This window comes from Helcococcus sueciensis DSM 17243 (assembly GCF_000423145.1).
Lineage (GTDB): Bacteria > Bacillota > Clostridia > Tissierellales > Peptoniphilaceae > Helcococcus > Helcococcus sueciensis.
In genome coordinates this window covers 8,013-52,383 of sequence record NZ_KE383981.1, presented here as the reverse complement: position 1 = coordinate 52,383, position 44,371 = coordinate 8,013, and the positions used below count along the sequence as shown (strand labels likewise).

General features: G+C 28.2%; 37 protein-coding genes and 1 other RNA gene. 3 read left to right on the top strand and 35 right to left on the bottom strand.

Annotation, left to right across the window (positions count from 1 at the left end; all coding sequences use genetic code 11):
* Positions 1 to 4,527 (bottom strand): endo-beta-N-acetylglucosaminidase (locus tag G534_RS08470; RefSeq protein ID WP_084510130.1); only part of this gene is annotated, 4,527 nt, incomplete at its 3' end.
* Between the two features lie 352 nt (positions 4,528 to 4,879).
* A complete protein-coding gene (locus G534_RS0107260; RefSeq protein WP_027348509.1) occupies positions 4,880 to 6,577 on the bottom strand; it encodes a M3 family oligoendopeptidase in 1,698 nt (565 codons plus the stop codon).
* 217 nt (positions 6,578 to 6,794) lie between these two features.
* Here G534_RS0107260 and G534_RS08235 point away from each other — a divergent pair, with 217 nt between their 5' ends.
* Entirely contained in the window at positions 6,795 to 7,475 is a 681-nt protein-coding gene (locus G534_RS08235) for a ZIP family metal transporter (protein ID WP_240470428.1), read from the top strand.
* Between the two features lie 142 nt (positions 7,476 to 7,617).
* Here G534_RS08235 and G534_RS08230 read toward each other — a convergent pair whose 3' ends face one another.
* The 6 genes from G534_RS08230 to G534_RS0107225 form a co-directional block, all read right to left on the bottom strand.
* Positions 7,618 to 9,426: a bifunctional metallophosphatase/5'-nucleotidase gene (locus G534_RS08230; RefSeq protein ID WP_051177474.1), complete on the bottom strand. Its 1,809-nt coding sequence runs from the start codon at positions 9,424 to 9,426 to the stop codon at positions 7,618 to 7,620.
* Between the two features lie 14 nt (positions 9,427 to 9,440).
* Positions 9,441 to 9,923: a methylated-DNA--[protein]-cysteine S-methyltransferase gene (locus G534_RS0107245; protein WP_027348508.1), complete on the bottom strand. Its 483-nt coding sequence runs from the start codon at positions 9,921 to 9,923 to the stop codon at positions 9,441 to 9,443.
* Position 9,924: 1 nt separating this feature from the next.
* Positions 9,925 to 11,682 (bottom strand): oligoendopeptidase F, encoded by a 1,758-nt coding sequence (pepF, locus tag G534_RS0107240; protein WP_027348507.1) that lies wholly within the window; start codon positions 11,680 to 11,682, stop codon positions 9,925 to 9,927.
* A complete protein-coding gene (locus G534_RS08225; RefSeq protein WP_051177473.1) occupies positions 11,672 to 12,397 on the bottom strand; it encodes a response regulator transcription factor in 726 nt (241 codons plus the stop codon). The genes pepF and G534_RS08225 overlap by 11 nt, the downstream gene beginning before the upstream one ends.
* A gap of 317 nt (positions 12,398 to 12,714) precedes the next feature.
* Positions 12,715 to 14,331 (bottom strand): chaperonin GroEL, encoded by a 1,617-nt coding sequence (groL, locus tag G534_RS0107230; protein ID WP_027348506.1) that lies wholly within the window; start codon positions 14,329 to 14,331, stop codon positions 12,715 to 12,717.
* A gap of 9 nt (positions 14,332 to 14,340) precedes the next feature.
* On the bottom strand, positions 14,341 to 14,610 hold the full coding sequence (locus G534_RS0107225; RefSeq protein ID WP_027348505.1) for a co-chaperone GroES: 270 nt from the start codon (positions 14,608 to 14,610) through the stop codon (positions 14,341 to 14,343).
* A gap of 196 nt (positions 14,611 to 14,806) precedes the next feature.
* Here G534_RS0107225 and G534_RS08220 point away from each other — a divergent pair, with 196 nt between their 5' ends.
* Entirely contained in the window at positions 14,807 to 15,382 is a 576-nt protein-coding gene (locus G534_RS08220; RefSeq protein ID WP_051177472.1) for a GNAT family N-acetyltransferase, read from the top strand.
* Between the two features lie 461 nt (positions 15,383 to 15,843).
* On the opposite strand, the gene G534_RS0107215 is transcribed toward G534_RS08220, so the two are convergent.
* Together G534_RS0107215 and G534_RS0107210 are read right to left on the bottom strand one after the other, a co-directional pair.
* Complete coding sequence (locus tag G534_RS0107215; protein WP_027348504.1) at positions 15,844 to 16,734, bottom strand: DNA-3-methyladenine glycosylase family protein; 891 nt, start codon at positions 16,732 to 16,734, stop codon at positions 15,844 to 15,846.
* On the bottom strand, positions 16,700 to 17,578 hold the full coding sequence (locus G534_RS0107210) for a class B sortase (RefSeq protein WP_027348503.1): 879 nt from the start codon (positions 17,576 to 17,578) through the stop codon (positions 16,700 to 16,702). Before G534_RS0107210 ends, G534_RS0107215 begins: the two co-directional genes overlap by 35 nt.
* A 124-nt stretch (positions 17,579 to 17,702) precedes the next feature.
* Between G534_RS0107210 and galT the strand changes: the two genes are divergently transcribed.
* A complete protein-coding gene (galT, locus tag G534_RS0107205; RefSeq protein ID WP_027348502.1) occupies positions 17,703 to 18,698 on the top strand; it encodes a galactose-1-phosphate uridylyltransferase in 996 nt (331 codons plus the stop codon).
* Between the two features lie 61 nt (positions 18,699 to 18,759).
* On the opposite strand, the gene G534_RS0107200 is transcribed toward galT, so the two are convergent.
* The 25 genes from G534_RS0107200 to G534_RS08195 all read right to left on the bottom strand — a co-directional run.
* Entirely contained in the window at positions 18,760 to 20,079 is a 1,320-nt protein-coding gene (locus tag G534_RS0107200; protein ID WP_027348501.1) for an APC family permease, read from the bottom strand.
* 2 nt (positions 20,080 to 20,081) lie between these two features.
* Positions 20,082 to 21,692, bottom strand: a complete 1,611-nt coding sequence (locus G534_RS0107195; RefSeq protein WP_027348500.1) for a DUF4091 domain-containing protein — start codon at positions 21,690 to 21,692, stop codon at positions 20,082 to 20,084.
* Positions 21,693 to 22,118, bottom strand: coding sequence for a dUTP diphosphatase (gene dut / locus G534_RS0107190; RefSeq protein WP_027348499.1), 426 nt, complete (start codon positions 22,116 to 22,118; stop codon positions 21,693 to 21,695).
* An 18-nt stretch (positions 22,119 to 22,136) separates the two neighbouring features.
* Positions 22,137 to 22,626: RNase P RNA component class A (gene rnpB, locus G534_RS08645), an RNA gene on the bottom strand.
* A gap of 41 nt (positions 22,627 to 22,667) precedes the next feature.
* Positions 22,668 to 23,438, bottom strand: coding sequence for a Nif3-like dinuclear metal center hexameric protein (locus tag G534_RS08215; RefSeq protein ID WP_051177471.1), 771 nt, complete (start codon positions 23,436 to 23,438; stop codon positions 22,668 to 22,670).
* Positions 23,420 to 24,103, bottom strand: coding sequence for a tRNA (adenine(22)-N(1))-methyltransferase (locus tag G534_RS0107180; RefSeq protein WP_034596126.1), 684 nt, complete (start codon positions 24,101 to 24,103; stop codon positions 23,420 to 23,422). Before G534_RS0107180 ends, G534_RS08215 begins: the two co-directional genes overlap by 19 nt.
* 112 nt (positions 24,104 to 24,215) lie before the next feature.
* A complete protein-coding gene (rpoD, locus tag G534_RS08640; protein WP_027348497.1) occupies positions 24,216 to 26,243 on the bottom strand; it encodes an RNA polymerase sigma factor RpoD in 2,028 nt (675 codons plus the stop codon).
* A 9-nt stretch (positions 26,244 to 26,252) separates the two neighbouring features.
* Positions 26,253 to 27,989, bottom strand: a complete 1,737-nt coding sequence (dnaG, locus tag G534_RS0107170; protein ID WP_027348496.1) for a DNA primase — start codon at positions 27,987 to 27,989, stop codon at positions 26,253 to 26,255.
* Positions 27,990 to 27,999: 10 nt separating this feature from the next.
* The gene (locus G534_RS0107165) at positions 28,000 to 28,791 is read right to left on the bottom strand and encodes a pyruvate, water dikinase regulatory protein (RefSeq protein ID WP_027348495.1); all 792 of its coding nucleotides are present in this window, start codon (positions 28,789 to 28,791) and stop codon (positions 28,000 to 28,002) included.
* Positions 28,792 to 28,800: 9 nt separating this feature from the next.
* Positions 28,801 to 30,870 carry a glycine--tRNA ligase subunit beta gene (glyS, locus tag G534_RS0107160; protein WP_027348494.1) on the bottom strand — a complete coding sequence of 690 codons (2,070 nt, stop codon included), beginning with the start codon at positions 30,868 to 30,870 and terminating at the stop codon, positions 28,801 to 28,803.
* Complete coding sequence (gene glyQ, locus G534_RS0107155; protein WP_027348493.1) at positions 30,863 to 31,747, bottom strand: glycine--tRNA ligase subunit alpha; 885 nt, start codon at positions 31,745 to 31,747, stop codon at positions 30,863 to 30,865. Before glyQ ends, glyS begins: the two co-directional genes overlap by 8 nt.
* Before the next feature lie 10 nt (positions 31,748 to 31,757).
* The gene (recO, locus tag G534_RS0107150; RefSeq protein WP_027348492.1) at positions 31,758 to 32,501 is read right to left on the bottom strand and encodes a DNA repair protein RecO; all 744 of its coding nucleotides are present in this window, start codon (positions 32,499 to 32,501) and stop codon (positions 31,758 to 31,760) included.
* Positions 32,488 to 33,375, bottom strand: a complete 888-nt coding sequence (gene era, locus G534_RS0107145; RefSeq protein WP_027348491.1) for a GTPase Era — start codon at positions 33,373 to 33,375, stop codon at positions 32,488 to 32,490. Before era ends, recO begins: the two co-directional genes overlap by 14 nt.
* A 7-nt stretch (positions 33,376 to 33,382) precedes the next feature.
* Entirely contained in the window at positions 33,383 to 34,132 is a 750-nt protein-coding gene (locus G534_RS0107140) for a diacylglycerol kinase (protein WP_051177470.1), read from the bottom strand.
* Positions 34,129 to 34,578 (bottom strand): rRNA maturation RNase YbeY, encoded by a 450-nt coding sequence (gene ybeY / locus G534_RS0107135; RefSeq protein WP_027348489.1) that lies wholly within the window; start codon positions 34,576 to 34,578, stop codon positions 34,129 to 34,131. The genes G534_RS0107140 and ybeY overlap by 4 nt, the downstream gene beginning before the upstream one ends.
* Positions 34,550 to 35,548: a PhoH family protein gene (locus tag G534_RS0107130; protein WP_027348488.1), complete on the bottom strand. Its 999-nt coding sequence runs from the start codon at positions 35,546 to 35,548 to the stop codon at positions 34,550 to 34,552. The genes ybeY and G534_RS0107130 overlap by 29 nt, the downstream gene beginning before the upstream one ends.
* A gap of 27 nt (positions 35,549 to 35,575) precedes the next feature.
* The gene (locus G534_RS08210; RefSeq protein ID WP_034596124.1) at positions 35,576 to 36,052 is read right to left on the bottom strand and encodes a hypothetical protein; all 477 of its coding nucleotides are present in this window, start codon (positions 36,050 to 36,052) and stop codon (positions 35,576 to 35,578) included.
* A gap of 1 nt (position 36,053) precedes the next feature.
* Positions 36,054 to 37,019 carry a flotillin-like protein FloA gene (gene floA / locus G534_RS0107120; RefSeq protein ID WP_205617673.1) on the bottom strand — a complete coding sequence of 322 codons (966 nt, stop codon included), beginning with the start codon at positions 37,017 to 37,019 and terminating at the stop codon, positions 36,054 to 36,056.
* Positions 37,020 to 37,060: 41 nt separating this feature from the next.
* Positions 37,061 to 37,555: an NfeD family protein gene (locus G534_RS08205; RefSeq protein WP_051177469.1), complete on the bottom strand. Its 495-nt coding sequence runs from the start codon at positions 37,553 to 37,555 to the stop codon at positions 37,061 to 37,063.
* Positions 37,556 to 37,724: 169 nt separating this feature from the next.
* Positions 37,725 to 37,904 (bottom strand): 30S ribosomal protein S21, encoded by a 180-nt coding sequence (rpsU, locus tag G534_RS0107110; RefSeq protein ID WP_027348486.1) that lies wholly within the window; start codon positions 37,902 to 37,904, stop codon positions 37,725 to 37,727.
* Positions 37,905 to 37,994: 90 nt separating this feature from the next.
* The gene (locus G534_RS0107105) at positions 37,995 to 38,720 is read right to left on the bottom strand and encodes a 16S rRNA (uracil(1498)-N(3))-methyltransferase (RefSeq protein WP_027348485.1); all 726 of its coding nucleotides are present in this window, start codon (positions 38,718 to 38,720) and stop codon (positions 37,995 to 37,997) included.
* Positions 38,713 to 39,627: a 50S ribosomal protein L11 methyltransferase gene (gene prmA, locus G534_RS08200; protein ID WP_051177468.1), complete on the bottom strand. Its 915-nt coding sequence runs from the start codon at positions 39,625 to 39,627 to the stop codon at positions 38,713 to 38,715. Before prmA ends, G534_RS0107105 begins: the two co-directional genes overlap by 8 nt.
* A gap of 2 nt (positions 39,628 to 39,629) precedes the next feature.
* Positions 39,630 to 41,522 (bottom strand): glycoside hydrolase family 13 protein, encoded by a 1,893-nt coding sequence (locus G534_RS0107095; protein ID WP_027348484.1) that lies wholly within the window; start codon positions 41,520 to 41,522, stop codon positions 39,630 to 39,632.
* A 213-nt stretch (positions 41,523 to 41,735) separates the two neighbouring features.
* On the bottom strand, positions 41,736 to 43,064 hold the full coding sequence (locus G534_RS0107090) for a C1 family peptidase (protein WP_027348483.1): 1,329 nt from the start codon (positions 43,062 to 43,064) through the stop codon (positions 41,736 to 41,738).
* Between the two features lie 137 nt (positions 43,065 to 43,201).
* Positions 43,202 to 44,371: InlB B-repeat-containing protein (locus G534_RS08195; protein ID WP_034596121.1), on the bottom strand; the 1,170-nt coding region annotated here is incomplete at its 5' end.

Below are 44,371 nucleotides of genomic sequence, written 5' to 3'. Positions count from 1 at the left end.
TGATTTAATAGCATTTTCAAGATTTTCTTTTGACTCATCTGTCAATTTGTCAGAATTTTCTTCTAAAGATTTATTTAACTTATCAATCAATGCTTCTATTACAGATGTATCTATTTCTTCTTTTTCTTCTTTTAGTTCAAGATTCTTGTAAGCTTCTTTTAATTTTGTTACAGCTTCATTTACTTCTTCTTGTGTTGCATCTTCTTTTTCTAAAACTTTGTTTGATTTTTCAATTTCAGATTCTAAAGATTTAACAGATTCTTCTGTGAATTTATCCTTAATATCTTCCATTAATGAAGGTATTAACTCTAATGTTTTTTGAAGCTCTTCTTTATTAACTTTTGATTGTTCTGGTTCTTTTTCTACAAGATTTTCAAAAGCTTCTTTTAAGTTTAATAAAGCTTCATCTACTTGAGCTTGTTTTATTGATTCATCATTGTAAGCATCTTTAGCTTCTTTTAATTTTGCTTTTAGATTTGCTATTGAATCTTCTGTCATTTTTTCTTCTACTTCTTCTAAAGCAGCTTCTACAGTTTCAATAGCAAACGCTAATTGTTCTTTATTTACTTCATATTCTTTGATATTAAAGTGTTTTGGATTGTTTTCTGCAAAGACTTTTATCCACTCATTTAATTTTTCAAATTCATAAGTTTCACTTGGATCATCTGCCCAGAAAGCAATCATAGAACCTATTGTATCAACTTTTGTTCCAACATTTACATCAAATCCTTTTGTTCCTGATTTCATATTGTTCAATGCAGATTGTCTATTGTATCCGCCAGAATTTTCTCTACCAAGAACATAGTACCAAGAATCGTTTACGTTTAATATATCATGTCCCTTTTCAACAAAAGTAGTTGTTGGGGCAACATTGAATCCCCACCATCCTGCAGTCCAATATGCAATTATTAATTGTTTATTGAATTCTTTATCTTCAGCACCTCTATAATAGAAACCATCATTAAATGCTAAAGGTCTCATCTTCGCTTTAACAATTCTTTCTGATAACTCATTTGCATAATCTACAAATAAATCATACTGACCATTTTGAACTAGATTTGCCCATCCTGGATTTCCAAATGCATCATTTGCATATTCATCAGCTCCGAAGTTAAATACTTTCATTCCTTTATTTGAGAAATAGTTTATATACAATTGGATGAATTCTGTTGTGAATTCTGCAACTTCTGGTTTTTGTAGATCCATTGTTGTAACAGATTTTTTTGCACCATTATAATAATGTGGTCTTTCAAAACCTAAATGTACCATAGCTTCTAATATAGCATCCATATGTCCAGGTGAATTTAATCCTGGTATTATTGTAATACCTTTAGAATTTGCATACTCTATTATTTCATCCATTTCTGCTTCTGTTAAAGCCTTATCAGCATCTATTGTTAAATTCTTAGAAGCAGCGTATATTCCATTTCCTTTTAATATACCTTCTTTAACATCATCTGATTTATAACTAGCATCTTTTGTATTTACTGTCATGTCATCTAGTAAAAATCTAAATCCATCATTACCAAATAATAGATGTAAATAGTTATAGTCATTCTTTTGAAGTGAATCTATGATTTGTTTTATATCTTTTACTGAGAAGTATTTTCTACCAGCATCTAAAGAAACAATTTTTGCTTTTTCATCACCAAATGGATTTGGAAGTACTTCATCCTCTGGTTCTTCTACTGAATTATCACTATTAACATATGATAATGCTAATATGTTTGATTCTTCTTTACCTTCTTCTTGTGTACGATAGAATACACTTCCTTTATCACCTTCTAGCTTAACATCTGTGAATACTGCGTATCCATTTTCATCAAACACTTTTTCAGCTATTAAATCTGTAGCTTCTGCATCTCTGTATACTCTTATTGTAAAATCAGACATTTTTTGTCTATAAAATCTTGATAATTTTTCTTTATTGAATTTTATAGCATATAAGTCATCTTTTTGATGTACAATTTCTGCAGATGTCATAGGAATATTATCAGATTCTGTATCTAATTCTTCATACATCTTCCAATTGTATATTCTCAAACCACCCCAAGGTGTTCCATTATCTACTTTTGTTACATTTAATCTCCATCTTTTAGCTGTTACAGGTTCAGGTAATATTCTATCATCAACGTGATAAATATTGCCTACTACATCTTCAGCTGTTTTCCAGCTTTGTGAATCTTCATCCCAATAATCCAAACTATAATTAGCAGCGTTCATCGCTCCATCATTATATGATTCACCAGCATGACCTGCATGTTCAATTACCCATCTTTTAACAGTTCTAGGTTCCTCAAATTCTATTATTGTATTGTCAGGACCTGGATTCCACCATTTATCAGTTAAGTCTACTAAAGTATCATTAATAATTTTCGCTTTAGATTCATTATCAGTACTTATTAGTTTCGCTTCTGGTGTTATATTTCTATATTTATCTTTTGCAAGTGTAGTATCAGATGCTGCAAATCCACAATCAAATTCTGTAGTAGCAGCTTCTGAATATTTTCCATTTTCAGCAACTGCATAAACTTTTAATTTTTGAACAGTTTCATTTGAATCTATAGATCTTGATAATTTTGGTAAATAAATATTATTATTTGATGATGAGAATAACCATTCTTCACCATTTTCTGTTTCTTTATATACATCATATCTATATGCACCTTCAACTTTATCGAATGATACTATAGCTTCAGCTTCAGTTCCTGTATGAACCGCTTGTTCATCAACTTTAAAGTTTTGTGGAGCATTTAATTTAGCATCACTATTTCCTATTACTAATTCACCAAGATTTAATTTATAATCTTTATTACCAGCAGTATTTTCTATTTTTAGTCCAATACTATATATTGTTTCTCCTGCAAATTGAGATAAATCTAATCTAACTGTTTCCCATTTATCTTCTTCTGAAGGAATTAATCTAAGTTCTCTAACAGCTGAAGGAGCATAATTTTCATCTAAATTAACTGTTAAATTTAAGCTTGCGCCTTGTCCACCTTTATATGTTATATCTAAGAATGTGTCATTTTGAGGTTTGAATTTTGTTGCAAAAAGATTTACTTCATGATATGACCATTCATCTATCTTTCCATATAATTTAACTGAAGAACCACCATTATAAGCATCCTCAAAGTCATAATACGCATTTAATGGTTGTCCTTTATCTGTATTTGTCCACCATGTCCATGTTGGTAATACGTCTTGAACTGATCTTGAGTTCCAATCTTGTGTTACAACTTTATTACCATCTTTGAACCAATGTCTACCATGTCCAGTATTGAATGATGTATAGAAATTAGGTTCTAATATAGGTGTTGTATCTACAACATATCTTGCCATACCATTGTATACATTTGGAGCGTCATTAATCGTTGCAGGATTTCTATTTTCTCCTGTCCAGAATTTATTTATAGCGTCATGTAAGCCTTCTTCTGTTTTAGCTTCACCATTGATAGTATCTGGTATGAATAAACCAATTGATACTTTTAATTTATTATCATCTCCTAATAATGCCGGTCTATTACCTTTTTTTGTATAAGTTATATCTTTTTGCAGTTCAAATCCAGCATAAAAATCAAATGGTGATCTATCAATTGATTCCATATGTTCTTTTGAACTATTTATTTTATTAGTGTACCAGTTAAAGTTAGCAAAAAATTGGTCTACAGCGATTCTTCCATCTTCTGTTTTCTTCATCCATATATCATTCGCACTATTTATAGAGTCATAATGCGCTCTATATCCATTGTTAGCCATTGCATCATAAAATGAAATTATTAATGGTTGACCAATACTTTCACCGTGTGCCTTCATTTCAAGTATAAAATCTTTTAATTCTTGTGATTTTCCACCTGTTGCATATCCTGTAGTTTCTTGGTTGAAGAAATAACCATCAAAACCATAGTGTTTTGCAATTTCAGCTAATTTTCTTGCAGCTGGATATTTTCCATCACTATCTTTTTGTAAAAACTTAGCAAATATTTCATTATCTGAAGCAGATCCAGACCAATTAAAGAATAATGTACCTAATATTGGAACACCATTTTTATGAGCAGCATCTATTACGTCAGGTGTAGGTACAGCTCCATCCCAAAATACTTGTGTTCCTACATATTGCCACATATCAAATGTGTTTACATTAAATTCATAATCACCTACTGATGAATATTTGGAGTAATTGTTACCTAGCAAGTATGCCAATGATAAAATTTCACCTTCACTACTTGCATATTCATTAATTGGTGAACCCTTAACTCTTTCTTTTAAAGGAACTGAACCTCTATTAAGTTCATCATTTGGTAAATTCGCAGGATCCCATTCTGGAATACTATCTAAATTTAACCTTAATCCTCTTGGTTTTAAAGAAGCTTTTTTCTGCACAACAGGGTCGATGCTTGATGTGTTTTCAGTAGCATTTTCTTGTGCAAATACATAAGTCATAGGGTTTAATGCTATTGTCGCACCCAAAACAAATGCCAAAGCTTTTTTTAGAAACTTTTTCTTACTGTCTGATTTAAAAATCATATATACCTCCTCAATATGAATATGTTTTCTCCCAAACTCATTATATTTGAAACAAATTAGAAACCATAATCTAAATCATCTGCTATGTTAAAATATCATGAAAATGTTTTCTTATGAAAACGGTTATCCGCACTTATTTTCACAATTATAAAAATTTAGATTTTTTTTCTTTTTATTAATTTATAGTTTTCTGGAATAATAAATGTTACAATTTGTTAATATTGTTTTTGTTTTCATATTGAAAATAAACTAAATATAGAATTCTATATAATAAAAAGAGCCAAATATATATTTGACCCTTTCACTTTGATATTTTAATAAAGTTTTAAAAACTATACTTTATATCATTATACTAAACTATTTTATTATGATCTAAATTGTCTAAATATTCTTCTAATTTTGGAACAATAAATTTGAATGTTTCTTCTTCAAATGGCACTTTTAGACCTACTTTTTCAATAGTTTCTTTTGTACCATATTTTCCACCCATTATGCATAATTCTAAATATTTCTCCCATGCATCTTCATGATTTTCAAGATCAAGCACGAAGAATTGGAAAGCATTCAATTGAGCTATTGTATAATCCAGGTAATAGAATGGTGATTGATATACATGCATTTGTCTTTGCCATCTTCCACCTTCTTCTTGATATTTATCATCAGCATAATCTATATGTGGTGAATATTTCTTTTCAATTTCTCTAAATTTTTTATTTCTCTCTTTTGGTGAAGCTTCTGGATTGTCATATACCCATTCTTGGAATTCATCTATTGATGCACCATATGGTAAAAATTGTAGGGAATCAACGACATGATTGTAATAATATTTTTCAGTATCTTCTTTGAAAAATGATTCCATCCATGGATGAGTAAAGTATTCCATTGACATAGAATGAGTTTCCATGATTTCCATACAAGCGTCTCTTAATTCTCCTGGATATACATCTCTAACTAAATATCCTTGGAATGCGTGACCTGCTTCATGTGTTAGAACATCTGCATCATGACTAGTACCGTTGAAGTTTGCGAATATAAATGGAAGTCTAGCGGTAGGAATATATGTCATATATCCACCTGGAGCTTTACCATCTTTTGATTCTAAATCCATCATTTCACTTTCAATCATTTCATTAAAGAATATTTCTGTTTCTTCAGATAATTCTTTGTACATTTTTTGAGCTTCTTTTACAAGCTCTTTTTCATTTCCTTTTGGTGTTGGATTTCCTGATTTAAACTTAAATGGAACATCATAATATTTAAAATCTGAAATTCCAATTCTTTCTTTTTGCTCATCATAAAACTTTTGTGCTAATGGAACAATATATTTCACTATTAAATCTCTATATTTCTTAGCATCTTCTCTATTCCAATCAGTTCTACCAAACCCTCTATATGCAACTTCTAAATATGATTCGAAACCAAGCTTTCTAGCTATTTCATGACGTATTTTAACAAGTTCATCATAAATTCTATCAAAATCTTCTTGTCTCTCACTAAACCAGTTTGAAATAGCCATAGAAGCTTTTCTTCTAGTTTCTCTATCTTCAGATTGTGTATATGGCGCCATTTGTGATAAGTTTAATTTCTTTCCATCAAAATCTATTTGAGCTGTACCCATTAGTTTTTGATATTCATTAGTAAGTTTTGCTTCCTTAACTCTGTCTTCCATAATTTCTGGTTTAAAAATATCTTTTTGAAGTTCATCAGTTAAAAGAATATTTTTACCAAATTGCCCCTCATAAGCAGCCCTAAACTCTGAATTCAATCTGATATTTTGTAATCTATTATTTACTTGAGATAATCTTGGATAGAATTCATCAAATGATTCTACTTCTTTCTCATAAAATTCATCTCTTGTATTTATTGAATTTCTAATGTATGAAATTGTTCCCATTGAAAGAACCACTTCAATTATTTCTTCATATTCTACTAATGCTTGTAAATATTCATCTAATGTTTCAGCTTTTTCAGCAAGATCTAGTTTAGAATTAAGATTTTCGATAGTTTTATCATAATCTGGTCTTTTATATTCTAGTTCATTAAGTTTCATTTTTACCTCCGTTATGTTATAATATCTTATTATAATATATATATTATACTTAATTTTTATAAATAAATAAAGGAGTTTATTATGTATTATTGGTTCGTTGAACAAAGCCCAATAATTCAAGCATTATTAGCTGGAATATTTACATGGCTTTGTACAGTAGCTGGTTCTTCAGTTGTTTTTTTTTGTTAAAAATATAAATGAAAAATTTCTTGCAATTATGCAAGGGTTAGCTGCAGGAATAATGACAGCAGCCGCATTTTGGTCTTTACTTGACCCTGCACTTGAATTTGCAAAACAAAGTCCCTTACCTGATTGGTTGCCAGTACTAATAGGTTTTTTATTGGGAGGAGTTTTTCTTAGATTACTTGATATAATAGTTCCACATTTACACTTGAATGAAGATCATGGAGATTCAGACAATAAAGAAATAGAAAAAATTGGTAGAACCAATATGCTATTTTTAGCAGTTACTATTCATAACATCCCTGAAGGTATGGCTATAGGTGTAGCTTGGGCAGCTGCAGCAATGAATGTTTCAAGCGCGAGTATAACAGGAGCTTTAGCGCTTACAATAGGTATTGGTATACAAAATATACCTGAAGGTTCTGCATTATCACTTCCAATAAGAGCAGGAGGTAAATCTAGAAAATATGCATTCCATATGGCGCATATATCTGCATTAGTTGAACCTTTTGGCGCTGCATTTGGAGCATTTGCAGTAACTTTAGTAACAGCACTACTACCTTATGCTCTATCTTTTGCAGCTGGTGCAATGTTATTTGTAGTAGTAGAAGAATTAATACCAGAATCACAAGGCTCTAAATTTACAGATATCGCAACAATGGGCTTTTTAGTCGGTTTTTGTATTATGATGGTGCTTGACGTAGCTTTAGGTTAAATTTAAGAAAAATAATTTTTTTAGGATATAACTTTTATAGCAAATATAAAATTATAAAAATTTAATATACTTTTTGTAGGAAATTATAACTAAAAAAGTTCCAATTTGAATCATTAATTCAAATTGGAACTTTTTAAAATTCTTATAAATTCATTATAATTTCTAATATATTCTTTAATAAAGTCTCTCCCTGTAAATCATAAAATTCTGACAATCTTTCTAATTGAAAATCTTCGAGATTATCAAAAATATTTAAAGATCTATTTAAGTCAACTAATCCTTCATCTGTTCTGTATAATAATAGTTTATCATCATTTATTAATTCTATAGCTTTTTCAATGTATTCACTATAATCATCATATCTTATTATTTTCCAATTTTTATTATCTTTTGGTGTATAAGTACTCTGTGGTAACTCTTGAATATATTTTATAGCTAAATTACGAATATTTCCTTTAACATTTAATTCCTTTGCTTTAATTGATGACCATACAAAATCAAATTTTTTCCCAGAAAGCGGACCATTTACAGATGTAAGAAAGTCCATTCTATATTTATTCATACCTATTGTAATATCGTCTCTTAAATTAATTGCAGTTCCATCCATATATCTAACATTTTGGATTCTTGATCCTTCTTCTCTTGTTATATCAATTTCGTATTTAATATTCCCAAATAAATCAAGAGTTGAATATTTTGAAGATGTTCTTTTAGGATTAAAAGATATATTTACATCTCCTCGTTTTGCTTGATTGTAAAAAGCTGCAGACCATTCCATATATTTCCACAAATCTTCGCCTGTTATTTCATAGTCTGTAATTTCTCCTCCTGCATATCGATATGCATTGAATATATCCTTACGCCTTACAACAAGATCATTAATTTCTGGCCAAAAATTATCAAAATGTAATGCTACTACATCTCCTGTTGAGTAATTATGTAATACATCTGTGAAAAAATTTGTAATTTTAGTATCAGCAACTCTCGTCTGACTTATACCTTTAATTTGATCTTTTTCATATAAAGGTGAAGTCAAATATCCCACAGGTTCATTTATATAATCTCGCAACTCTTTATGATATACCTTGAGTAAATCCTCTATTTGTTTATCTCTTTCAATAGATGAATCAATTTTAATAATAGAAGGTTCAATTTTAATAAGATTTTTATTTTTATCAAAATATAAATCGTATCTTCCAAGTCCTCTACCAAATGCTCCTGGTTCCAAGAAATACGTATTATTAATTTTTGTATTAACAAACTGATGCATATGACCACCAAATACTGCATCTATCTTTTCTGCACCTTCTACTTTCGTTAATAAATCAGTAACACCAGTAAATGGTATATCATTTTCATTAAAATCCCCCATATGAAAAAGTCCGATTAAAGCATCTACTTCTCCTACATCTTCAAGAAGCAATTTTAATTCATATTCTGCATCGGTGACATCATAGTTTTTTAGATTCCCTCTCTTAGCTTCAAAAGTTCTAACTAAAGGTGTGTTTAAACTAATGAACCCAATTCTTAAACCACTTATATTCTTGTAATAAACTCCATTCATAAATCGCATTCTATTTTTCTTACGATAGAGATTTCCCATCATGGAAACTCCTCTAAATTGACTCACAACATGAATTAAATGGTCCATTCCAAAATTGAACTCATGATTCCCCATATTATATATTTCATAATCCATCTCATTTATAGCTTCAATTCCTGGATATTTATCATCTAACAAAAAGAATTCCGCACTATTTCCTTGAATTAAATCCCCATTGTCTATTAAGACAGTATGGGGATTTTCTTTTCTTATATTCTTTACAATAGTACTGATTCTACTCAGTCCTCCGAGCGGAACCTCTTCATCTTTTGAATAATCCCACGGAATATAAAAGCCATGCACATCACTTGTACAAAGTAATGTAACTTTTATAATATTATCTTCCATAAGACCTCTTTTAATTATTGTTGTTCAAAGTCTAATAAAGCTTTCTTAGCTTTTTCTCCTCCAATATAATTTCCTAAACTACCATCTGATTTTACAACTCTATGGCAAGGAATAATTAATGGGAATTTATTTTTTGCCAGAGCATTTCCCACAGCTCTTGACCCTTCTTCTTTGCCTACTCTAGAAGCTAATTCTTTGTAAGTAATAGTTTCTCCAAATTTAACTTTTTTAAGTTCTTCATAAACTTTATTTTCAAATTCATTACCTTGTTTATCAAGTGGTAAATCAAAGCTCTTTCTTTCACCAGATATATATTCTCTAACTTGATCAATACTTTCATCAATTATTTTATTACTTTTTGTTAAAAATACACCTTCAAGAGCCAAATGATTTGAATTATTAACTTCAATACCTAGCAACTTTTCATCATTTGCATAAAATGTAAGCACTACCAAACCTGTATTAAATCTATATCTATTTATAACTTTTACCGCCATATCATTCTCCTTTATTTAACATATTTTCTAGTGTTTTAACTAAATTTTCAAATATTTCTAGTGACTGATTTACTGTTTCAGGATTAGACATGTCTACTCCTGCTATTTTTAATTGTTCAATAGGGAAATGTTTTGCTCCATCTTTTAAGAATTCCATATACTTTTCCCTTGCACCTTCTTCTCCATCTAATATACGTTTTGCAAGTATTGATGAAGCTGCAAATCCTGTTGCATATTTATATACATAAAAATTGCTATAAAAATGTGGAATTCTCATCCATTCATAAGCTATCTCTTCATCCGAGATCATCGCTTTTCCAAAATATTTTTTATTCAATTCTAAATATAGTTTTGAAAAATCTTCTTTTGTTAAAACTTCCCCAGATTCAATTTTCTTATGAGCATCTCTTTCAAATTCTGCAAACATAGTTTGTCTAAATACAGTTGATTTATAACTATTTATATAAAAATCTATTAGATATATTTTTTCTTTATCATTTTCAGCTTTATCTAACAAAAGATTTAATAATAATGCTTCATTGAATGTAGATGCAACTTCAGCTACAAATATTGTATATCCAGAATGTAAATATGAATTATTATTTCTGTCATAATAACTATGAAGTGAATGTCCCATTTCATGAGCTAACGTAAATAGTGAGTTTAGGGTTCCATCAAAGTTCATAAGTATAAAAGGTTTTGTATCATAAGAACCAGATGAGTAAGCTCCACCTCTTTTACCTTCTCTAATTTCAGCATCTATCCATTTTTCAACAAATGCTTTCTTGTATATTTCAACATATTCTTCACCAAGGGGTTTAACAGATTCAATAACTAAATCTTTTGCTTCCTCCCATTTGTATTTCTTTTCAAACTCTGGAGAAATAGACATATATACATCATACATATGTTGCTCATCAAGTCCTAATTCTCTTTTTTTGATTTCGTAATATTTATGAAGTGATGGTAAATATTCATGGACTGAATCTATTAAAGTGTCATATACTTTTTCGTCAACATCATCATTAAATAGAAACATTTTTCTTACATTATCGTAATTTCTTATTTGAGAAATTTTAACAGCTGCATCAACATGAGAATAGTATGATTGCGCAATAGTATTTCCAAATTGATTGTAAGCATTATAATATTCTTTAAAAGAAATTTCTCTTAATTCTCTATCTTCATCAGTTTGGATATTTGTAAAATTAACATTTGTAATTTGTTTGTCCCATTTTTCTAAATAAGGGAATTTCATATCTACATTTGTTAAATAATAATACATGTTTGATGCTGTTTCTCTTGATGAACTCAATGTTGATATCACTTTCTCTTCTTTATCAAAAAGTGTATGCTCTCTTTTTCTAAAAACTTTCATTAAAGCAACATCAAAATCTTTAAGTTTTTCATCTGATTTTATTTCGTTTGCTTTTTCTTCAGGTAATGAAATTAAATATGGTACTAAAAAAGACATTTTGGTTATATATTTATTGTATAAATTCATAACTTTTTTATCTATTTTTTGATATTTAGTTACATTAGCATCTTCATCTTTTTTCATATGAGCATAGGAATATGCTTTTTCTAAAACTCTACTTGTATCGACATCTAAAAGTAAAATATCTGTGATATTCTTTCCAATATTTTCTTTTAATGCTTCTATCTTATCTAAATTATTTTCTACCTTTTCTAAGTCATTGTCTAAATCTCTATCAGACTTATAAATTGTAGTTAAATCCCATTTTATTTTATTTGTCATAATCTATCCTTGTTTTATAGTGATCATCATCAAAGAAATATCCTTCACCCCAACTTGTTTGAATATATTTATCAGTATTTGTCTTTGATAATTTTTCTCTTAATCTTCTTATATGCACGTCCACGGTTCTAATATTCGAATCATTGAGACCATTCCATAATTTTTCAGCCAAATCTTTTCTAGAAAATATTGTTTTCTTATTTGTAACTAAAACATATAAAAGATCAAATTCTTTTCCAGTTAATTCAATATCTATAGTATCAACTCGAACCTTTCTTCCCACCATATTAAACTCAAATCTACCTTTAACCAAAGAATTTTGATTCTTTTCTTGTTTTTTAGGCTCTTGTCGATTAGGTAATGATCTTCTCAAAACTGATCTTATTCTCGCTTTAAGCTCTAACAAATAAAATGGTCTAGTGATATAGTCATCACAACCATATTCCAATGCAAGAACAACTTCATTAGGTTCATGTTTATCTGATACTACTATAGTAGGAATATTTACAACTTCATTCATTTTTCTTTTTAAATCTAATCCTGTACCATCTTTATAGTTCATATCTATAATAGCTAAATCAAAATCTTTTTCTTTTAAAGTATCTATAGTATCTGCAATATTATTAGTTGACGCAATTTGATATTCTTCAGATTTAAAACTATATTTAAAATTCTCAATAAAGTCTTGATCGCTATTTGCTAATAAAATTCTCAAAACAAACCCCTTCGTATTTTTCTATATATGAATTATAACATAAATGTAATAAATTCTTCAAATCAAAAGAATAACGATTTCATTTGTTAAAAATTAACATTTGATTCATTTTTTAAATTTTATAATTTGATATCAATTTATTCGTAAACGACAAATTTCTAAAAAAATAAATTAAATTCTTTTATTATCATAAATAAGTGTTAAATTAAAAAAAAAAACAGATAATCATAATTCAAATGACTTGAACCCCTCCATCTATATCCAAGATTTTGGGGTTCAATTTAAATAGTCTATTTATTTTTATATCTTTTTATTTTCTAGAATTGCATTCCAGCCATTGGATTTGGCATTTCTTCTTTTTCTTTAATATCTGTGATTGCTGCTTCTGTTGTAAGTATCATAGAAGCTACTGATGCTGCATTTTCAAGAGCTGATCTTGTCACTTTTGTTGGATCAACAATACCAGATTTGATCATATCTACAAACTCATCATTTAATGCATCATAACCAAAACCTTCATCTAATGATTTAACTTTATTCGCAATTATTGAACCTTCCATACCTGCATTTTCAGCTATTTGTCTAGCTGGAGCCTCTAAAGCTCTTGCAACTATTATTGCTCCAGTTTTTTCATCACCGTGAACGGATTCTATATATTCGTCAAGCGCTTTAATTGAATCTAAAAGAACCGTTCCACCACCAGCAACAATTCCTTCTTCAACCGCTGCTTTTGTCGCAGATAATGCATCTTCTATTCTTAGTTTCTTTTCTTTCATTTCAACTTCTGTAACTGCGCCAACTTGGATAACAGCTACACCACCTGCTAATTTAGCAAGTCTTTCTTTATATCTTTCAATATCAAATTCAGAATCAGAGTTTTCAATATCTCTTCTTATTTGATTTATTCTTTCCTGAAGATTTTCTTTATTTCCGGAACCATCTATAATAGTAGTTGAATCTTTATCAACATTAACTTTCTTTGCTGATCCTAATTCATCAATTTGTATTTCTTTTAAATCATCTTTAAGTTCTTCTTTATATACTTTTGTACCTGTTAATATTGCAATATCTTCAAGAGATTTAGCTCTATTTTCACCAAAACTTGGAGCTTTTACTGCTACAACATTAAATGTTCCTCTTATTTTATTTAATATTAATGTTGTAAGAGCTTCTCCTTCTATGTCATCAGCAATAATCAATAATGGTTTTGAAGCCTCAACTATTTGTTCTAATACTGGTAAAATTTCTTGAATATTATTAATTTTTTTATCTGTAACAAGTATTAATGGATTTTCAAGTTCAGCAGTTTTCTTTTCATTATCACTAGCCATATAAGGTGACAAGTATCCTTTATCAAATTGCATACCTTCAACTATTTGAAGCTCTGTATCCATAGTTTTTGATTCTTCAATAGTTATTACACCATCTTTACCTATTCTATCCATAGCATCCGCAATTAGTTTACCTATTTCTGAATCCGCAGATGATATAGCACCAACTTGTGCAATTGATTCTGTAGTTTCAATAGGTGTTGAGAAAGATTTAATTTTATCTACTACTATTTTTGTAGAATTTTGAATACCCTTTTTTAGGATTACTGGATTTGCACCAGCAGCTATATTTTTTAATCCTTCAGAAACTATTGATTGAGCTAAAATAGTTGCAGTTGTCGTACCATCTCCTGCAATATCATTTGTCTTAGTTGCAACTTCTTTTAAAAGCTGAGCTCCCATATTTTCAAATCTATCTTCTAATTCTATTTCTTTTGCAATAGTAACTCCATCATTGGTAATCATTGGAGCTCCATAGCCTCTATCTATAACAACATTACGTCCCTTAGGTCCAACAGTTACCTTTACTGCATCTGCTAATTTATTTATTCCATTTTCTAGAGAACTTCTAGAATCAATACCATATTTAATATCTTTCGCCATAATAAACTCCTATCCTTCAACAACTCCTAGCACATCTTCAATATCGATTAATATATATTCTTCTTCACCATCTTTGATTTCTGTTCCTTTATATTTTGTGTATATAACTCTATCACCAACTTTAATATTTTTATCTTCAATTTCTTTAGAAACAGATATAACTTCGGCATATACAGGTTTTTCAACCGCACTATCTGGCATTAAAATACCAGAGGAAGTTTTTTCTTCCTTTTTAATTGTTTTTAAGACTAATCTTTTACCTATAGGTCTAATCTTCATATTTTCCTCCATATTATACCTTTATCACTCAGCACATTCAATTGCTAATAATATTATACCACAAATTTATAAATTCTAACATTAATTTTAAAATATCATTATTTTAATCCATTTTTTGTATAAAATTTGGCATAAACTTGCTTTATTTCTAAATCTCATATATGATATTGGGAGTGATTTATGAAAGTGAGGATTTATGCAGTTTAAGAAATTAAGTAGAAAAGATAAATATACTTATAATAAATTTAAAGAGCTGTATTTCAATGCATTTCCAAAAGAAGAAAGAAGACCACTATTTTTATTTTGGTTAACTAGCAAATTTGGAAAAATAGATGCATTCGCTTTAGAAAAAGATGAAAAATTTGTCGGTTTATTAATTTCCGCTAAAGATAAAGACATTGTTTGGGTTGATTATTTAGCGATAAGTCCTGAATATAGAGGACAAAATTTGGGAAGTGAAGCTCTTGAAAATCTAAAAGAATATTATTCTAATAGTAGGATTTTCTTAGAAGTTGAAACACCTTTAGATAATGTAGATAATTATCATCAAAGAGTTAAAAGAATCAATTTTTATAATAAAAATGGATTCCGTAATTCTGGTCTTAGAGTTAATTGTTTTGATTGTGATTTTACAATACTTTCTTATAATGGAACAATCAGATATCAAGAATATCTAAATATCAATAAAGCTACTTATGGTTTATTATTTTATCTTTTATCAAAAATAAAGAAAATCGATGATTCTTTCATTTTATCAAAACAGTTTAATTAGAATTTATAATATCTGTTGGGAGACCAGCAGATATTTTTATTGGATGAATCCTTGTATGGAGTTGTAGAAATGGTTATTATTTAAATACTCTTTCTGATTTTTTTAATTTATTTTTTAGTTCTCGGAATGAAATTAACAGATTTTCGGTTTTTAGGATTTTATTTTACATTTCTCAGAAAAAAAAGCTTATAAACTACTCAATATTCACAATAATTAGCGATCTCGTTACATTTATTTAACATTCAAGTGCTACTTTTCCGTTTTAATAAAAATATTTCTAAATTCTCAGAAAAATAGCCATTTTCATTCAGTTTTTTGTAATATATTTTCCATTTCTCAGAAAAGACTCCGTTTTCATTCAGTTTTTTGTAATATATTTTCCATTTCTCAGAAAAGACTCTTGATGGATCTCCGTTTCTAAAAAAAACAATAAAAGCTCCATATCCACGGAGCTTTCTTAACTATTTGCCTATCTTATTTTCCCTAGCATAATAAAACAAATATTGTTGGGCATAACCTCTATAATCACCGAATAAATCAATTCCATATTGTAATATCTGTTTATTTGGAATAGTTTCTTTTATATATAAATATTCCATTAACCTTTTAACCCATACATCTACAGGGAAAGTCTTTACTCTATCATATCCAAAAAGTAATATACAATCTCTGACTTTTGGACCAATACCCTCTAGTTCTAATAAATTATTTCCAAGAGTCTCATCACTTAAATCATTACTATAAACTTCGGGATTATCCAAATACGCTTTTGCTGCATTTACTATACGATAATTTCTAAATCCAACTCGTGCTATTTCTTTTACTTCTTCAGGATTAGCAATCGAAAGTTGTTTAGGAGTAGGAAAAGCATAATATTTAACTCCCTTATATTCCTCTATAAAATCACCATATATTTCACTCAAAATTCGGATTGAGTTTTTAATACGTGGTATTTGATTATTAGCAGAAATTATAAATGAAATTATCATTTCAAAACTTTCCTGATTTAGAATTCGAATCCCATATCCAAATTCCATAGCTTCTTTAAGACTTTCATTTATACTATATGCAGGAACTTTAGATAGATTTTCTTTTATAAAATCATAATCTTTATCTAAATCAAAATAATGGTGCCATATATTTATAAAATCTTCTTCATTAGTATTTAAAATAATTATATCTTCATCATCATGAAATATTTCTATCACTTTATTATAAGCCACAACAATATAAGATCCTGATTCAGTCTTATCCCATCTGAATGCTTGTCCACACTCAAAAATATGTTCTGTATTAAAATTTTTTAATCCTTTTATTCTAATCCCATTCTGTATCGTTTGTATTTTGTACATCTTTATCCTTTAATTCTATCGCATGAACTACAAATCTACCTTCATCTGAAACATTGTCACATGTAGATAATGTAATTATTTTATCCTCTTCCTTAAATTCCAAATTTAAACCAAAATCATTTATTGATTTCGCTTGTATACCTTGAAGATATTCAACCCATTCTGACTTATCTCTATTTGGCTCTATATAATCATCATATTCGTGTGAATAATAAGCTGAAAATATCATATATTTCTTATATCCTTGTTCAGTATAAACTTCAACTATACGTTCTTTTTTAGCCTTTACTACCTCAGGATCTTCCAAAGTGAGTAATAATTTGAACATAGGAGAATAAAACTCCGGATGTGTCCTTAAATTATGACCAAAAAATGTAATATTCATATCTGAAAAATCTGGTTTATTCCAGCCATTCATAAAAATAGTTCCTGGTCTTGAAGAATTTCCTTCCAAGTCTCTAAATAAATAATAATCGTTATCTTCATGAACCCATGTTACAGGATTATTAATTTTAAATTCCGGAATTTTTATAAAAGCATATATATCCTTATTTTCTAACTTCAGTCTTTCTATGGTTCTTTTCGCTATAAAATCTAACTGTTCTTTTGTTAATTTGTCATGATTAGATTTATCATCTATCTTTAATTCTTTATTAATCTCTTTTTCTAAATCATCGACAATTTCATTTACTTTTTCTAATTTTTTTGTGTTTTTGTAGTTTTGATAATAATAATCACCAATTTTATATGCACTATATAAAATAATTGCTAAAAGAATTACTTGAATGATTGTAATAATAAAATTTTTTCTTTTATTTTTATTATTTTTTTTATTATCTTCCATTTGACCTCCTAGGCGAATTAATGTAATTAACAATATATTAATAGTATAGTATAAATAATATAGATTTTCTATTTTTAAATTTTAATAGTATAATTATATCACAGAATATATTTTAGGAGGAAAAATGGCTGAGTTTAGATACAACCCATTACTAGATGATTGGACTATTGTAAATGGTGATAGACAACATAGACCTGATATGCCGAAAAATTATTGTGCATTTTGTCCAGGTTCAAATCAAATTAAGGATACATATACAGTTCTTAAATACGATAATGACTGGCCATCTATGATGCCAAATCCACCACAACCTGATGACATAGATACAGAATTGTTTAAAACTGCACCATCTTATGGTAAAGCAGAAGTAATTTTATATTCTCCAAAGCATGATGCGTCATTATGGGAATTAAGTATAGATCATCTTACAAAACTTGTTAATTTATGGAAAGAAAGATTTATCGAAATAAAAAAAGATGAAAATATAAAATATATAATGCCTTTTGAAAATAGAGGTAAAGAAGTTGGAACTACACAACCTCACCCACATGGTCAAATTTATGGATATGGTTTTATGCCTTTAAGACTTAAATTAGAGCTTGAAAACTCTAAAAAATTCCACGATAAAAATAATAAATCACTAATTTTGTCAATAAGAGATGAAGAACTTAAAGTAGATAAAAGAGTCGTTTTCCAGAATGATAGCTTCGTAGTATTCTTACCATTCTATACAGACTTCCCTTATGGGGTATATATAGTTCCTTTAAAAGATGATATTCATACATTTGAAGATTTTGATGAAAAAACTACCGAAGATTTTGCAGATATTTTGAAAAAAACACAAGGTATGTTTGATAAACTATATAACAAAGTATTTCCATATATGATGTGTATATATCAAACACCTGTAAACTCAGAACTTGAAAATGAATCTAAATCTTATTATAATTTCCACGTTAAATTCTATCCTCCACTAAGAGGTGAAAACTCAATTAAATGGTATGCTTCATCTGAAACAGGAGCTTGGGCTAAAACTAATCCAAGAAGAGTTGAAGAAACTGTATTTGAATTAAAAGACGCTTATAAAGAATTTATGGAAGATAAAGAAGTTATATGGTAACTAATTTCACAATTTAATATTCATAAAAAGGAACTTAGACAAAAATATCTAAGTTCCTTTTTTATTCCTTAGGTACATACCTATATCCAAAAAATACAACACTTCCACTTATTAATAAAAATGTACTTATATATATAAAACTTGTAAGTAAAGAACCTATTAATATAATTATTGAACCCATACTTGCAATAATAGGTATAAATATTTTTAATTTACTTTTTGATTTTACTATCTCAAACGTTTTTTTATAAAGCAATATATAAATTAAATAATTAAATACAATTGATATTTCACTAATATCTCGTCCGTTAAAAACATTATATTTCATTACTAAATAGTGTATGAAATTCCAAAATATAATCGCTATAATATAGATATAAACAGCTTTCTTAGATATTTGAAGTTTCTCATCAATCTTAGATATTTCCCATTTATCGGATATCATTCTCTTTTCAGCTAATGCTTGAGGTATTCTAATAGAACCAAGGCTCAATCCATTTAAAACTCCAATCACTGAAACCACTACAATAGTTAATAATACATTTCCAAGCCTATCACCTAATATTTTTTTTCCGGCTACAAATATCGCTTCATCACCAAGTGAAATAATTTGTTCAGGGCCAAGTATACTGTAAATACCTATCAAATACACAATGTAAACAAATAATATGATAATCGGTCCAACAATTAGCGCAATCGGCATATTCTTTTTCGAATTTTTTACTTCAGGAGCAATATTTAATGTAATCGTCCACCCATCAAGAGAATAAGCTAAAGGTACTAGTGCTGTTAGCCACGTATAAGTTTTAAATTCTTTTGCAAAACTATTTAGGATATTATCAAAATTTCCTAAATTATTTGCATAAAAAATTCCATAAATAGCAATAGCAAATAAAGGAATTAATTTTATTAATGTAGAGACATTTTGTATAGCTGATCCAAATTTTCTATTTAATGAATTTATAATTATCAAGAATATATTATAAAATAGGCCAAGTGCTATTTGCATAGGCAAAGTAGCATCTATTCCAATTAAAATAAATGTATAAAGAGCTGCAGCCCACCCTAATACAACTGACACAGAAGGTAAATATATAAAAGCAAAAAACCAACCATACCCTCTTGCTAAATCATGTGATATAAACGTTTCAAAATAATTTATAACACCGCCTGATTCAGTAGTTTTTCTTGATAAATAAGAGAATGATAACGAACCAAATATTATGCTAATAGATCCCATAATCATTACAATTATACTAAGTAACAAATTTCCGTTAGTAAATGCAAATATATCATCCGCTCTAAAATAAATTCCAGATCCTATAACTATTCCTACAACCATTGTAATCGCTGTAAAAACTCCATATGTTTCACGCTTCACGATCATCTCCTACTATTAATAATTTCTTTTATCCTTTTTATATCTTCAAACAATATCGCTGTTTCTTCACTTGTAGGATAAGTATTTGACCAAACAAATTTTGTATCTAATCTTCTGAAAAAATCAAATAATTCTTCTTCATTTAATATGCTTCGTAATTTATATCCATCATGAATAGCTTCCAATATTTTTAAATATCTAATAGAAATATTTGGTTTTTCACAATTTTTTAATGCAGGATATATTAAGAAACAATCTCCAGGCTCAAAAAATTCATGTGTAACATCAACCAAAGGATTTTTAACCCACGCATCATATGCCCATCTTAAGAAGCCATCTGCGATAAATGACTGTACAACAGTAATATAAGTTTCTCCAAATTGACTTAAAACAAAATTTCCAGGCTTATGTCCTGTACATGAATACAGGGAAGTATATTTATTTTGTTTTCTTCTTTCATTTGTAAATTCAATAAACTTGTTTCTATCTTTTTCATATTCAATAAAAGAAACTGAAGCATATTCAATATATTTATCATATTTTTTAGTATTTTCAAAATCATCAATAGCTGCTGCAACTTTAATATTTATATTTAATTTATCACTTGCTTTTTCTATAATCTCAAAAATTTCATCATTAAATCCCTTTTCATCTATTCCAATAAAAACTTTTTCGTGAATATTTTTACTCTCAAGATGTCGATAGAGATGCTCTAAAAAATGCATCCATCTATCAGAATATAACTTAGACTTAATATCATATTTTTCCCTTACTAATTCCCCATCTTTTATATAGGTAAACGATTCATGCCATGGAGCCATTCCATACAATATGATTCTTTTTTGTCCCAAACCTAAATCATTTGTGATTCCAATCCACTTATCAAAATCACTAAAATCATATCTCATCTCTTCTTCTAATTTCCATTTAATCATTGACGGAAATTTTATTTTATTTTTGCTATATGTTTGATCACCCCAAGCATCTTCGCATAAAGAAGCAACTATAGCATCTCCACCTAAGTCTTTATATGGTTTTAAATGCTTTTTTAATATTTCAACATGATCATTGCTAAATGGTTCTACTTCATAGTATTCCGCAGATGAGTAAGGATATTGCCAAAGTTGAATATCAAAAATTTCTTTATTTATTTCTACAAATTTATCAATAACTTCCAATTCTAATTCTTTATTAATAATTTTCTCACCATCACTTATAGCAATGTTTATTTTTGAATCTTTAGCATTTTTTGTATAAATATCTATAAAAAATGATGTAAAATCTCCTTTAGTAAGCTTTACTTGATTAGTTTCAATCAATAAATCGGAAGCCTCTGTTCTTTTTATATTTTCTTCATAAGGTATTGGCTCAAATGGTTTTCCAGTGTATGCTAAAACTTTTTGAACAGCATATATCTTAGATTCTACTTCATCTACTTTATCTATACCTAAATTAAGGGTACTATCTTCATTTGCATACACTAATAATTGAATTATTATATGATCATTTTTCCATGCTTTATATTTAAAAATTTCTTCTATTGAATTAAATTCATTAGAAGAAATTTCTTTAAATTGTTTATTTGAATTTACTATCTTAAAATCGAATTTCATTTATCTACCTGTAGATCCTATTCCACCTTCTCCACGATCTGTTTCATCTAAACTATCGACTATATCAAATTCAACCTGTACATATGGCTGAATAATCATTTGAGCTAATCTATCTCCTTTATGGATTACATGTTCTTTATCACTATTATTTACAAAAAATATATGAATATCACCTCTGTAATCTGAATCAATTATACCTACTGTATTCGCTAAAGTAATTCTATGTTTTATACCTGCAGAAGATCTTGGATAAATAGCACCAAAATAACCTTTAGGAATAGATACTTTTAATCCAGTCGGAACATTTGCCACTTCATTCGGTTTAACTACTATTGGCTCTTCATTATTACAAAATAAATCAAATCCTGCACTACCTTCTGTAGCGTATTTAGGAATAAAATTTTCTGTCACAATTTTTAATTTCATAAAATCCTCCAATATAAATTGGCGAGCATGTCTATAAGCCGTGTTCTGTATTTGATAATCATCTATCTATATGTATAGTCGCCTATACATTAAAGCAATCTACCTACCGGACCCAGCCAGCTACTGGGCTTTTATCCTATTTTGATTTTGCACCGAATGGGGTTTACATAGCCGTATAGTTACCTATACGCTGGTGAGCTCTTACCTCGCCTTTCCACCCTTACAGACCTAACTTATGCGCTCCAATATTTGATGGGATTTATCCAATCAAACATTGGAAATATAAAGTAGGTCTCACATCAAGAATCCCCAAGAGAAGCGACCTTAGGAGCTTCGATTGGTTAGGATTCGTCGGTGAGAAGCCTATAATTAACACAAGTTAAATTCTGCGGTATATTTCTGTTGCACTAGCCTTAGAGTCGCCTCCACCAGACGTTATCTGGCATTCTGCTGTATGGTGCACGGACTTTCCTCGAAATTTTCATCTCGCGATTATCTGACATACTCGTTATTTAAATTTAACACAATTACACTATTTTGTCGAACATTTTACCAAATCTGTCTTAAATATTTTGCTTCATTCTCATATTTTATAAATGTTATATCATCTTCAATATATTCACTTAAGATATTTTCTGCAAAACATGAAAAATATCTCTCTGAACCTTCATGACTTATGTCTATTAGAACTAAGCCTTTTTCTATAGAATCCATTGCATGGTGATGAGTAATATCTCCTGTTATATATACTTCGACTCCTTTATCTATAGCTTCATTTACAAAATCCATACCAGATCCTGTAACTAATCCTATTCTAGTTACTTTATCAATTTCTCCATAAACAATAACTCTATCTAAATCTAAATTTTCTTTAATTTGTTTTACTAAAGTTTTAAATTTTATATCTACATTACTAAAATCTCCGTAATATAGATTTTCTTTATATTCTTTTATAAATCCATCTGATTCAAATCCCATTCTATTCAGAATATATTCATTAAAACCTTTCATATCTGATGGAGTATGACTTGCATATATTACAATATTATTTTGAATTGCTTTTATTATTTTTTTCCCTTTAAAATCATCATTGTCAATAGAATTTATTCCACCAAAAATTATTGGATGATGACAAAATATTAAATTACAATTATTTTCTATTGCATTTTCTATAACTTCTGGAGTAATTTCAAGTGTTGTGATTATACCTGTCAATTCTTGATTAATATCACCAATTTGTAATCCACTATTATCCCACTCTTCTTGTAAATTTGGATTTATCTTTTTTTCAAATAATTCAATCAACTCTTTAATTTGCATAATAAATTCTCCATACAATTAATTTTATCTTCCAATTCTTTTATACGATTTTTAACAACAATTGTATCATTTGATTTTATATTGTTTATAACAGTTTTAGAATGGTTCAATTCTCTTTCAATATACTTTATTGTCAATTCATCTTTATTTTCTATATTCTTTTTTCCATATATATAATAATCATTATTATCATACTTATTTACTTGGTTTGTATATTTTGTAACTATAATTGTATATATATAGTTTTCCTCATATACATTTGCTTCATCTATTATTTCAAACCCTTCTGAATGTAGAAATTTTCTCAAATGATCTAATGAGTTATTCGCTTGTAAAATAAGTTTATCCGCTAATTTTGCTACATCAATACCATTTTTAATTATCTTAGAAATTAAATATCCTCCCATTCCAGAAATTATTATTTCATCTATATTTTTAGGAAGATCTCTGATACCATCTGTTACAATAGTCTCAATATCATATCTAGAATGTTGTAATTTATCAACTAACTTTTGTAAAGATTCCTTTGATATATCTGTAGCTATTACTTTTTTTGGTTTTTTTTCTTCATATATTTTTATTGCAGTAATTCCATGATCAGACCCAATATCTGCAACTATTTTATTTTCATCTACAAATTCAACTATTTTATCAATTCTATTCATATTAACTCCATCTATTGTTGGTATCGCTTATATATTCTATATTAAAATAAATTTTATCTCAAATAAAAATATCTACTTGCTAATTCAAGTAGATATTTTTGTTATATTAATTTTATAGACCTTCTAAATAGTCACGTATTTTGTCACTCTTACCTGGTCTTCTTAGTTTTCTAATCGCTTTCGCTTCAATTTGTCTTATACGTTCTCTTGTTACGTCAAATTCCTTACCTACATCTTCTAGAGTTTTAGGAACACCATCAATAAGTCCAAATCTCATTTCAATTACTCTCTTTTCTCTATCAGATAAAGATGAAAGTATTTCTTCAAGTTGTTCCTTAAGCATAGTCTGATTTGCTGCATCATCAGGAGCTAGAGCTTTCTCATCTTCTATAAAATCTCCTAAATGTGAATCATCTTCTTCTCCTATAGGAGCTTCTAAAGACACTGGCTCTTGAGCTATTTTTCTAACTTCTATAACCTTATCAACATCGATGCCCATTTCTTTTGCGATTTCTTCATTTGTAGGATTTCTTCCTAGTTCTTGAACTAATTGTCTTTGAACTCTCGATAATTTATTGATAGTTTCAACCATATGAACAGGAATTCTTATTGTACGAGCTTGATCCGCAATAGCTCTTGTAATAGATTGTCTAATCCACCAGGTAGCATATGTTGAAAATTTAAATCCACGTTTGTAGTCAAATTTTTCTACAGCCTTCATTAGACCTAAATTCCCCTCTTGAATTAAATCTAAAAAGCTCATCCCTCTACCTACGTATCTTTTAGCTATTGAAACTACAAGTCTTAAGTTTGTTTCAGCAAGCTTACCCTTAGCAAGCTTTCCAATTCTTGTTAATTTCTTTAGATATCTAATATCTTGTTGTGTTAAATCACTTCTACAAATTATCTTTTCGTTTAATTTACCTTTTTCAAAAATTTGTTTGATTTCATCATACTCGTCCATACTTAATGTACAAGTTTCTAAATCTTCACAATTTCCATTAATTCTATTCAAGATTTTTTCTAAACCAATATCAAGTATTTGGTAATTTTCTTCTTCATAAAACACTATATCTTTATTGAATTTACCATATCTCTCTCTAACAACTAAGTCAGAATACACATAATATTTTAATATTTCATATTTAACTTCTGTTGAAAGTTTTTCACTATCTGCTATTGGTTCAAAGTCAAGATCACTAAATTCTTTATAGAAACTTTCTTCAGTATCACCTTTTTCACTTATTTTTTTTGAAAGTTTTATAATGGAATCCTTGTTTTTATACACAAAGTTACTCGTACTTGAATATTCTTTTACATTTTTCCCATCTAAAACTATATCTTCATCTTTAGAAACTAATAGATCAAAAAGAACTGCCTGAATCATTTCTATAGAAATCATAATATCTTTTATTTTGAATTCTGATACTACAGACTTATCTAATCTTATTACTATTAAATCATTTAAAGCTTTAAGAATTTGAAGTTTATCCGTTTCATCTTTGGTCAATTCATCTTCTTGATTCGCAAATTTTCTCATATTATAAAGAAATTTAATTTCATCTAATCTCTCTTGAGAAATCTCTTCTCCAGCTTCTAATTTTGAATAGCCAAATAATATTTTCTTCGCTAAATCAAAATATGTTTGTTTCTTAGATAGTTCAACTTCTTCATCTATAGTATATGGTAGACCTTCAATCAACTTATACGCAATTGAACCTTCTTCCATTTCTTTAGCTAAAGCTATTTCTTCTTCTTTAGATAAAAGACTTAATTTACCAATCTCTTTAAGATACATCTTAACCGGATCATCTACAAAAGCACCCTTTATATCATTAAGATTTGTTTCTTCTTCCTCTTCATCATCTTCTTCTAAATCAGCAGAATCATCAATACTATCATAATCTATTTCACTTAAATCTGATTCTATTTCTTCATATCCATCTTTTAATAAATCTATATCACTTTCTGATAATTCTTTTCTTATTTTTTCTATTAAATCATCATCTAAAGTTGAAAAACCTTCAATTGACTCTAATTGAGATACTAAAATAGTCCCATTATTGTCTTCGGCTATCGATTTCGCTTCTTCTAGAATAGACAATCTGGTATTTTCTAATTCGATGTCTTTATCCTTCATAATTACCTCCTAAGTCAATTTCTTTAGTAATTCTTGATACTTATTGATTAAATCTTCGTTTGATACATCTTTAGTGAGATTTTCTTTTATCAATTTTAATTCTTCACTTAACTTTATTTTTTCTATCCTATCAATCAGTTCATTAATCACTTCTTCATTATCTGCATTTAGTTTTGCAACTGAAAAATAAGAAAACAAATTATGTTTTCTAAATAAATCAGATTCTAAAACACTCTCAGCAGCTATCTCCCCTTTATAAACTGAATCAATAGATTTAGAAATATTTAATAATTCTTTATCTTTTATAAAAATAAAATAGTCTTTTAGGCTATTATAATTATCTTTATTTGTAAGCGAATAAACGACTATCATTTTTTCTATATCATAAGTATCACTATTTTTCTCATTATCATAGATTGTTTCTCGAGTATTTAATTTATACCCATTATTATAAGTTTGAAAATTATTCCCAAATTTCGATTTCTTATTTTGATTAATTTTCTCTTCAACATCTTTTCTTAAAGAATCTGTAGTTACACCCAAAAATTTTGCAGCCTTATCTATATAAATATCTCTAACTGTATTTCCCTTAAATTCTGATAAAAATGTAATAACTTCTTTTATAAAATCAGATTTGTTAGGACTTAAATCCAAAAGTTTTTGTAATTTGAAGTCTATAGGATTTGTCGAATTTTTTAGTAATTTTTCAAATTCTTCCAGTCCATATTTACTTATATATTCATCTGGATCCATACCATCTGGAAACTCTAAAATCTCTAATTGAACATCCATATTTTTGAATATATCAATAGCTCTAAGAGTAGCTTTTATACCAGCTGTATCCCCATCATAAGCTATATATATTTCGTTACCGTATCTTTTAATAATCCTTGCTTGTTCTTCAGTTAAAGCTGTTCCCAAGGTTGCAGCTGAATAGTCAATGCCTTTATTATAAAGTCCGATAACATCCATATAACCTTCAACCAAAATTATCTTATTTTGATTTCTTGTCTTATTGAGAACATTTACACCATAAACATTGTTACGTTTCTTAAAAATTTCTGATTCTGGAGAATTTAAATATTTTATTTTATTATTAGTCAATGTACGTCCACCAAAACCAATAACTTTATTTTTATTATTTAATATCGGAAATATTAGTCTATCTTGAAATTTATCAACAATTCTATTATTGAATTGACTAACTAGACCAAGTTCTAGCATTTCCGAGTCTTCAACACCTTTTGATTTCAAATATTCATAAAGTCCATTATCATTTTTAGCATAACCTAAGAAAAATCTATTTAAAATCCTTTTACTAAGACCTCTTTTTTGCATATATTCTTGAGGAAAATCATCCGTTAGTAAATTTTTCATATAAAATTTAGCGGCCATTGAATTAATTTCATAAAGTCTTTTTCTTCTATCTATACTTTCTTGTGAACTATAACTTTCTTCTAAAGTCATACCATATTTATCCGCTAAAAATTTTAATGCATCTACATAATTGAGATTTTCAATTTTCATTATAAATGAAATGGCATCTCCTCTTTCATGACATCCAAAACAATGAAAATACCCTCTTTCTCTTGAAACAGAGAATGAAGGTGTTTTCTCATTATGAAACGGACACAATCCTTTGAAACTAGATCCTGCCCTTTTCAAATTTACATATTCAGAAATAATATCTACAATATCAAGCCTATCTTTAAGCTCATCTATTTGATCTTGTTTAATAAACCCCATAAAATCACTTCTAATTTTCTATATGTTCTATAATTTTAGCTGCCGTTTCTTCAATAGTTGATAATGAAACGTCAATTACAACACAACCTAATTCTTTATATAATTCTTTTGCATATTCTAACTCTTCAGTTATTCTTTCATCGGTAGCATACGAAGATTCTGAACTTAATCCTAGTGCTAACAATCTTTGATTTCTAATTTGATTTAATTTATCTTTATCTATAATTAGTCCTACAAGTTTCTTTGGATCTACACTATAGATTTCTTTTGGAATACTGACTTCTGGAACTAATGGTAAATTCGCTACTTTATATGATTTATTCGCCAAATAAACTGATAAAGGAGTTTTCGAAGTTCTTGAAACTCCAAGTAAAACTATATCAGCATCTAAAAAACCTTTAGGATTTTTTCCATCATCAAAATTCATAGCAAATTCTATAGCTTCAATCTTATGGAAATATTCATTATCTAGATCTCTCATCATTCCTGTTTTTCTATGAGCTTTCTCATCTAAAAAATCTTCTATCTTCTTAACAGGATCTAATAATAGATCTATAACAATAATATTTTCATTTTCATATGATTTAATCATATCAACTATTTCTTCAACAATAACAGTCAAAAGAACTATTGTCTTCTCTTCTCCAAGACCCTCAAATAAATTATCACATTGCTCTACACTAGTTATATTTGAAAATCTCTTTCTATTAAAATGTACATTTGGAAACTGAATAGTTAAAGCATTCGCTAATTGATTTACAGTTTCACCTGTTGAGTCCGAAATAACAAACAAATTAATCATAAGCCCTCTCTATCTTACTATCTTAGTTGGATCAAAGATTTCCTTTATTCTTTTATCTACACTTTTTATAATCGCAAGTCTAGCATTCTTAACATTTTCATCATCAGTCATTATATGCGTATTATCTAAATATTTATCCATTTCAAACACCAATTCATCTAATAAATCTAATGATTTTTCAAATGCACTTTCATTAATTGCATTGTCTATATCTTGTAATCTATATAGCTCATTATATATAACTTGATCTTCATCTTGCAAATATTCAGTATTTATCTCATCTGTTGTATAGTTGCTTGACATATTTACTATTCTTATATATCTATTTAAATCCTGATTAAATGATTCTTTAGATTCATTTCTTTGCGTTATTGTTTTCAGTTTTTGATACATTTGATAAATATTTAAATCTTTTTGATTAATTATTGAGTCAACAAAATCGTGTTTATATCCTTCATCGATTAGTAAATTTCTAAATCTTGTTCTTATAAATTCTTCAACTTTAGTGTTAACAGCTTCAAAATCAAAAGTTTCACCAAACATATCAACATATATATATAAAGCTTCTCTTATCATATTCTTTAAATCTAAATTTATTTTAAATTTCATAAGAATATTCAACATTCCTATTACAGCTCTTCTTTGACCATATGGATCTTGAGATCCTGTTACTTCAATACCTATTGAATATAAACCAACAATTGTATCTAGTTTATCAGCAATAGATAGGATACGTCCACTTGTAGTCTTTGGAAGTTCACCACCTGATTTAACCGGCATATATTGTTCTTCAATTGCTGTAGAAACTAGTTGTGATTCACCACTTTCTTCAGCAAAAATTCTACCCATTATACCCTGTAATTCCGTAAATTCAATTACTGTACTTGTAACTAAATCCGCCTTAGATAGGTATGCTGCTCTAGATGAGATATTAATCGCTTCTTGTCCGCACATCATATCTTCACCTATTATTTGAACTAATTTTTGAAGTCTATATGTTTTATCTAACATATTTCCAAGACCATCATGATAGCTTAAGCTTTCAAGTTCTTTTACATTATCTTCAAGATTTGTTTTTAAATCTTTTTCATAAAAGAATTTAGCATCTTCAAGTCTTGCAACTAGTACCTTTTCATTTCCCTTTACTACATTTTCTATACCCTTTTCATCACCATTTCTCACAGATATAAAATATGGTAATAAGTTTTCGCCATCTTCAACCGGGAAATATCTTTGATGATCTTTCATCGGAGTTATAATAACTTCTTTAGGTAATGATAAATATTTTGGATCAAACTCTCCAATAAAAGGAGTTGGGTATTCATTAATATGAATGATTTCTTCAAGCAAATCTTCATCTTCATGATACGCCCCACCTTTTTCTCTAGAAAGTCTATTTATACCTTTAAGAATCATTTTTCTTCTTTTTGATTCAGATATTATTACGAAGTTTTCTTCAAGCTTTGATTCGTATTCATCTATTGAATTAATTATTATTTCTGAACTCCCCAAAGTTCTATGTCCCTTAGTTATGTTTGATACTTGTATACCTTCTAAATCAAATTTTAAAACCTTATCATCTAGTATTGAAACTATCCATCTTATAGGTCTTAAAAATCTTAAGTTCTTACCACCCCATCTCATTTGACGTGGATTTGAAATATTTTTTATAATATTCGGAATTCCATCATGCAGAACTCCATTTATTGGCTTTGCCTTTTTTCTAATATATGCGTAAATATATTCTTCACCATTTAATTCTTCTATCACTAAATCTTTTAATTCTAGATTTTTTGATCTCATAAATCCTTGTAAAGCTCTTGAAGGATTTCCTTCTTCATCATAAGCTATTTTTTTTGATGGTCCTTTTATTTTTTCTTCTGAATTTTCTTCATTTAGTTTTATATTTTCTACTAAAATTGCAAATCTTCTAGGAGAACTATTTACTACGATTTCATCGTATAAATAATTATTTTCCTTTAAAATTTCTTCAATTTTATTTTTAAATTGTAACTTTGTCTGTTTGATATATTTAGCCGGAAACTCTTCAACTCCAACCTCAAGTAAATATCTATTCATTGCCCTCACCTTCTCCTAATAACGGAAAACCTAGTTCTTGTCTTTTTTCTATATGGTTTTGTGCCACTTGTTTCGCTAAATCTCTAACTTTTAATATATAACTATTTCTCTCTGAAACAGAAACTGCTCCTCTTGCGTCCAATATATTAAATACATGTGAACATTTCAACGTATAGTCATAAGCTGGTAAAACTAATTTTAATTCATTTAATCTATTAGCTTCCTTTTCATACATATCAAATAGCTTAAACAACATTTCAACATCCGCTTCTTCAAAAGAATAAACTGAATTTTCATATTCTGCTGTTTTGAATAAATCTCCATATTTTATATCATCATTCCATAATAAATCATATACTGAGTCAACATTTTGAATATACATAGCAAGTCTTTCTATACCCATTGTAATCTCACATGACTCAATTTCTAGAGGAATACCTCCAATTTGTTGGAAATATGTGAATTGTGTTATTTCCATTCCATCTAGCCACACTTCCCAACCTACACCCCAAGCTCCAAGTGTAGGAGATTCCCAGTTATCTTCAACAAATCTTACATCATGCATTGATAAATCAATCCCAATTATTTCTAAAGATTTCAAATATATATCCTGAATATTATCAGGAGATGGTTTTAATATAACTTGTAATTGGTGATGTTGATAAAGTCTGTTTGGATTTTCTCCATATCGTCCATCAGACGGTCTTCTTGAAGGTTCTACATATACCGTTTTCCAAGGTTCCGGTCCCAAAGCATGTAAAAAAGTATGCGGACTCATAGTTCCCGCTCCCTTTTCAATATCATATGCTTCTAATATGATTGCACCATGATCAGCCCAATATTTTTTTAACTTTTCCATCATTTCTTGTAAATGCATACATCCTCCATTATTTTATACCTATAATTTTTGAGACCATCTTATATGAAGCTGGTACATTTATTCCTGTATTATATATAATAAAATCCATCAATAATTTGAGTATTTTCTTCTCAAATTCACCCGTATGTATTATATCTATATTTTCATACACTTCTAATAGTATTCGGCATAAATACTCATATTCTTCTTGATTTAACCTTATCGAATTAAATTCCATGTCATTCTCACAAAGAATTCCACCCTTGTCACAAGAAAAATATACTTCCTTAAATTTGTTTTTTCCACATTTCACACAATTAAATAATCTAGGTTTATAACCTATCATTGATATGTACTTTATCAGAAATATATTTAATATTAAAATTTGATTTTTTGAATTTTCTAAATATTGTAATGTTTTTTTTAATAATAAATAAACTATTTCGTTTTTCTCATTTTTTATAGACGTGTTTTCAATTATATCAAAAAACAATTGTGTAATATAGATTTTGCCAATATCTTTTCTTAATTCATAATTATTTGAAATAATTTCTCCATCTTTAAGATAATAAAAATTATGTGATTTATTTATTTCAAAATTTGCGATAGTAAATGGTGACACAAGATTTTGTTTTTTTGACTTTGGATTTTTCACGCCTTTAGCCATTAATGTTATAATTCCTTCTTCCAAAGAAAATAAAGTTAATATTTTACTTGTTTCACCATAATCTGTTGATCTAAATACTATTGCTTCTATATTAAATGTATCCAAAATCTTTAACCCTAGAATCTTTTTTACGCCAATCTTTAGCAACTTTAACCCATATCTTAAGATTTACTTTTGAATCCATTAGATTTTGAATATCTACTCTAGCTTGAGAACCTATTTTTTTAAGCATAGATCCTCCTTTTCCTATCACCATACCCTTGTGAGAATTTTGTTCAACATAGAGATTTACTTCAATATCTAAAATATCTTTATCTTCTCTTTGTTTTATCGATAAAACTTCGACTGCTATACCATGTGGTATTTCATCATACATATTCAAAAGAGCTTTTTCTCTAACTATTTCTGCTACTATATTTCTTTCAGGCTGATCTGTTATATAGTCTGAAGGATAATACATTGGCCCTTCTTCAAAAATTTCATATATTGCAGAAAAATATTCATCAAAATTTCTTTCTTCCAAAGCAGAAATAGGTATAACTTTTTCAAATCTTTCAAGATTCTCAAATTTTAACTTCAAATCATCGATTTGTTTTTGATCAGTTGCTAAATCAATCTTATTTATTAATAATATTATTTTTGTATCTACATCTTCTAAAGTTTCTAAAATATACTGATCCAATTTACCTATATCTTCACTTAAATCAACTATAAAAGTTATCAAATCTACTTCATTGAGTGTAGACTTTGAAATATTTAACATATAGTCTCCAAGTTTATTTTTTGGATTTTGTATACCAGGCGTATCTAAAAATATAGCCTGCATTTTTTCATCTGTATACACCATCTGTATTTTATTTCTTGTTGTCTGTGGTTTATCTGAAATAATTGAAATTTTTTCTCCAACTAATCCATTTAATAATGTTGACTTCCCAACATTTGGTCTTCCTATAACCGTTACAAATCCTGACTTAAACATAACACTCCTATAAATGAACACTAAATAATCCTAAAGCTATTAAAACACCTAAAAAAGAACCTATTATCACTTCTTTTTTTGTATGAATACCACTCTCATATCTTGATTCAGCCACTAGAATCGCTAAGCTGACTAATAGAAATGTAATAGAGAAATCTCTCGATATAATAGAACCTATTGTCGCTATATTAAAAGCTAATGCTGAATGTCCTGAAACTGATCCACCAAATAAATGTGTAGTATCTTTTTTATAAAATATTCCCTTAAGTAATAAAACCAATATCAATACTAACGCTATGGATAAAACAGCCAAATGTTCTTTATTTTTTATAACTCTTTCAACTACTGAATTTCCTTCTAATATTTGTTTTACTTTTGGATATATTAGTAAATATCCAACTATCACTGCATTTATAGCAGTTAATAATACCGCTCCAGCAGAAATATCCTTAACTCTTTTAGCTAATATATGATATTTATTATCAGTAACTAAATCTGTCAACGTCTCAATAGCAGTGTTAAATAATTCGGCACAAAGTACTAACACTATAGTAATCGCAACTATGATAAGTTCTATTCTTGTAAAATTCAAGAAAAATGAACCAGACAAAATACCAATCGCTAATACTATATGTATTATCATATTTCTCTCAGAGCTTACGCTTTGAATAATACCATTTATAGCATTATTGAACGAATCAATTAATTTGCTATTGTTTTTTATTTTTTTACTTTCTTTATCATCATAAGGTTTCATTTAAATATACCTAATTTTTTCATTATTTCTTTTTCTTTATTACGCATTTCAGTTCTTTCATCTTCTTCGATATGATCATATCCTAAAAGATGTAAAAGTGAATGAACAGTTAAATACACAAATTCTCTTTCTTGACTATGTCCAAACTCTTCAGCCTGTTCAACCACTCTTTTTGAACAAATAACTATATCTCCTAACATTCCTTCTGATGGAATTTCATCTCTTTCAAATAGAGGAAAACTTAATACATCAGTTACACTATCAACTCCCCTATATTCTTTATTTAGTTGTCTTATCTCCTCTTCATCAACTACAGAAATAGAAATTTCATAATCATCTCCATAGTCCAAATGGTTTAAAGAAGTTTTTAAAGCTTTTTTTATTTTTTCTTCAAATTTTTTCTCAATTTTTAATTTGTTATTTTGATTGTTTATTAAAATCTCCATCTTGAATCCTTTTTTCATATTCATCATATGCATCTATAATTCTTTGAACCAATGGATGTCTAACAACATCATTTTTGTCAAAATCAACAAACTCTATTCCTTTTATGTTTTTAAGGATATTTCGTATTGTTATAAGCCCTGATTTTTTACCTCTAGGCAAATCAAGTTGAGTAATATCCCCTGTAATAATCGCTTTTGAACCATATCCTAGTCTTGTTAAAAACATTTTCATTTGTTGAGGTGTTGTATTTTGAGCCTCATCTAATATAACAAATGCATTATCAAGAGTACGCCCCCTCATATAAGCAAGTGGCGCTACTTCTATAGCTCCTCTTTCAATTAACTTTTGATATGTTTCTGGACCCATAATTTCATATAAAGCATCATATAAAGGTCTTAAATATGGATCTATTTTCTCTTGCAAATCACCAGGTAGAAAACCTAAGCTTTCTCCCGCTTCAACTGCTGGTCTTGTTAAAATAATTCTATTTATTTCCTTATTCTTAAAAGATTCAATAGCCATCGCCATAGCTAAATATGTCTTACCTGTACCTGCAGGCCCAATCCCAAAAACTATACCATTATCTCTAATAATATCTACATATCTCTTTTGACCAATAGTCTTTGGTCTTATAGGTTTTCCTTGATATGTGGTAACTACTATATCATTAAGATAACTTTTTATATTTTCAGAATTTTCTTGTTTTTCCATGCTTACTGCATATCGAACATCTTCAAAAGTTAAAATACCCTTAACTTCAATAATTTCAAAAAGTACATCAAATAGATGAGTTACAAGTGGCAATATTTGTTCATTACCTCTAATATGTAATCCATCATCTGATACCTTTATTTTTATACCAAATTCTCTTTCTATATATATAATATTTTTATCTAAATTTCCAAATAGAGTATTAATCTGACTTGGTTTTTTTAGTTCATATAAAATTTCTTTAATATTAACCTCCAATTACTGAAAAGTATAGAGATAATATCTCTATACTTTTTTTTCAAAAATTGTACTATAGATAAATGCATCTCTTGCACCATTTCTACTTTTCAATATTTGTTTATATTTTTTTGTTCTTTTTTTATTTTCTAAATTAGTAAATTCCAAAATATCATTTTTCTCTCTTTGAAGACTCTTAGCTTCCGCCTTTCTTTTAGTCTCTTTATATCTTTTAAGTCTTTCCTCAATAGGAATATCTTCGATATTTTTATTTGCTTCCGCTTCAATAGGAGTCTTAGATTCTGTCAGATTTTCCCTTTTAATATTTGTTTTTACAGAAGACTTTTCACCTGATTTATAATTTTTATTCTTATATTCTTTTTCTATTCTTTGTAAAAATTCTTCCGCCTTTTTACCACTTTTATTTATTCTATCTTTTCTAGTCTCGTCTGACTTTAGTTGATCTGATACAACTTCAACTCCAATCTCTGCAAGTTCAGATAAAAGATCTGTAATTAAACCCATATTATTCTCCTTCTGTTGGGTTTAACTCATCACCTGCGATAGAATTTCTCATATCAGTGTCAGCTATGACATTTTGTAATTTATAATAGTCCATATATCCCATCTTACCTGACTTCAACGCTTCAGCTAGTGCAAGTGGAACTTCTGATTCTGCTTCAACTACTTTTGCTCTCATTCGTCTTACTTCTGCTTGCATTTCTTGTTCTTGAGCAACAGCCATAGCTCTTCTTTCTTCAGCTTTAGCTTGAGCTATCTTCTTATCTGTTTCTGCTTGATCAGCTTGAAGTGCAGCACCTATATTTCTTCCTACGTCAACATCTGCTATATCAATAGATAAGATTTCAAAAGCAGTACCTGAGTCTAAACCTTTAACAAGAACATTCTTTGATATAATATCTGGATTTTCTAAAACTTCTTTATGTGTTGTTGATGAACCTACTGTAGTTACGATACCTTCACCAACTCTTGCGATTATAGTTTCTTCACCAGCACCACCAACCAATCTATTTAAATTTGCTCTCACTGTTACTTTTGCAATAGCTCTAATTTCAATACCGTCCATTGCTACCGCTGCAATTATTGGTGTTTGTATAACTTTTGGATTTACAGATATTTGTACCGCTTCGAATACATCTCTACCAGCTAAATCTATAGCTGCAGCTTGTTCAAATTCAAGATCTATGTCAGCTCTTTGAGCTGCAATCAACGCATCCACTACTTTACTTACATTACCACCTGATAGATAATGTGCTTCTAATTCATTAATATTTATTTTAATTCCACCCTTTGTTGCCTTAATAAGCGGATTAATTATTTTAGAAGGAGCTACTCTTCTCATTCTCATACCAATAAGTGTACCAAGGCCTACTTTAACTCCTGAAAATGCAGCTGTAATCCACAATCCAACAGGAATAAATCTAAAGAATATCGTTATAAAAATTATTACTAGTATTCCAATGATTCCCATACTAAAAAATCCACTATTATCTAATAATGCTATAATCATAATTATCTCCTATTTATTTTACAATATAAAGTGCTTCCTTCGACTTTATCTACAATTACTGTGTCACCTTTATCAATAAAGTCTCCATAGCTTGTTGCTACATATACTTTCCCTTCAATTTCAATCTCTCCATAAGGTCTTAATGTTTTGTTTACAATACCTGTCTTTCCTATTAAATCTTTCGTATCTAAATTTGGACCATTTCCTTTAGCTTTAGACAAGCTAGTATTTAATACTATTTTATTAGTATCCATATTTTTTACAAAAAACTTCACGAGTATAAAATCTAATATTAAAGTTATAAATATAGATAGTAGAATATACATAACAACATTTTCAATATTTCCAGCTGCAAGTATTGATTCAAATATCAGATACGCTCCAGTTATACCGAAAATTCCAAAACCAGGTACGAAAATCTCTATTGAAACTAAAGTCAATGCAATAGTTAACAACAATGTAAATAGTACTGGGTTTGTTATAAACTCTTTAAGCATACAACCTCCTTGTAAAACGGGATTATTTTAATAACAACTTTAATCCACTTATACAATTTAATTATACCTTAAAATCAATATATCATGCAATAAATTAACGATATTTTATTTAGAAAATTAAAAAGTCTACCAAATATAAGGTAGACTCTAAAATTTTATATTTAAGGAATTATCCTCTTCTTTTTTTTCTCTTAGCTGCGTCAAGTTTTCTCTTTCTTACAACGCTTGGTTTTTCATAAAACTCTTTTCTTTTGTATTCTGATAAAACTCCAGTACGAGCACATTGTCTTTTAAATCTCTTTAAAGCACTGTCGATTGATTCGTTTTCACCAACTTTAACTTCTGTCATGTATTTCACCTCCCCACATGCTTTAGTCACCATTGAGGTTTACCTGAACATTATATATTAAATATATTTATATTTCAAGTATTAATGTGTTTAAATATTAATATCTCCTAATTCATATTGAATCATAGAAATTAAAGCGATTGCTGCAGTTTCTGTCCTTAGTATTCTTTTTCCAAGATTTACTATATTTGCACCAATTCTTTCAAATTTCTTAACCTCTTCTTCAGAAAATCCACCTTCAGGACCTATAATTATATTTATTTCTTTAGGTTTATCTTTTTGTAAAATATCTCTTAAACTATTACCACGATTTTCATAAGCAAGTATAGTATATGAATTTTTCAACTCTTCAAGCATTTCATTAAAACTAAGTAATCTACTTACCTTAGGTATATATGTTCTTTTAGATTGTTTAGCCGCAGATTCTGCAATTTCACTATATCTTTCTAATTTTTTCTTTTCTTTCTTATTATCCCATTTTACAATTGTTCTTTCAGACTCAAAAGGTACAATTTCATTTACTCCAAGTTCTATAGATTTTTGAATAATCCACTCAAATTTATCTGATTTTGGAAGTCCTTGATAAAGATTAATCCTAATATCAGACTCATTTTCATCTATTCTTTTTGATATTATATTTGCAATTTTTTCTCCATTAAAATCGATAAGTTTTGATAAATAAACGATACCATTTATTACAATTTCAATTTCTTCATCTTCTGCTATTCTAAGAACTTTTATGTGCTTTAAATTAGACTTATTAAGTAATATTTTATCTTCTTGTAGAGAAGTTTCATCTTCAAAAAACCTAAACATTTTTTCTCCTTGCAGATAATAGAACCCAATCATTTTTATATACTTTATCTATTAATTCAAAATCATTTTCTTCTAAAGCTTGCAATACTAAATTCTCTTTTTCTCTAATAATTCCAGAAAGAATAAGTATACCTTTTTCTTTCAGATATTCATTTGTTTCAGATAGCATTTTTACAAGTATTTCTGCTAATATATTAGCAAATATAATATCATATTTCTTTTCTACATTCGAAAATAAATCCGAGATAAAAGCATTAACTTCTACATTATTTATATTTGAATTTTCAATTGTAGAATCTACTGCAATTTGATCAATATCACAGGCATCAACATTTTTAGCATTTAATTTTTTTGACAATATAGATAATATTCCTGATCCGCATCCTATATCTAAGATATCCCTATCTTTCATATCCATTTGTTCAACATATTCCATGCACATTGAAGTTGTTTCATGTGTGCCCGTTCCAAACGCCATCTTAGGATCAATTTCTATTATTATTCTATCGGTATCTCTACTTTCTTCCCATGAAGGTTTAACTAATATAGATTTCCCTATTTCAAATGATTTGTATGACTTTTTCCATTCTTCTTCCCAGTTTGAATTATCAATTAACTCTTTTTCATATTCGAAGTCTTCTATATTTTGATTCATAAAATCTAAGAATTTAGAAATTTCTTTCAATCCTTTTTCACTATCTTCAAAATATACTCCATAGGAAATATTATTTTCATCCTTTATATCAAATTCTGCAATATCCCATTCTGGTAATTCTTTCAATATTTCCATCTTTTCTATAGGATCATCAACTTCAAATCCTATTGTTTCAAAATTAAAAATATTTAATTGTATCAATTCGTCATATTTTCTATCTAATATAAACTTTATTAAATAGTAATTATCCATTTTTACTCCATCCTTAAAATAATAGTCGACATAGGATAAATATCCAAAGATATAATTTCATTGTTTCTAAATTTTACTTTAGCTTGTCCCATTTCCATTTCAAACTTTTCAAAAATACCAATTTCAGATAAATCTATATCAAAATTTTCTTCTTTTTCAGACTTACTCCACACTATTATATATGCTTCATCTTCTGTAAATCTAGTAAATGCAAATACATCTCCTTTTGCATATATCACTTTAAATCCACCAAATTGAAAAGCTTCTTTTTTAGTTTTTAAATAAATTAATTTTTTATATAAATCATGTGTTTTAGTTTCTATTTCATTTAGATTTTCATCCCAATTCATCGGGTATCTACATCCTTCATAGGAATTAATATGACCATCCAAGTAAACTTCATCTCCATAATAAATATTTACAGCTCCAGGAATTCCAAATAATGTAGTTATCGCACCTACATATTTTTCGTAAGATATTTCCGGGTTATTATTTAACCTTGTTATATCATGACTATTTACTAAATTAAACATTTGATAGTTAATCATATCAGCTTGATTTACCATTGTTTGTAATATTCTTTCTTTTAGATTTTCTGCTGAAAAATATGGTTTTAGTATAGATAACTTTTCATTTCTTCTAGTAAATACATCTATTTCTCCAGCAAATTCTCTAATTGGAAGATTTGAACCAAAATAGTTCATAGTAGAATCCCATCTCTTTCCATTATACATTTCTGGAGCATCTTGCCACTCTTCTGAGAGTATTAGAGCATTTTTATTTACAGATTTTACAGCCTCATTTATTTCTTCCCAAACCTCATAATAAACATTTAGTTTTTCGTTTCTAGCCATTACATCCGCTACATCAAATCTCCATCCATCAATATTATATGGTTCCTTTAAATATTTTTTAATAACAGAATTTTTATCTCTATAAATTATGTCTCGTAATTTTTGACTTCCATAATTTAAAACTGGCATTGTATCAACACCATTCCATTTATAATAAGAACCATCATCTTCTATAAAATAAAATTCTCGATATTCAGAATCTGGATTATTATAGGCTCCTATTGATTTATCATAAAATTCTCCATCTTTATTAAACCATTTTGCTGATGAAGATGTATGATTTATCGAAATATCTAAAATAACTTTCATTCCTCTTTTATGAATTTCTTTAGAAAGTTCTATAAAAGCTTCATCACCTCCAAGAGTTGGATCTATTTCAAAATAATCAAGAGCATCATATTTGTGCATAGTTGGCGATTTGAAAATAGGATTTAGATAAATAGCATTAATTCCTAATTCTTGTAAATAATCTAATTTTTCAATTATACCGTAGAAATCCCCGCCATAAAAATCTAAATTTTTAGTAATCGGCCATTCATAAGGTTTCTCATTCCAACTCATAGTTATAGGTCTTTTTCCTTGATATATATAATCTTCACTTTTTATAGTAATAGAATCATCACCATTTCTAAATCTGTCGGGAATTATTTGATAAAATACTGTTTTACTCATCCAAGATGGCGCATTGTAATTTACAAGAATTTTAAAATTATTTGAATTATCAAGTCTATAATTAAAAGCTCCCCTTTTATTGAAGTAATAAACTTCATCTATTGTAGTTAGTATAAATATATAAGAAAAAATATCCTCTCTCATTTTAACTTTTGTCGTATAATAAGAAAGTCCATTTTTTTCATAGTCAAATTCCATTTGTTGAATAACTTCTTCACCAAATTTTCTATATCTAATAAATACATCTTTTATTTTGTCATTTTTTAAAAATCTACATTTAACATCAATTTCATCCCCTATTTTAGGAAATGGATTTGAAACAAAATATTTTGTTGAATCGTGATAAAAACTATTTATTATTCTTTTCATATAATCCTCACAATATATTCTTTATATATAGTATATATTAATATTTGTAAATTTAAGAAAAATTTATTCTTTAATCTAATTTCAATCTATTTTATAATGCTCTTTTTGATATTCTTAAAAGCTATTATGCGTTTTTTATTACTATATAATAAAGAACAGTAAATTTAATTCTAAAATTTACTGTCCTTTTATAATATTGGTACCTGTTTTATATTATGCTAATGACCCCATTGGATCCCATGGTTTTAGTTTAATAGGTTCTTTTTCATACGCATCTATTATTTCTTTTGATAGATGTTTTTTATTGATTAAAGCTTGATACATATATTCTTCAAACCATTCATCACTCATAACTAAGAAACCTTTTTCTCCTGATTTATCTCCCCATGAATTTTCTACTCTATATCTATCCACCGTATTATTTTCTTTATCATAGTTACATCCCATAAATACCATGGCATGTGTCATTAATGATTCATTGTAATCTAGTCTATCTTCTTTATTAAAATCATAATCTACATCAAACATATCCATAACATTAACAGTTTCTAAATCTAGTCTTGAATTTTTTCTATAGAAAAATTGTCCAACATCACAACCAAACCATACTGGTTCATTGTCTCTTAATTGATCTAATACTGCTTTTTTCATGTCTTCTATTTCAACATTTACATATTTTACTCTATCCCCTTCTAATACATTACCTAGATATTCTACAGTATATGAATTTAAGAAAGGTTTATCTTTAGTAGGCGCATTTATTACTGAAATATATTGATCTAAATCCATATCTATTAATTCAAAAAATTCTTTTGGAGTTAAATCTTTATGAGATATGAAATTATCATCTTTATCTCTTGCTTCAAAATCTATCTTTGTTGGTGGAGTACCTAAAGATATAGCTAAAACATTATATACTTTTTCAATGTATCCTTTAATCATTCTCTCTAATTCATCATGAGATTTTCCTTCATTATGGGCTTTTCTTAAATTTTTCGCATACATTCTTAGTATTTTTGTTAGGTAAGAATTCATTTGAGCACTTGCAGATGAATTAGTAGTTTCAGGCATTGCATTTTTTGGCACAATACCATATTTTTTTATAATATTTTTAATCATATCCCATTGTCCACCATCACCCATAGGATCAGTTAAAATATGTGAAACTAATCTAGAATCTAATTCTTCATCCAAAGTTTCTAAAATTGAATTAAAGAAATAATTCGCTCTTTCTAATTTATCAAAGAAATAAATATATGATTGTGATAATTCAAATTCATTTAAATTATATTTATTACATAATTTATATTCCATAACATTTAATGCCGCAAAAATCCAGCATCTACCAGATGCCTTTTGGTTTCTAATTTTAGTCTCTTTAATATTTATATTAAATTCATGTCTATTTGATCTGGTTTCAGTTAAATCTATGCTTGCATCTAGGATTCCATTATTTGATGCAGCTCTTTGAGCTATTCTTAAAGCTCTATCAGAATTGAATCTTTTTTCTTGTTCATCCAATATCCTTTTATCAATTTTCATAATTACCTCCAATAATTATATTTAAACAATATTATATACCTTTAAATAAATTGAATCAAATTTCTATAATAAAAAAGTGACCTAGACCAAATGTCTAGATCACCCTTTTTAATATATATACATATATATATTAACTATTAATCTTCTTTTTTGTTTCTTTTAACAAGAGTTAATGCTCCAGATGCAACTGCTAAAGCAATCGCTGATAACATAATACCAGCATCTCCTGTTCTAGGATTATTTTTGCCTGGTTTAGTTTTTTCAGGTGTTTCTTTTTCAGTTTCACTTGGTGTTTCTTTTTCAGTTTCACCTGGTGTTTCTTTTTCAGTTTCACCTGGTGTTTCTTCTTCAGTTTCACCCGGTGTTTCAGGTTCTTCCGGAGTTTCTTGTTCATTATTTGACTCTTCTCTTTCCCATTGAGCTACAAATGTATGTTCACCCTCAACTGTATATTCATCACCAGGTTGATATTCTGAACCTTTCCAGAATAAGAATTTATATCCTTCTCTTTCTGGTGCTTCTAAAATTTCAATAACATCACCTTTATTTGCTTCTATAACTCTATCATCAGCGCTACCATCTGCCCACACACCTTCGTTTGGATCAAATGTTAATTTAACACTTTCAGGTTCTTCTTGAGTTTCTTCTTCTACAGCTTTTACTTGTACATATACAGTTCTGTTACCTAAACTATCTCCATTTGCTCTTACTGGATATGTTAGTGTGTTTTCTGTTAGTTCATTTCCTTTTTCATCTACTAACTTAACTACTTCATATCCTGGTGTTTCTAGTTCAAATGAATGTGTTCCTTTTGATAACATTAATACTGTTAATTCTCTTCCTGTTAATACTGATGTTTTATCACCTTTGTTTTCATCTTTTACTACTACATTAAATCCTTTTATTACATCTATATTTAATGCATCAGTTGAATATTTTCCACTAAATTCTTCTTCATGGAATACAAATTTTGCTTTTGCATTTTCTGATGTAATGATTGCGACTATTGTTGTATCTTCATTTATTTCTATTTCATCACCAGCTTGGTTTGTTACACTGTATTTTCCACCATTTACATTGTATCCTAGTAATACTTTTCCTTCTGGTAGTTCTAATTCTGGTAATGTTATTTTTGTTCCTTTTGATACTTCTTGTGTTTCTGGTAACACTACATCTTCGTGTGTATTTGAATTTACTTTGTATTCTACTTTAACAGTATCTTCTACTAATTTAAATGCTCCCCATACTCTATTACTTGAAGCTGTAATTAGATTTTCTTTTGATACTTCTAAAGTAAATTCATTTTT

What these genes read in the sequence shown, in the direction of transcription:
- G534_RS0107260 (WP_027348509.1), bottom strand. Translation starts at nt 6,577, where the DNA reads ATGAAACTTAATGAACTAGAATATAAAAGACCAGATTATGATAAAACT.
- G534_RS08235 (WP_240470428.1), top strand. Translation starts at nt 6,795, where the DNA reads ATGCAAGGGTTAGCTGCAGGAATAATGACAGCAGCCGCATTTTGGTCT.
- G534_RS08230 (WP_051177474.1), bottom strand. Translation starts at nt 9,426, where the DNA reads ATGGAAGATAATATTATAAAAGTTACATTACTTTGTACAAGTGATGTG.
- G534_RS0107245 (WP_027348508.1), bottom strand. Translation starts at nt 9,923, where the DNA reads ATGGCGGTAAAAGTTATAAATAGATATAGATTTAATACAGGTTTGGTA.
- pepF (WP_027348507.1), bottom strand. Translation starts at nt 11,682, where the DNA reads ATGACAAATAAAATAAAATGGGATTTAACTACAATTTATAAGTCTGAT.
- groL (WP_027348506.1), bottom strand. Translation starts at nt 14,331, where the DNA reads ATGGCGAAAGATATTAAATATGGTATTGATTCTAGAAGTTCTCTAGAA.
- G534_RS0107225 (WP_027348505.1), bottom strand. Translation starts at nt 14,610, where the DNA reads ATGAAGATTAGACCTATAGGTAAAAGATTAGTCTTAAAAACAATTAAA.
- G534_RS08220 (WP_051177472.1), top strand. Translation starts at nt 14,807, where the DNA reads ATGCAGTTTAAGAAATTAAGTAGAAAAGATAAATATACTTATAATAAA.
- G534_RS0107215 (WP_027348504.1), bottom strand. Translation starts at nt 16,734, where the DNA reads ATGTACAAAATACAAACGATACAGAATGGGATTAGAATAAAAGGATTA.
- G534_RS0107210 (WP_027348503.1), bottom strand. Translation starts at nt 17,578, where the DNA reads ATGGAAGATAATAAAAAAAATAATAAAAATAAAAGAAAAAATTTTATT.
- galT (WP_027348502.1), top strand. Translation starts at nt 17,703, where the DNA reads ATGGCTGAGTTTAGATACAACCCATTACTAGATGATTGGACTATTGTA.
- G534_RS0107195 (WP_027348500.1), bottom strand. Translation starts at nt 21,692, where the DNA reads ATGAAATTCGATTTTAAGATAGTAAATTCAAATAAACAATTTAAAGAA.
- dut (WP_027348499.1), bottom strand. Translation starts at nt 22,118, where the DNA reads ATGAAATTAAAAATTGTGACAGAAAATTTTATTCCTAAATACGCTACA.
- G534_RS08215 (WP_051177471.1), bottom strand. Translation starts at nt 23,438, where the DNA reads ATGCAAATTAAAGAGTTGATTGAATTATTTGAAAAAAAGATAAATCCA.
- G534_RS0107180 (WP_034596126.1), bottom strand. Translation starts at nt 24,103, where the DNA reads ATGAATAGAATTGATAAAATAGTTGAATTTGTAGATGAAAATAAAATA.
- rpoD (WP_027348497.1), bottom strand. Translation starts at nt 26,243, where the DNA reads ATGAAGGATAAAGACATCGAATTAGAAAATACCAGATTGTCTATTCTA.
- dnaG (WP_027348496.1), bottom strand. Translation starts at nt 27,989, where the DNA reads ATGGGGTTTATTAAACAAGATCAAATAGATGAGCTTAAAGATAGGCTT.
- G534_RS0107165 (WP_027348495.1), bottom strand. Translation starts at nt 28,791, where the DNA reads ATGATTAATTTGTTTGTTATTTCGGACTCAACAGGTGAAACTGTAAAT.
- glyS (WP_027348494.1), bottom strand. Translation starts at nt 30,870, where the DNA reads ATGAATAGATATTTACTTGAGGTTGGAGTTGAAGAGTTTCCGGCTAAA.
- glyQ (WP_027348493.1), bottom strand. Translation starts at nt 31,747, where the DNA reads ATGCATTTACAAGAAATGATGGAAAAGTTAAAAAAATATTGGGCTGAT.
- era (WP_027348491.1), bottom strand. Translation starts at nt 33,375, where the DNA reads ATGTTTAAGTCAGGATTTGTAACGGTTATAGGAAGACCAAATGTTGGG.
- G534_RS0107140 (WP_051177470.1), bottom strand. Translation starts at nt 34,132, where the DNA reads ATGAAACCTTATGATGATAAAGAAAGTAAAAAAATAAAAAACAATAGC.
- ybeY (WP_027348489.1), bottom strand. Translation starts at nt 34,578, where the DNA reads ATGGAGATTTTAATAAACAATCAAAATAACAAATTAAAAATTGAGAAA.
- G534_RS08210 (WP_034596124.1), bottom strand. Translation starts at nt 36,052, where the DNA reads ATGGGTTTAATTACAGATCTTTTATCTGAACTTGCAGAGATTGGAGTT.
- floA (WP_205617673.1), bottom strand. Translation starts at nt 37,019, where the DNA reads ATGGGAATCATTGGAATACTAGTAATAATTTTTATAACGATATTCTTT.
- G534_RS08205 (WP_051177469.1), bottom strand. Translation starts at nt 37,555, where the DNA reads ATGCTTAAAGAGTTTATAACAAACCCAGTACTATTTACATTGTTGTTA.
- rpsU (WP_027348486.1), bottom strand. Translation starts at nt 37,904, where the DNA reads ATGACAGAAGTTAAAGTTGGTGAAAACGAATCAATCGACAGTGCTTTA.
- G534_RS0107105 (WP_027348485.1), bottom strand. Translation starts at nt 38,720, where the DNA reads ATGTTTAGGTTTTTTGAAGATGAAACTTCTCTACAAGAAGATAAAATA.
- prmA (WP_051177468.1), bottom strand. Translation starts at nt 39,627, where the DNA reads ATGGATAATTACTATTTAATAAAGTTTATATTAGATAGAAAATATGAC.
- G534_RS0107095 (WP_027348484.1), bottom strand. Translation starts at nt 41,522, where the DNA reads ATGAAAAGAATAATAAATAGTTTTTATCACGATTCAACAAAATATTTT.
- G534_RS0107090 (WP_027348483.1), bottom strand. Translation starts at nt 43,064, where the DNA reads ATGAAAATTGATAAAAGGATATTGGATGAACAAGAAAAAAGATTCAAT.